The sequence below is a fragment of the Bacillus spongiae genome, from assembly GCF_037120725.1.
GTDB lineage: Bacteria > Bacillota > Bacilli > Bacillales > Bacillaceae_K > Bacillus_CI > Bacillus_CI spongiae.
In genome coordinates this window covers 57672-115342 of sequence record NZ_JBBAXC010000006.1, presented here as the reverse complement: position 1 = coordinate 115342, position 57671 = coordinate 57672, and the positions used below count along the sequence as shown (strand labels likewise).

The window sequence follows — 57671 nt, the reverse complement described above, 5'->3', positions numbered from 1 at the left end:
TGGCAGCCATTTTTGCAAGCGTACCACCCATTCCAATTTCCACATCGTCTGCATGAGCTCCAATAGCTAATATATCGACTTTATTCATTGTTGTCATCTTCTTTCTCCTTTATTACATTCCTCCATTTTAAATCTCCTCTTTCTAGACTTTTTATAAGCAATTCAGCCGTTCCCATATTAGTACCAAGAGGGACAGAGTAAACGTCACATAAACGAAGAAGTGCAGACACGTCAGGTTCGTGTGGTTGCGCAGTTAAAGGATCTCTAAAAAATAATACTAAGTCCATTTCATTCTTCGCAATCATTGAACCTATTTCTTGATCGCCTCCTAATGGACCAGACTTAAAACGATGTACAGGTAAGTTTGTTGCTTTCATGATTTTTAAACCTGTTGTTCCAGTTGCAAACAGTTGATGCTGCTGAAACACATGAGTATAGGCTGTAACAAATTCAATTAAATCGTCTTTCTTATTGTCATGCGCAATTAATGCAATGTTCATAATGCCACTCCTAATCTAATAAATTCTCTAAACCGTAAACGAGCGTTTCGAGTTTTAACACAGATTCTACTGAAAATTTCACGCCACTCATAAAGGACTCTCGGTGGAACGAATCATGTTTTAATGTTAATAATTGACCTGTCGAGCCAAACATTACCTGTTGATGGGCTACCATTCCAGGAAGGCGAACACTATGGACGCGTAGACCATCCACTTCAGCTCCTCTTGAGCCAGGTAATATTTCTTTTTCATCTTCGTGCCCCTGTTTTTTACTTTTTCGAACATCACTAATCATCTCGATTGTTTTAATCGCTGTACCTGAAGGAGCATCAAGCTTTTGGTCATGGTGCATTTCAATTATTTCAACATCATCAAAATATTTAGCCGCCATTTTTGAAAATTTCATCATTAATACAGCCCCAAGAGCAAAATTAGGTGCTATAATGCAGCCTGTTTTTCTCGCTTCAGATAGCTCCTTAATTTCAATTAATTGTTCTTGAGAAAATCCGGTCGTTCCTACTACTGGACAAACCCCGTACTCTAATGCCATTTTCGTATGGGTATACCCTACTTCAGGAACAGTTAAATCAATGAGGACATCTGCTTCAACACTTTGCAAACAAGTCCCAAGGTCAGAATAAACAGGTGCTGTTTCATGACTATCCATAATATCTCTTAACTGCTTTCCGTCATGCTTTCGATCTAATACAGCAGAAAGTTGGAAGTTCGCTTCCTTCTCAACCAATTTAACTGCCTCTCTTCCCATTTTCCCTCGAGGTCCAGCGATGATTACTTTTATACTCATTTCTCTTCTTCCTTTCTTGTCCATCGGTCCTTATCACGTGTGTTAAATTTATTCATAACCCGATCATGTGCTTCTTGAAGATCAATTTTTTGAGAATTTGCAAAGCAAATAAGGACAAATAACAAATCTCCTAATTCTTCTTCAATTGTTTTTTCTTCTTCTGACTTCTTTTTAGGTTTTTCACCATAATAATGATTAACTTCTCTAGCTAATTCTCCTAACTCTTCCGTTAGTCTTGCTAGCATCGCTAATGGACTAAAATAACCCTCTTTAAACTGTGAAATATATTGATCCACTTCTAGCTGAATGTCATTTATCGTTTTTCTACTATTCAATTCAGTAACCTCCTTCACCTATCCATTCATCCATGTTAGCTAAAAGGATTGTTTTTGACAAATGATAATGATTGAATTATTGAAAGTGATTGCTTGTTGAGAATACTTCCTTTATAATGTGTCTGTTATTCAAATAGTTTGACATAAAGGAGGAAAACGTATGCTATTTGGACTTCGAATAAAAAATATTCTCTATATATTATTAGGGTCCGCTATTTTCAGCTTTGGAATCGTCCATTTTAATATGCAAAATAATCTAGCAGAAGGCGGATTTACTGGTATCACGCTCTTATTATATTTTACACTACAACTTAACCCTTCTTATACGAATTTACTTTTGAACATTCCTTTATTTTTAATCGGGTGGAAATTTCTCGGAAAAAACGCCTTCCTTTATACAATTATTGGAACCGTTGGTGTTTCTATTTTCTTAGAAATATTCCAGCGCAATGAAATTATCATCGGACTTGATGGTGACTTATTTCTTGCTGCCCTCTTCGCCGGAATTTTTATTGGAATTGGACTTGGCATTATCTTTCGCTTCGGTGGCACTACAGGAGGGGTCGACATTATTGCGAGACTGGCCCATAAATATGTAGGCTGGAGTATGGGAAAGACTATGTTTTTATTTGATGCAGTGGTCATTACCGTTTCTCTCATTGCCTATTTAGAAGCTCGAGAAGCGATGTACACACTCGTAGCAGTATTTGTTGGTGCAAGAGTCATTGATTTTATGCAAGAAGGAGCATATGCTGCCAGAGGAGCGATGATCATTTCCGATCATCACAATGAAATATCAGCAAAGATTTTAGAAAAAATGGATCGTGGTGTAACCGTTCTTAAAGGACACGGTTCATTTACAAAAGTTGATCGCGAAGTCCTTTATTGTGTCGTTGGGAAAAATGAAATTGTTCGACTGAAAAACATTATTACATCTGTCGACCCCCATGCATTCGTATCAGTCACCGTTGTACATGATGTGCTTGGTGAGGGCTTTACGCTTGACCAAAACAAAAATCCGATAGAACAATAAAGGAAGAGACAAGTAAAACAAAGCCCCTGTCAAAGAAGAATCTATTGTATGGAACATGTGACATCTAAGTACAGGAGTCAGCTTTTACTCTTCTTTTATATCATCGTAGTCTACTTATCTCGTGTCTTCCTTATGCTATTAAGTACACCTATGATCAAAGTGGCTAGAGATGATTAACCATTTCAATTCTCTTCGAATGAATTTCAACATTTTTTATGATGCACATATGGATAAGCTAAAAATCCTCCTACTATTTAAAAGTAGGAGGATTTTCTGTAGGAGACAAGAGTTATCCCTTTATTGATTCAAACGCTGACCATAGGATGGGATCACAGACACAAGTTATGAATTTAGTCTAGTAAGTTAAAAATATCCGTTCTATCATAACGGTTTGCCAAAAAAATTGAATGGGAAGATTCTTGTCACCACTTGCTATAAGCTATGCTAACTTTTACATACTAACGATTCTTTTATACTTCTTTAACCTACTATGCTGCTAATACTTTTATAAAGAATTAGGAAGCAGATGATAATTGATTCGTTTTACTGATTGAGAAGAGCTTCCGCATAGGCTTTGACTCCCTCCCAATCTTGTTTAGCTGTGTTTATATCAGGAATAACAAATACCGACAAGTTCACATCGACATCATTAACATGGTCCATTAAGACGGCCATCTTGCTACTCATTGTTGACCATTGATTTGACATATCTGTTAGCGAGCTAATAACGTTATCAATTGTTGATGAGAAATTCCCCACTTGTTTGTTTAAGGTCTTTAGCACTTCTATTTCAGCTTTCACATCGGAAAGGATAGCTTGTTTGTCTTTTAATCTAGCTTGTTTTTCTCTAAGATTTTTTTCGGCAATGATAATAGCTGGTATGCCAAAGATGCCCCCTATTGCACCGATTGCAATAATAATTTTATCTTCTTCAATCCCTTTTTTTAAGGAACTTATCTCTTTTTCTAAGCTTGAAATATAAGATTGTTCCCCCTCTAACTGGGCAATCAGTTCATCAGAGTCATTTTGGAAAGCACGAACATCCTTTGAAAGGTCACTTCTGTATGTCTGGAATGTTGAAATAATTGTATTTACCTTATGCTGATTTTCTTCTATTTCCGATTGTAATTGTAGTAGAGTAGATGTTAATGATTCACGTTCGTTATTTTGAGCAAACTCCACCATATTATTGTAATGGTTCATAAAAATGTCATGATATTGGATGATGATTTTATTTGTACCTATTACTTCATTTCTTAATGAATCTTTCCAATAATTTGCATTATTTTGAGCATTTTGATTATGAACAATTAATTCATCTTTTAAATCTGAAATATTTAAACTTTGAATATTTCTTGAAAAGGACTCACCTTGTTCTGTGATAGTTTTTGCATATGAATCCATTCTATCTATATTTGATGATGTTTCTTCCATCGCTTTTTGCAATTGCTCTGTATTTAAATAACTAGTGGCAGCTTTCGTTAAAAATGGATGATAGAATGTCGTAATAAATAAACATACAGACAGTACATAAATCAGTTTTGTTTTCATATATAGTTCTCCTTTTAGGATGACCTAATAATAAAGAACCTTCACCTCTAGGAGAATTTACATGTTTGTTAGGTGAAGGAACAAGCACTAGTAACTTATTAAATCATTATTCAATTACATTTTCACTATAGTTTAAATCCTGATACAACGTTTCAGCATATTGTTTAATATCTGCCCAATCATCTTTAGCTGTATTCAACTGTGGGATAACAAAAATGCCTAAGTCTCCACTTGTATCTTCAACGGTATCTATGAGCGTATTATATTTGCTCCCTAATGTATTCCATTGATCAGATATATTTTGTAAAGAATCGATAGCGAGGTCAATCGTTTCAACAAAATAGTTCACTTGGTTATTCAATGTTTCAAGTACAACTACTTCTGTCTCTAATTGCGTCAAGGTACTAGTAGCCTCCTTTAATGCTTTTTGTTTATCTTCCAAATCATTTGAAGCAATGACAATGGCAGCCGTTGAACCGCCAACTACAGCCACTCCCGCTACCATCAATCCTCCTCCTAAATAAGGTGCAGTCGGGAATAGAATCACTCCCCCAGCAAACAATGCCACTCCAACAATCTCTCCAACAGCACCGCCTGCTATTATTCCAATATCCGTATTTATTGCATCATTGTAGGCACTAATTTGGTTTTTTAATTGTGGAATTAAGGCATTGTTCCCTGATAATTGGGAAGTAATTGCGTCAGAATCTGATCTAAATGATTGAACATCAGTAAATAATGCTTTCTTAAAATTGGTTAAATCGCTAATCAAGGCATCAACCTCCGCCTTGTTCTCCTCAATCTCAGAATGGAGTAATTCAAGCCCAAAATTTAATGTCTCCTTATCATTTGCCATCGCTAAAGAGACAAGGGTGTCGTAATAGTTTTGAAATTTTGTATTATACCCAATGATATTTTCATTCACTTGTATAAGGTTTGGTTTTAAAGTATCTAACCAGTAAGATGCATTATTCCTCGCTATAGTTTGGTGGTTCGATAAACTAGTAGTCAAATCACTGATGTCTAGAGATTCAATATTTTTAAAGAACAGATCTTGTTGTTTCAATATTGTAAGGGCATATGCATCCATTACAAGCGCATTTGATGCAGTATCGGTCATTGCTTGTTTTAAACCTTCTGGCCCTAGATAATTTTCAGTAATGGACTCTGTTGACATAGTCGTTTTTTGTTCCGTTGCTAAAACATTCACTGGGATAACGGTCGTTGCTAGTACAGCTGTAGCAATGGCTGAACTTATCATCATTTTCTTCGTTCTTTTCATGTTTCATTCCCCCTGTATATTTATTCAACATTCTCTACTACAACATTTGCCTCTTGAAGCTTTTCAGCTATACTCGATACATTTCCCCATGAATCTTTTGCCCGTGTTAATTGAGATTGAATAAATGAGCTGTCAATATTGATCCCTTGATGAATATCATTTGATAATTGAACAAATCCATTTTCAAGCTCTTGCCAACCTCGTTCAATATCTTCAAGGGCCATTATCGTTGCATCCATTGTTTCTACAAAGCTATCAACTTGTGATTTCACCATGGTCAATGTAGCCACTTCAGATTCAACCTCGGATAAATCAGACGCTACTTCCACTAGCTCTTCCTGCTTCTTAATTAAATCATCCGACGCATAGCCAATAACGACGACCCCTCCAACAGTCATATTTACACCGCCAATAATGGTGGCAATAGAACCTGCCTTTGATGCCCCTTCAGGAACAGCAACTAAAGCAAAAGCTCCCGCCGTAATCAACCCAATTCCTGCAATTGATGTTGCCGTACCAGTTACGATCAATTTCACATCCGTTTCAATATCTTGATTTATAGAATCTAGTAGTGATTCCAATTGACTAATTTTTCCCTCTTCTCCTTCTAATAATTTTTTTGCCTCATTTGCATCTGAGGAAAAGTTGGCATAATCAGTCTGCAATGATTCTTTAAAATACGTTAAACTTGAAACCATATTTTTCACTAAAGTGTGACGATCTGAAATGTCTTCTTGAAGAATGTTTAAACCGAATAATAAGTCCTCTTTGGCCGTTTTATCACTTGCTAATTCCCCAGCTAAACGATACAAGACGTCATAATAGTTTTGAAATTTGTTATTAAACCCGACGACATCTTGGTTTACTTGTATAACTTGAGGGTGTACCGTATCTAACCAATACGAAGCGTTTTCTTTAGCCCTATCAATGTGAGTTGATAATGTTGGTATTTGTTCCAGTTCTACTGTAGGCTGCTTTAATAAGCCGAGTGAATAAGATTGCAAGATAATCGATTGAGCACTCAAGTTATGTAAAAAAGTAGGTAGACTCGTTGCTTCAAGAGTGGCAGGTTCAACCGTTTGTTCCTGTACTGTTGTTTCTTTTGTTATTCCTTTAGTGGACCCAAATACATTGACTGGGACGATACTACTAGTTGCCACTATTGTGGCAAGTGTAGCTATTTTCACCTTTCTCATCCTATCCCTCCTAACATCTCAAAACTCTTTTTCTGTCCATAAACAAAAATGATTATTTATAAAAAATATCGGTTAAACGCGAACTATAATGAATTTTGTCACCTCCTTGCGAATAAAAATAACAAGGAAATATCTACATGACAAAGGATAAAAATGTAATTTATGTTTTTATTTTACTTATTTTCTTTTTTAGTCAAACATTAAGAATATACTTTTAATTAATAGGGTTAAAATAACGAAAATGTTATAATCTAAATAATATTTTTCTTATATTATATTCTTTTTTGATGATTATTTAGATTTACTCATTTACTATAGAAAATAAGCAAGTCTTTATTTTTCTGTAATAACATAGCGATAATCCCTATTAATTGGAAAATAGTTATTATGAAGAGAAATTATTTTATCCAAGTATTGAAAATTCTATTGAAATAATAAAAAAATATTTTTGTTAGTTAACGCTAACTATAAAATATAACTATTTCCCACTAAAAAATGTTAATAAATGGATTTTTATATGGCTGAATTTGTCTATACTTGTTTTCGTGTAAGCGTAAATGTAACTTCACATTATGCAAAGTTTTAGTAGAGAAGGTAAGACTAATTGACTAGATTATTATGGAGAGGATGTTCCCTATACAAATTAGGTACTATTTGCTAGTAATTAGAGGGTTCAATCGTTTTCACAGCTATATTAGAACAGAATGATGTGAATCAACTTTCATTTCTTTTAAATTAATGTAGTATATTCCTATCATCACTTCAGCCCCTTTTATTCTTAACAATAAAAAAACTGTACCTTCAATCGTTAGATTAAGTCTAACCATTTAGGTACAGTTCAATTTCTTTCATATTTTTCTCTTTACATTAATCTTCTTGCTGCATACCTGTAAAAAGAAGCACATATCGTAGTAACTCAATAAGAGCTACCGCTGCAGCTGCAACATACGTTAAAGCTGCAGCATTCAGTACTTTACGAGCATGATGTTCTTCTTCATTTCGAATTAAACCTAAACCAACCATTTCATTCATTGCTCGGCTAGAAGCATTAAACTCAACAGGTAACGTTATTAGTTGGAAAAGCACACCTGCTGCCATTAACAAAATTCCTAGCAGAAACATGTTGGTTAATGTAGTAAAAATACCTATCAAAATAAATACAAAGGAAAGGTTTGAGCTTATGTTAGCGATTGGAACGAGTGCATGTCTAAATCTAAGAAAAGCGTAGCTTTCTTGATCTTGAATAGCATGTCCTACCTCATGAGCAGCCACCGCTGCACCTGCTACAGAATGTCCTCGATAATTGTCTGGGGACAGAGCAACTGTTTTCGTAATAGGATTATAATGATCGCTTAAAAAGCCTCTACCTTCCACCACCTGTACGTTATTCAATCCATGATGATCTAGAATTCTTCTTGCAATTTCATTTCCTGTCATTCCTGAAGTTGTAGCAACACGTGAATATTTTTTAAACGTTCTTTTCACCTTCAACTGAGCCCAAATCGGAATGAGGGAAATTAAGATGAAATAAAGGATAAACATATTCTACCTCCAAAGTGATATCTTTATATAATATATTATATCCTTTAATAGGCATCGTCAATCTTTAAGCTTTTTATGGTGTTTCTCTACTTTTTCAGCCTTATATTTCCTGAAACCTACATACGAAAGTGTTCCCATTATGATACTTCCCGTTGTAATAATGACCCACCATAATGAAGGGTCAGCCTCATCCTCTGTCACATTATCAAATAGAACCTCTAAATCATTATGAAGTCCTTCTAATTCTGCCATTGCTTCAACACTTTCCATTACCTCGGTTCTTTCATCGTCAATGAAACTTATTTTTGCATCTAGTAATTGTACTTTTTCAACCTCAAGGTCAAGTTTTATACTTGGTTGTATAATACTATACTGAGACAAGAAATTATTAAGCCTTTCCTGATAAGCCTTTCTGTCACCTTCGATAGCAGCTGCCCTTACATCACTAAATGCACTCATAATTCTTCCTTCCATTTGTGTCCATAACGGTTCATACTCAGAAGCTATGGCGTCTACAGCAAGACGAAAACTTGTGACGTTTTTCAACCGCTCTTCAGAAGGTAATGAGGGTTCGTGTAAGGCTTGTTTAGCTTGCTCAGAAGATACTAATACAATTCTAAGCTCATCCATTGATAGTAAGTTTTGTTGGGCTGTTATCATTGAAAATTCATTTGAAAAAAAATCAAGTAAAGCTTGTGCCTCTTCATACCTTTCTGCTCTTGTCATCTCCAATACTCTGCCAGCAATATGATCTAACTCTGAAAGTGGAGACTCTTCTGCTAAACTAGGTAATGGAAACATAAAGAAACTCAAAACTATGAGTAGCGAAATCAAGAAATTCTTCATCTACGTCCCCCCTCAAACTACTATCAAATGTATGAGGAAGTGGACAAGATTAGACCACTATTCTATGAATGAAAAGGTAGTTTTAGACTGAAACGATTTCTTCTAACCCCTAGCCAATATGTTAAAACAATGGACGCAATGCTTAACCAAAAGGTAAAGTAGCCTATTTCTTGTATGTATAAATATAGACTCGAATAAACGGGGAATTGCATAAATACGTAATCGATTATGTCATTATGTAAGGTCCAAATACCTGCAACCATTAGGTGCCACCACTTTATGCGGTTAAAGGGAGCATATAGAAGTCCTTGTATCGCCATAGCACCGTGTGATGCTATTAGCATATAACCTTGCCAAGATAAATAGCCTGTAACCTGTAAAGTTAATATATTCATTACTACAGCCCATACACCATATTTAAACAATGTAATCATCGCTAAAGCTTCAATCAAACCCCAGTTTTTACCTAATAAAAATGCAATCAATACAAAACAAAAGAATAGGCTAGCAGTAGGACTGTCTGGGACAAAAGGAATAAAGTGAGGGCTGGTTCGTTCTAGTTGCGGAAGGTACCAGATGTATCCATAAATTGTACCTAAAATATTGATGATTAACAGTAGACTAATAAACCGTTTATCGCCTAAAATTGTATAAATTAAGTTCATTTTAATCACCTTGTAAAAAAGAGCCAGTAGCAATTACTGACTCTTTTAAGATCTTATTTTTTTGACATCTCAGAAATATATTGAGCAAGCTTCTCCAATTCTTCATCTGATCCTTGGAAGATACCAGCACTCATATTTCCTTGACCATTTACTGCAATATCTGCCACGTCTTCTGGCTCTAAATCAGTTCCTACTAATGCAGGTGCAGCTGCTCCACCTTCTAGGTTCCCACCGTGACAATTTATACAAGTTTGATCGGTATAAATTTGGTAACCTTCTGCTTCTTTATCAACTTCCACTTGGGCAACGATTTGACCTTGTTTCTTAGCTGCCTCCCAATCATGGTTCACGACAGATTCCCATGTTAAGAAAATCGTTGCCGCAATAGCTAATAACATAAATCCTGTCGCTAACGGACGCTTCGTTGGTTTACGATGTGGTCCACGATCTAAAAATGGAGCTAAAAGTAAAGCACCAAAAGCTAGTCCAGGAATTACAAATGCTCCAATTACGTTATATGGTCCTGAAGCAAATGGATATTTCAATAATTGATATAAGAATAAGAAATACCAGTCAGGTAATGGAATATATCCTGTGTCTGTTGGGTCCGCAATACGTTCCAGCGGTGATGGGTGAGCGACCGTTAAGCTCAGAAACCCGATTAAGAAAACTGCTCCAACCATCCATTCTCTTAACAAGAAGTTTGGCCAAAAAGCTTCTGTTTTACCAGGGTATTCAGAGTAATCTTTTGGAATATTCGGTTTTCGTTCTGATTGTGCTGGTACACGTGAGTCTCCAACAAATTTCATCCCTTTTCCGCGATGCATAGAGTCCCCCTCCTTCATTGAAAAGTTTATTCATTCAGTTATCGTTTCTCGTCCATTCTACAATGGTCCAGAGATACCTTGTTTACGGATCATTAGGAAATGGGCACCCATTAATCCTAGTAAAGCTGCAGGTAAGAAGAACACGTGAATCGCGAAGAAACGTGTTAGTGTTTGAGCACCAATAATGTCTGGATCTCCAGCTAATAACGTTTTCACGGCATCTCCAATAAACGGAGTCGCAGCTGCGATTTCAAGACCTACTTTCGTCGCAAATAGCGCTTTCATATCCCAAGGTAGTAAATATCCTGTAAAGCCTAATCCAAGCATGACAAAGAATATCAATACTCCTACTACCCAGTTTAATTCACGTGGCTTTTTATATGCGCCTTGGAAGAATACACGAAGTGTATGTAGGAACATCATGACGATAACCAAACTTGCTCCCCAGTGGTGCATACCACGGACAATTTGTCCAAATGCTACTTCATTTTGAAGATAGAATACGGATTGCCAAGCATTTTCAATGTCTGGCACATAGTACATTGTTAAAAACATTCCAGATAAAATTTGAATCACTGTTACAAAAAACGTTAATCCACCAAAACAGTAAACAAATGCAGAAAAATGATGTGCAGGGTTTACGTGCTCTGGCACTTCATGGTCAGCAATATCGCGCCATAAGGGCGTAATATCTAACCGCTCGTCAACCCAATCATAAATCTTATTAAGCATGTATTACGCCTCCTTTAGACAATATTGTTTGGTATTGGCTTACCTAAATATAAGTAGCCGTCACGCACTTCAGTTGGGTATACATCTAGCGGACCTAGCGGTGGAGTACCCTTAATGTTTTCGCCTGATTTCTCATATCTACCTAAATGGCAAGGACAAAAGAATTCATTCGGGTAATCTTTATCCCCCCAGTTAACTGTACAGCCTAAGTGTTTGCATATAGGAGACAGGGCAACTATATCGCCATTCTCCTGCTTGTAAACCCAAGCTGACTGTGTAACATCTGATGTATACCATGCATCTACTTGTTCATAAGTAAAGTCAACACGAACTGGTTCAGACGTTAAATCATCTACCTTTTGTGGAGTTGCTATAAAGTCTCCACCTTCTTTCGGTTTTAAAACTGGGTCCACAGCAAAACGGACCATCGGCATTAACATACCAGCAGCCATAAAACCACCTACACCAGTAAGTGTATAGTTTAGGAATTGACGTCTTGATACACGTTGTTTGCTCATCCTTCTTCCCCCCTCTATCGTAAGGTAAGTCCATCGGACATATTCGCACAAAATATAAAACTAGGACATACTCATGATATATCAATCTTAACACTAGGTCAATATAAGAGTCGTCAAATTCCGCAAGGAACTTCGAAAATGTTCGGATTTAACGGTTTTGCCATTTTTGAATAAAAATATTTAATAATTGCTTGACTTGATCCTCCATAATCGAACGTTTATATTGATCGTCCATATTATCAAGTGGAATCGCAGGTATCCAAATACATTCACCTTCTAGCTCGTTTTCATAAGACTTCCATACTTTATCACTCGTTACATAAAGTACATGCTTTAATGGAAGTGCCTTTAAGTGGCTCACAAAGGTTTGCAACATCTCCTTATTCGTCAATTTGTCGACTTCTTCCACATAGGTGAAATTAGGTAGTAGTAATAAACGTCCTTTGAATTGCCTTTCAAGCTGCTGAGTTAAAATGTTGATAAATTCCATTTGTGATGCATTGTTTTTCATTCCCTGGCCGAAAGTAATCGGGACAAGCGGGATAACCACTGTATCTATGTATTCCTGCTCATTTATGTATTGCTCAATATCTGCTACATTCCAATTCATCATTACACCTCATTCTCTATCTTTGCTTCCTATCTTTCCCTTTATTCATAATGATACAAAAAAAATTCTACGTCAAATCTTTTAATAATTTAAGATTGTGTCTTTCTCATGGTGGACCTTTCTCTAGAAGGTTACTAGTTTTATCTCATTAGGTTCGTCAATTTTCTATACATATATTTAATCATACCTCCGTTCATATACTTAAAATTTTTCTCCAACACTTTAGTTGAATGGCTTATCTCTTTTGAATTTTCCCAAAAACGATAAAATCGTTCTTTTTGCGAACAATCCGATTGTTCCCTTCCACTTCCTGAAATCATGAAAGCACATTACCCTCCATTATTGTTCAGGCACTTCGTTCATCATACAATCGTATTCATTCATTAAATAATGTTTTTACATTCCTTTCCCCTATTGATAAGTCGTTCCATAATAATGCCTACAATAATCTATTATACAGCTGCCTCTTCACAAACCATATTCTACCATAGAGAAAACTAAAGAACGACAAAAAGCTCTCCAAAGATATGGAGAGCAAAGAATTATTTATATTGACCTTACACTTTTAAGTATTCAACTTTTTCAATTTTGCCGTTAACTCTTTAAATTTACGTTCATCTTGACTGTCAAGTGCTTCATCAATGGCTTGGAGCAATTTTTCTCGATTGAAATCCTCCATTACCTTTTTTAAAAACTGCTCTGCTAGCAAACGATCCTTTTCATTCACTTTTAAATATTTTGGTAAGAATGGATTATCTTCTAATACAGCAGCATACTGATAAGCCTTTTGAGATGAACGAAAATTTAATTGAATATATATATCTTCCTCTCGGTTTAAACGAATATCATGAAAGGATTTTTCAGCATCAGTTGTCATGATATTCTCTTTATAAAATTTAAATGGTGCATCCTCTACACAATGAGTGGACATAATCATACCTCTTGGACAATAATGCGCTTCATGGACAAAGTGTACTTTCTCCATTAACTGATCGTGACTCATTAAGTAATTTAAAATCCAAACACATTCTCTTCGTTTTAATTGATAATGATTCAAAAACCATCGTATAAAATCTTTTTTCTCGTTGACAGATACAGGGGTGGCCACGTTCTTTCCCTCCTCTGCATAATTTTTTTTATATTTCATAAGGATCTTCTAATCGTTCTAATAATGACATAAATTCTTCGTTTGTAGGGTTTCTACGCTGCAAAGCTTGAAATATTTCCTTTGCCTCTAATTGTAATCCCTCTTCCAAAAGAAAATATCCGTATTCTTCTAAAAACTCATCATTATCTTTTAAGTCAATAAAGGCTTTCTTATATTGTTTTTTTGCCTCCGTAAACTGTTCTAATGCATAATAGGCTTTGGCTGAATCCCATAAAAACTGAGACACACTTTCTCCCTCTTGATTAACGAGTGCAACAATTTCTAACACCTCTTCATACTTTTCTTCTTTAAGTAAGAGTGAATTTAAAATTAGAGCTGCTTCAATATAATCAGGGTCTAGTGCTAATGCTTCTCTTAAATATGACTCGGCAAGGGTATTGTCGCCGGATTTTAATGCTAATTTCCCTCCAAAAAACAGTAAATCCTTCTGGAATGAATCTTGTTCCAAACCACGCTGAACGGTTTTCAATCCTTTTTCTAGCTGTTCTTCATGTTCATATGCTTTCGCTAAAATAAGATATATGGAGTGATATTCCTTGTCTAATTCCAATACCTTTTCTAATTGCTGAATTGCCCTCTCATATAAGCCCGCTTGAAAAGCAGTAAAGCCATATCCAAATAGTGTATTTATTTCCTCCTGTTGTACGACCGCTTTTTCATAGTGTGTTAATGCCTCTTCAAATGCACCACCTGCACTCAGCGACTCCGCCATTCGTTGATGAATGTTTATTCCTGCAAACTCTAGAATATTCCTTTTTAATAAAGATTCGTAGCTTCTTACGGACTCCAAGAATTTCCCTTGTTCTAAATATAATTCGCCTAGAGCAAAATCAATCACTGGCTCATCTTTATTCAAGCCTTTCGCTTCTAGTAATTTTCTTTCACTTACTTCATACAACCCTTGCATCTGATATAGGTCTGCCATTAATAATAGAGCTCTCGGATAAAACGGATCACCTTCTTTAATATGTCCAAGCTCATTTAATGCTTCCTCTTCTGAATCCATTTCAACTAGCGTCTCCGCTAACATCACTTTTAATTCACTTTCATTCGGATAGTTTGTTAATAATTGCTCCACTAATATTTTCGTTTCTTCCAAAAAGCCTAGTGAAAACAATTCTTCCGCTAAGTCAAATTTTTCTTCATCTGATTCGGCATTGCAGACTTGCTGAAAATACATTTGCGCCGCATTGAGATCCCCTTTATGAAGAGCCTCAATCATTTTTTGTCCAGTATTCATTAATGAAATTCCTTTCTATTCCTTCGGCTAAATAAAAAAGGCCGGTGTTTGAATGGTGATTTCCTCACCTATTGTTTCATCAAAATATGTTTGATCATATAATTTCACTACCTTTTCACGAAGTGATGTTAACAGTAGTCTATGATTATCATAATGAAACATAGGTTTATCTTCAACTTTTGTGTTTAGCTTCGGGTCATAAAGGTTATAACTTACTTCTCCACCAACTAAAAAATTCCCTCTTTTCGGATAAATACCAATCTTTTTTAAATTATCAATAGACAATACTTGATATTGAAAGAATGGTGTTGAAATAAAAGGGATTTTATCATTATTTAACGTATTTTGCCAATAAAGAGACATAGACTCATGACGATTTTTCTCGATTTCTTTGGTAAATTGGGGAACAAAAACAATGGGATAACTATAAAGCGCCTGTTTAACCCACGACCACTTTATTTGATCGATTTCTTCTTTAGAATTAATTTGAACCCTTATAATTGGTATTTTCCATTTTTTACATTTCCTTATAAATTCTAAAGTAATGAGACGTGCGGGACAGGTTAGACCTAGTACAAAATCAACGCAATTGTTCATCAATGATTTCCTAGCATTGCCAATAGTAGGTTCTAATTCAAATTGATACTTAAGCTCTAATAATTGTAAGACAGTCGTACAGCCTTTTTGTAAATAATGGTTTCGAGTGTACAATTCCTTTTCCGCTTTTGTACCAGTGATGGGGAAATGCCAATCAACCATCGTATGTGTTGGAGTTAATATAAATGGGGAAACATTCATCTTCATGTATCGATAATAAGAAAAATTTGTCTTAATAGCCTGAATTCTACCATTCTGAATGAGTAGTGAACCATTATACTCTCGTTCTTCTGTATACCACCGAGCATTGTGAATAATATAACTCACTAACTTCCACCCCTTAATACACCTTTTAAGACAAGGTATGAAAAAAGGTCGCCGTTCATACCTATTTGTAAAAAGGATGACCGTCACCAAAGAAGTGAAGACTATATAGAATATCTATAATAACTGTGCTCAATGAAAAACATAAAGAACTGAAAATAAGGCCATTAAAAGCTTACACCCCAATCTTTAGAAAGGGGTGTAAGCTTTTACAACCTCCATCTTATCAGTTCTGAATTGACGTTAAATCTGAAAAGAACTGTGGATAAGATATCGAAATTGCTTCTTCACCTGTCAAAATAACCTCACTGCTCGTAATTAGCGAAGCGATAGCTAGCATCATGCCTATACGATGATCTCCTCTCGAGGAAACTTCTCCACCGTACAAATCTGATTTCCCTGTAATGATCATACCATCCTCGGTCCCTTCTATACTGGCACCAAGTTTTGATAATTCTTCAACAACAGCATCAATTCGATTTGTTTCTTTAACCTTTAACTCTTGTGCATCTTTAATGATCGTTTTTCCTTCTGCTTGGGTTGCTAGCAAAGCAATGATAGGAATTTCATCAATTAAAGTAGGAATCATATCGCCCTCAATCGTGATTCCCTTTAAGGAAGAGGTTTTGATCGTTATATCACCAATCGGTTCAAAATCTGCTTCCACCCGTTCGGTAATCTTTAGGTCAGCTCCCATTTGTTCTAATACGTCAATAATGCCTGTCCTTGTTGGGTTAAGGCCCACATTCTTTAATGTAATTTCACTATTATTTGTAATCGCTCCAGCGACTAAAAAGAAAGCAGCGGAGGAAATATCCCCAGGAACTTGGACCGTTGTACCTTGAAATACTTGTTGACCTTTGATGGTTATACTGCGCTCAGAATCGTTCACACTTATTTCTCCACCGAACTTCTCAATCATTCTTTCTGTATGGTCACGACTTTTCATTGGTTCAATAACTTTCGTTTCCCCTTCTGCTTGCATACCTGCCAATAAAATTGCAGACTTTACTTGAGCACTGGCAACGGGCATTTCATATGTAATCCCTGATAAATCTCCACCTCTGATTGAAAGAGGAGTATATTCTCCATTATTCCGACCATCTAGCTTTGCATTCATCTTCTTCAAAGGGTTGACAACTCGTTTCATCGGTCGTTTCGCAATTGACTCATCACCGATCATCACCGAATGAAAAGGTCTTCCACTTAAGAGCCCCATTAATAGCCGAGTCGTCGTACCAGAGTTTCCTACATCTAAAATCTCCTCTGGTTCTGTAAGACCCTCTAACCCATTACCATTAACAATAATTGTCTCGTTTTCCTCTTTAATTTCCACTCCTAATTTTCTAAAGCAGGCGACCGTACTTAAGCAGTCTTGTCCCATTAAAAAATTATGAATGACCGTTTTACCTTGTGCTATCGCTCCAAACATTACGGCTCGATGAGAGATTGATTTATCTCCTGGGATCGTCACTGTTCCATTTAGTCCATTATTATTGTTAGTTAACTTATACATCCCATCACCCTCATATTAAATATAGATCGTACGCAGTACGTTTTTTAATACAATTATAGGCGTTCTTACGATCTTGCTCATTTTGAAAACTTATGACCAGAACCCCATAAATGTCTTCTCTTGCTTCAACAATTCTAATATTGGTTAAACTAATTCGTTCTTCCGCTAAATAACCAGTTATTTCAGAAATAACCCCTGGTATATCTGGAATATCTACATATAAATCATAGTATGAAGGTATCGCACCTTTAGAAGCTTGAGGAAGCTCATCCCGAAATTCTTTTGCACTTTTAAAAAAATCAAAGACAGACTCATTTTCATTGTTTTTAATTATATCAACTAAACGATTCATATCATTTTGCCATTTTTCTAATAACATTAATAATACATGCTTATTTTCAAAAGTAATTTCGCTCCACATATATGGATTTGAGGAAGCAATCCTTGTAATATCTCGAAACCCGCCAGCAGCAAACCTTTTTGCTAATGGATATTCAATTGATTCATTTGCTGCTTGACGTACGAGAGCGGCTGCAATTAGATGAGGAAAATGGCTAATGATACCTGTAACATAATCATGCTCTTTGGCAGAAGTGACGATTACATTTGCTTTTGTCCCTTTAAGCCATTTTTTAATTTTTTGAATCGCCACATCATTTCCTTCATCTTCAACTAAAATATAAAAAGCATTTTCAAATAATAGTGTTTTCGCAGCTGTTACCCCACTTTTATGGGACCCTGCCATAGGATGGCCACCGATAAACGTAAAGCCCTGCTCCTTTAAAGCGGTTGATGCCTTCATAATTTCCGTTTTGGTACTTCCGGTATCTGTTATAAGAACATCTCGCTTTAATGGTAATTGGCTCAGGGACTGTATAATTTTTTTTGTTTGAAAAACCGGTGTAGACAGTATGATGAAATCCGCTTCAATAGCACCTGCTTCAATTGAAGAAGTACTCTCATCAATTATGCCGAGAGCTTTAGCTAAATTCACATCATTTTCTTTAATATCATAACCGATTATTCGACAGTCAGGGTATGTTTGTTTTATATTTTTCCCAAGTGAACCACCAATCAACCCTAGACCGATGATAAATACTGTTTCTTTCATATTTCACCTCTTTTAGACTTATCCAAAAACTCCTTTAAAGAAGTGATAACTTTTTGATTTGTTTCTTTTGTTCCAATTGTAATTCGAATACAAGTTGGAAATCCAAGTGTTACTCCCGAACGGACGATAAACCCTTTCTCTAACAAATATTTAAATGCTAGGTCACCGTCTACCTTAACATCAATTAACACAAAATTCGCTTGAGTAGCATACCAATCAAGATCCTCTTCTTTACAAAATGTTTCAAAAAGAAGTTTGCCTTCCTCATTATCTTTTCGACATTGTTCAATAAATGCTTGATCTTCTAACGCTATGCACGCAGCTCCCTGTCCAAGAAAGTTATTATTAAATGGTTCTCGTAATGGCTCAATTTTTTGAATCACTTCTGTAGAACCCATTCCATAGCCTACTCTAAAAGAAGCAAGTCCGTATATTTTAGAAAATGTTCTCAAGACAAGTAAATTTGGATATTTTTTCATTAGTTCAAGAGCGTCATAATAATCAGAAGCAGTAACATACTCATAATACGCCTCATCTAATACAACTAAAACATCGTTAGGAACTTGATCAAGAAATGCTGTGATGGCATTTTCATTAATATAAAGACCTGTTGGATTATTTGGACTACATAACCAGACAATGGCCGTTTTTTCGTCTATTTGATGCAGCATTCCCTCTAGGTCATGTGCTCCTTTCATCAACGGTACCTCTCTAATTTCAGCTCCTTCAATCACAGCATTGTGCTTATATTGTGGAAAAGTAGGTGTCGCCATAACTGTGTTTACATTAGGACTTAATAAAGCACGCGCTATGATTCTAATTACCTCATCAGAGCCATTTCCAAAAAGTAATTGAGACTCATTAACCTTTAAAAAAGAGGCCAGTTTATTACGTAATTTAGTTGCGTATCCATCAGGATAGATTTCTGTCGAAAAGCCTGTTTCTTGCATATATTTTTTTACAGCTGGAGAGGCCCCATAAGGATTCTCATTGGAAGCCAATTTAATAATTTTCTCTAGCCCTAATTCGTTCTTCACTTCATCAACTGATTTTCCCGGTTGATAAGCTTTTAAATTTTCTATTTCTGCTTTCCACTTCACGAGTTTACACCCCGCACTTTCATTTGTTAACTTTCTTTTGGTGTGAAATGCTTTTATCATTCGTATTTAGCCGCAATCCTATTAACCCCATATAGATCATCTTTTTCTGACAACAACAAGTTTGAGCCTTCTATGACATGTTTGACAAATCTGGTCTTAGCTTTTTGGCATTTCGACTGTATATATGAACGATATCTTTTTGAGGAAGCTCACGATCAACATTCACATGAATCATGATTCGAATACATTTTTCCAAACTGTTTGGGACCGGTATTTCCTGCATACACATTACAGGCACTAAGTTCCATCCAGTAAAATTTCTTAGTGCTTTTGCTGGAAAAGTAGATGTTAAGTCCTCTGTGACAGAGATAAACACTGATGCAACATCATCTGCCTGAATTTGATTCGCTTCAATCATTTTTGTAAGCAAAGAAGTTGTTTCTTCTATAATTTCTAATTCCTTGTCGTACTCTACTGTTGTAGCACCACGTACTCCTCTAATCATTTTATTCTCCACTCTCCTGCACTTTCGTTTTAAGGAATTGAAAGGCTTCCTCTAATTTATTTGTATGAACTTCCTCGATTATTGGAGAACCAATTTCTTTTAATAAAACAAATTTAGGGTGCCCTTTTTCAGCTTTTTTATCTAACTTCATCGTCTCCAATAATGACTCAAATGAATAAGGAGGTATTTTTAAACTGTATCCTAGTTGATGAATCCATTTCAAAAATCCTGAGAAGTCAAACACTAAGTTACCTTGCATTTGACTAAGCCTAAGAGCATAAACCATGCCAATCATTACAGCCTCACCATGGGAAAACGTTTTGTAATTGCCGTGCTTTTCTAATGCGTGGCCAAAAGTATGACCAAAATTAAGAAATGCTCGAATATTATTTTCTCGTTCATCTTGGGAAACAATAGTGTTTTTTATTTGGATCCCCTTATATAATATTTCTTCTAGGAATTCACCAGAAAACTCTGATAAATTTCTTTTAGATAAAAGTTGATTATAAAAGGTGGAGTCCGCAATTAGACTATGCTTAATCACCTCAGAAAGTCCTGATTTTATCTCTTTTTCAGGGAGTGATGTTAAGAAGTCTAAGTCATATATTACGGCTTCCGGTTGGTAAAATTGTCCAACCATATTTTTTCCTAAAGGATGGTTAATAGCGACTTTTCCACCCACTGCACTGTCGTGAGCAAGAATCGTTGAAGGGACTTGGATAAACGCAATCCCACGCATATAGGTCGAGGCTACGAACCCAGCCATATCCCCAATCGCTCCTCCACCTAATGCTACAACAACTGCTTTCCGGTCAACCTTCTTTTTAAGTGCTACGGATATGGTCTCTTCATAAACAGAAAAAGATTTTGCTTGTTCACCAGAAGGAACCTTACAAATATGGGTTGGTATGTTTGTAGGAAGATGTCTAAGAACCGTTTCTCCATGGAGGTGAAAGACCACCTCGTCCGCTACAAGTAAAATAGACGAATATGCTCCCTTATTAAGTATATGTGACAAAGAAGCAATCGCACCATATCCTAAATAAACCGGATAACTTTTTGAAGGCGTTTGAATAATGAGCTCCTTCAATGATTAAAACTCCTTCACTGTTTGTCGGTATTGTTCAATGGACTCTTTTAAATCACTATAACGATCCGCTGGAAATTGATCTAAAAGCTCTTTTGCTAACTCAAACGCCACAACATTTTCTGCCACAACACAGGCAGCGGGTACTGCACAGCTATCGCTTCGTTCAATACTTGCTGAAAACTCCTCTTTCGTTTCAATATCTACACTTTTAAGGGGTTTATATAATGTTGGGATTGGCTTCATCACTCCACGAACAACGATAGGCATACCTGATGTCATACCACCTTCAAACCCTCCAAGACGATTTGTCTTACGTACATAACCGTCCTCTTTATTCCAAGCGATTTCATCATGAACCTCACTGCCAGGTTTTCTTGCTGCTTCAAAACCGATTCCAAATTCTACTCCTTTGAAAGCATTAATACTCATGATTGCTGCTGCAATTTTCGCATCAAGTTTCCGATCATAATGAACATAACTACCTACACCGACAGGCATCCCTTCGACAATCACTTCAACAACACCACCGATAGAATCTCCTGCTTCCTTTGCATTATCAATGGCTTTCATCATTGTCTTTTCTGCCAACTCATCAAGAGTACGGACAGGCGAGGCTTCAGAAATGGATTGAATCTCTTCAATCGATTGGGTAGTTCGTTCTTTTGCTTTCACTCCCCCAATTTCAGTAACATGACCTGCAATATGAATACCTAGTCCAGCCAATAGCTTTTTAGCAACAGCACCGACAGCGACCCTAACAGTCGTTTCGCGAGCTGAAGATCGCTCTAGAACATTTCTCATATCACGATGACCATATTTAATGCCGCCATTTAAATCGGCATGACCAGGACGAGGTCTGCTAACAGTTCGTTTTATCTCAGCATCATCTGTTGGTTCAATTCCCATTATTTTCGTCCAATGCTTCCAATCTCGGTTCTCGACAACAAGGCCTACTGGAGACCCTAATGTTTGGCCATGACGAACTCCTCCAACTATTTGTACAGTGTCCTTCTCAATTTGCATTCTTCTTCCACGACCATACCCTTTTTGCCGCCTTGATAATTCCTCATTTATGTCTTCAGCAAGTAATGGGATACCTGCTGGTAATCCTTCAATAATCGTTGTTAATTGGGGCCCATGGGATTCCCCTGATGTTAAATATCTCACAACACTTTCCTCCTTCAACTCGTTAAAGAGTTATGTACAAATATATCATACATTTTATTATCTTACATCTATTTTCTAAAAAAATAAAAGCTGTTATTCGTATTTAACAGCTTTGTGTGATTATTTATATGATATTCCTATTGTTTACGATAAAAAAAAGTATCCTCCGATTCAAGCCCATACTTCCCAGGATTAAAAATTTGTTCTGTACTCCCAACAAAGAGCACACCTCCGGGTTTCAATGAACGGCTAAACTTTTTGTACAATATTTCTTTTGCTTCTTCAGTAAAATAAATCATAACATTGCGACAAACAATTAAATCATACCCTTGCTCAAAAGGATTAGATAAAAGGTTATGTTGTTTAAAAGTGACGCTTCCCTTGATAGGATCTGACACTTCATAAAAATCACCAGATTGTTTAAAATGCAATTCTTTTATATGATTAGGTACTTCATGTAAGGATCTAGAAGGGTAAACCCCCCGTTTTGCCTTTTGCAAAGCATATTGATCTAAATCAGTGGCTAAAACAGAAATTTTAGATAATGGCAACAATTGAGCCAACACCATTACGATTGTATATGCTTCTTCGCCAGTTGAACATGCAGCACTCCATATTTTTAATGGTCTATTATTGCTTAGTAAACGTGGGAATATCTTCTCCTCCAATACCTCCCAACGCTGTTGATTGCGATAAAATTCTGTAACATTTATCGTCATTCGATCTAAAAATTCATTTAATAGGTTTTCATTTTTTTGTAACGATTGAAAAAATGACCTAAAGGAGCTGTATCCTCTTTTTTCGTATAAAGAAGTCAGGCGTCTTTTCATTTGTGCTTCTTTATAAAGTGACAAATCTATTCCTGTTTTTTGATGTATTTGTTGAATAAAAACTTCATAATCTTTTACCATCATTAATCCTCACCTATAGCTTTATAGTTATAGTATAACGAAAAAATAGATGGGAGGGGGTTTTCACAAACATCACTAGACGAAAGCGCATACAAAAAGGACTCTAAAAGGAGTCCTTAAAAATTAATATACCCATTGATTTACTAGTTTGGAATATTCAAGCAATTCCTTCTCATCGAAAAAGATGCTAATTTCTCGTTTGGCACTTTCAGCTGAGTCAGATCCATGAATAATGTTTTTTCCAACAATCATTCCGAAATCTCCACGAATCGTTCCTTGTGCGGCATCTGCAGGATTTGTTGCTCCCATCATTTTTCGCGCTGTTGCAATGACATCTTCCCCTTGCCATACCATCGCAAACACAGGACCAGATGTAATGAAATCAACAAGTTCTCCAAAGAATGGGCGCTCTTTATGTTCTCCATAATGCTCTTCAGCAAGCTCTTTCGAAATGTGCATTAGCTTTGAGCCGGTAAGTTGAAAGCCCTTTTTCTCGAAACGAGAAACAATTTCACCTATTAATCCTCTTTGTACGCCATCAGGTTTCACCATAAGAAATGTTTGTTCCATTTTAATCTCCACTCCCCTATGTAAGTAGGCTGCATGTTACAGCCCACAAAAATAGTAACACTGTTTCGACTTTTTGACAACGTTTCCAATTAAAATTTCTAATATTTTCTTTTCCCAATAAAAAGAGCCATGTCTCGAAGTGTTTTCCTCGCCTTTATTTTCGGTAAATCTTCTAACTCTTTTAAAGCTTTACGTAAATAAAGTTGGCTGAGTTGGTGTGAACGTTCAATAGAGTCTGTACTCTTTATTTTATGTAAGACTTGATTAAATTCTAAATCGTCCATATGTTCATGAACTTGGAGGATGATAGATTTTATCTCCTTTTGTTCCATGGCATATAGAGTAGGAAGCGTCACATTTCCTTGTTTTAGGTCATCTCCTGCTGGTTTCCCGAGTTCTTTTTCTGTAGCAGTAAAATCTAAAATATCGTCTGTTATTTGAAATGACATTCCAACATTGTATCCAAACCGATAAAGACGACGGTGGATTTCTGGTGGAGCACCTGCAGCAATCGCTCCTAATTGACAACTTACCGCAATTAATAAAGCTGTTTTTCGTTTAATACGACGTAAATAGTTGCGTAAATGTTGGTCATATCGGTACTTGTCTTGAATTTGAGCTATCTCTCCGACACATACTTCTACAATGGTTTTAGATAAAATTTGATGAGCCTCAATGGAAGGAATCTTGGTCATGTAATCTAGAGATCGAGCAAAGATATAGTCACCGGTATACATTGCTACACGATTATCCCATTGTGCTTTGATTGTCGGTTGCCCTCTTCTTAATTCAGCGTCGTCAATAACATCATCGTGGACTAGCGAAGCCATATGAATAAGCTCAAGCGCAATTGCTACATTTTTAACTTTTTCAATATCATAGTCACCAAATTTAGCTCCTAACAAAACAAATACAGGACGAATACGTTTTCCCCCTGCTTGAAGTAAATGAAGAGAAGCTTCATTTAATAGCGTCGAATCAGACTGTATGGAATGTTCCAGCTCATTTTCAATATGGTCAATATCCGCCTTAAAAAACGAATACATTTTAGCTAATTTCATAACTATTCACCTAGCTTTATCGTTTTTCTTTCCAATGTGCATTGCAGCTACTCCCCCGCTGAAAGCTTTATAACTAACATCTTGGAATCCAGCCTTTTCAAAAAGATTAGAAAGCTCCTGCATTCCAGGGAAATCCCTTGCTGATTCCTGAAGCCATGAGTATTCTTTATAGCTCTTTGCAAACAGCTTTCCAAACATCGGCATAATAAATCGGAAATATATATTATATAACTGTTTATAACCAAACATAGTTGGTTGAGATGTTTCTAAACAAACTGCCATGCCACCTGGTTTTAACACTCGATTCATCTCTTTTAATACATGCAAATAGTCTGGTACATTTCGCAAACCAAAGCCAATCGTTACATAATCAAATGAATTGTCCTCAAAAGGTAATTCCATGGCATTACCATGTATTAAAGACACTTGATCTAAAGAGAGAGATTTTAATTTTTCCTCTCCTATACTTAACATATTTTCACTAAAATCTAACCCAACTACATTTCCTTCTTTCCCAACGGCTTCTCCTAGCGCGATCGTCCAATCAGCCGTTCCACAACATACATCAAGTGCACTGCTTCCCAATTGAACATTCATTTTCTTCATCGTTTCATTTCGCCACCGTTTATGTTGTTGGAAGCTAATTAAGCTGTTCATCTTATCATAATTTCCATATATTTTTTCAAATACGTTATGAACTTTTTGTTCTTTGGTTTGTGTCATTTTACCCTTCCTCTGCATACAAATTCGTCATAGCTGATGCCTGTGTGGCTAAAGAGAACGCTTCTTTCACGAAAGAATTATGAACTGCTTGACCACTAAAATGCAAATTCGTCGTTTCTTTTATTGCGTTTATTTTACCCTTTACTTCAGAGACAAGCTGTTGCTTTTCATTAATAGTGAGGGAATCAAGATTGTTTACCTTATCTGGAAAATATTGACCGTTAACATGATAGTACAAAGAAGACTGGTTTGTTTTCATAAATAGGTTTGTTTCCTTCTCCAACCGCTTCGCTAAAAGATAATCCGTAACCCTCTCTATATGTTTATCCTCATTGAAATGGGCGAAAAATGCTTGAATATGGGCTGTTTCTATATTCTTCACACAAGTAAACGCATCATAAGTGCTCAATACTTTTTGTTGATTCAACCGGATTTTGTTTTCATTTATAATTTTAATCCCAGAGGCAAGAGCTTGGATGAGTGCAAGGTTATCCATATTAGCGAGTATTTGATAATATAATCCACTAAAGTAATCCCCAGCTAAAACGGTTAGTTGACGATTGACTTGGGAAGCTTCTTCTTCTACTGAGACTTGATCATGGGTATTCAAAGCAATCTCAACCAGCATCGTTGTAGCGATGTATTTCATTTCCTTCAATTCAACATTCCCATTAAAAGGTATCATCAATATTTTCAACTTATCTTCATTAATATTCGGTGTTCCTAAATTTCTTTTTAAGAACGGATGCGTAAGTTGTTCTTCAATATAGTTTTTAATGGATTGTATACTAGTAGATATCGGCATACTTTCGAATCCCCATTTCTTCACATATGTATCTTTCAAAAACGTACCTGAACGTACTGACCATTATAACATAAACCCTATAGGTTCTGCGAATTGAATAGAATAAGTAAATTAATCAAATACGTAAGATTTTGAATATAAATAGCTGGCCACATCACTAAATTGATGCTTCCACTATATGACTCTTTACATTAATAGCACTGTTTTGTAGTTTGGAAAGGAATGCAGGAGGATTCTTCAAGAGTAAAAAAATGACCCCACTATTATACTGAAATCGAGAGGGATTTAACTCTAGTATATGAATTAATAGAGAGGAATATCTTTAGAGAAGCAATAGACAATGAATTAGGTCTGTTCTTGTTTTAGAAAATAAAAAGCTGCTCTTCAATATGAAAAGCAACTCAATATACAATGTTTCAATATATCAGAATCGTAGATTCATTCAACTTTTACCGTCAGTATTAAACCGTTGAACATTTCAGATTAGAGAGGCGTGTCAATTTTCTGCTCCTCTTCTACCCTAACCATCTAGTTCATAACCGTTTTTTTTCATCAATTAAATCCTCTATTCTTTAATTCTTAATGAACGATAAAATTTCTGAACGTGCTTGCGCGTCCTCTTTAAAGCTACCTCTAACCGCTGTTGTAACAGTCTTAGCGCCTGGTTTTTTCACTCCACGCATTGTCATACACATATGCTCCGCCTCAACAACGACCATGACACCATGAGGTTCTAGCTTTTCCATTATAGACTCTGCAACAGTTGAAGTGATTCTTTCTTGTAGTTGAGGTCTTTTGGCAACCGCTTCAACTGCTCTAGCCAACTTACTCAATCCAGTTACTTTTCCATTTCGAGGTATGTAGGCCACATGAGCATGTCCAAAAAATGGGACTAAGTGATGTTCGCACATAGAATAAAACGGAATATCCTTTACCAAAACTACCTCTTCATGATCTTCTGAAAAAATGGTTTCAAAATATTCACGTGGATCTTGATTTAGTCCTTGAAAAACTTCTTCATACATTTTTGCCACTCGCTTAGGGGTATCTAATAGACCCTCTCGATTCGGGTCTTCGCCAACTGCTTCTAAAATTAAACGCACCGCTTCTTCAATTTGCGTACGATTTACTTCTGCCATTGTTGTTCCTCCTATTTTACACCTAGTAGAACTAGCTATCTTAGTTTGAATAAAGATTATATTAGCATAACCAAAAAAACATAGCAAAAAGAAAAACTTACAAGCTAGCCAAAGTTGCTATAATCAACTGCTATTACAATGGTTTTTTCATACTTCAAATCCTTCCCAAAAAGGTGTTATCATTTAAAAACTAAATGATACAAAGCGAACCATAGACATGTAAAAAAACGCTGCCCTGGTTCAAATGCTAGAAGGTGTTCAGGTGGTGTAGACATTTGACCCAATTTACCAACCATATCAACCTATGCGCCACAAAACAACCCCACTCCACTAAAGATTATATACATCCTTTAGTTGGAATTGATTAAATTCACTGCCGTCCCTTTAATAAGGTGCACTTAAGCTTAGAACTTAGATAGAATAGAATCCTTTTTATCAAAGTATAGAGTAGGATCTATCTGTGTTATTCAGAAATAAAAAAAAGGCCACACATGTGACCTTTTTCTAAAAAAGATATGTAAAATTATTTTACAGCATCTTTCAGTGCCTTACCTGGTTTGAATGCAGGTACTTTACTTGCTGCAATTTCGATTTCCTCACCTGTTTGTGGATTACGTCCTTTACGTGCTGCACGCTCACGTACTTCGAAGTTACCGAAACCGATAAGTTGTACTTTATCACCGTTTGCTAGTGTGTTTTGAATAGATTCAAACACGGCATCAACTGCTTTCGTTGCATCTTTCTTAGATAGCTCAGTTGCTTCAGCTACTGCATTAATTAAATCTGTCTTGTTCATGCCATTCACCTCCTCCCAAAATAGTTAGAGTATTTTAGAAATCTTTTATTTGTTACATTTGTAAACAAATCGAGCGAATATTATACATACAATGTAAAAAAATACCGCATAAATATTGTTAAAAGCTTATTCAACAACAATTCCTTTAAAAGATTATCACATAAAAATAGTGATAGCAAGAATTATTCATGAAAATATGGGAATCTTTCCTTATATTCACTTCATTTTTAGATATTTTCCACTACCCAAAGAAAGAAAAAGAATATTTTCCCATCTAGCTTATTATATCACTTGAAAATTCCAAAGAAAAGCCCACTAACATATATATGCTTAGCGGGCTTAACAATTATAGAATTATGGCAATTAGCCCACCTGAACCTTCATTAATAATCCTTTCTAATGTTTCCTTTAATTTATATCGCGCATTTTCTGGCATTAATGAAATTTTTGCTTGAATACCCTCTCTCACAATTGAACTTAAACTTCTTCCAAATATGTCTGAATTCCAAATTGACAGCGGATCATCCTCAAAGTCCTGCATTAAATAACGAACTAGTTCTTCACTTTGCTTTTCCGTCCCAATAATAGGAGCAAATTCCGATTCTACATCCACTTTGATCATATGAACCGATGGTGCAACCGCCTTAAGTCTTACCCCGAATTTAGATCCTTGACGAATAATTTCAGGTTCATCTAAACTCATATCAGCTAGAGATGGTGCTGCAATACCATATCCTGTTTGTTTCACCATTTTTAAAGCATCTGCTACCTGATCATACTCTAATTTTGCATGAGCAAAGTCCTGCATGAGCTCTAATAAATGGTCTTTTCCACGAATTTCAACACCAACTATTTCTTTCAAAACTTCATCATACAATTCATCTGGGGCATGTAAATCAATTTCTGCTACTCCTTGACCCATTTCAATCCCAGCTAGCCCAGCGCCTTCAATAAATTCAAAATCACTAAAGTGATGAACCACTCTATCAACATCTCGAAGGCGTTTAATGTCCTTTACCGTTTCCTTTACCGCTTCTTGATAATTTTCGCGAAGCCAATGTTCTTCTTTTAACACCATAACCCAACTAGGGAGATTTACATTCACTTCTAATACAGGAAACTCAAACAACGCTTCACGTAAGACAGATAAAACATCCGATTCTCGCATGCTCTCTACACTCATTGCAAGTACTGGAATATCATATTTTTCTTGCAATTTTATTCGAAATTGCTCCGTTTCAGGATGATACGGTCTTGCTGAATTCACTACCATAATGAAAGGTTTTCCTACTTCTTTTAACTCTTCAATCACTCTCTCTTCAGATTCAATATAATCCGCTCTTGGAATTTCACCGATCGTACCATCCGTTGTTACCACCACTCCGATTGTTGAATGTTCCTGAATAACCTTTCTTGTACCGATTTCAGCTGCTTCATGAAATGGAATCGGCTCTTCATACCAAGGCGTATTAATCATTCTCGGCCCATTCTCATCTTCATAACCTTTTGCTCCTGGAACTGTATAACCAACACAATCAACTAAGCGAATATTTACGTCTAACCCTTCTTCAACGTGTATAGATGCCGCTTGATTTGGTACGAATTTTGGTTCCGTTGTCATAATGGTTTTTCCAGCTGCACTTTGAGGAAGTTCATCCTGAGTACGTGCTCTTTCCGCCTCACTTGCTATATTAGGGAGCACTACTAGTTCCATAAATTTTTTTATAAATGTTGATTTTCCGGTCCTGACAGCTCCGACCACCCCTAAGTAAATATCTCCACCTGTTCTCTCAGCAATATCTTTAAAAATATCTACCTTTTCCAAGAGATTCCCTCCCATCTTTATCCTCCAGGACATACCATTCGTGTATTTTAATGAACACTATATATCTATGACGTTGTCCTATTTTCTTATGACTATGATTATGAAGTTTTTATATTTTTATGACCTTCCTATTAAGGTAAAGGAAAAAAAATATCCCTTCTCATACAATATATTTTGTAAAAGAAGGGATAGAACTATTTCAGATTAAAGTCTGGTTCATTTTTTTCATTTAGGACATAGGGTAAGGAATACGCAGGAACGAAATGGGAGCCTTCTAGTAAAACAGACCTGATATCTTCTTCGTTGACAGTCTGTATTGACATCTTATCTTCAAGTTTCATATATATATCTTGGCGATAATCTACATAAAGGTCCCCCTTTCCCGTTATCACAAATGGTAAATGAACACCGGAGAAAGGACTTACCACGAAAGGATCTTCTTTATAGCCTAATTTTGCGAAATCCAGCGTATACACATTATCTCCAATTAGCTCTTTCATTGGGGGATAGCCTTGGGAGCGAATCCTCATTTGTATTTCTTTAATTTTTTCTGGAATTCTAAGGTCTATTAACTTCACTGTTGGATTTTCTTCTACATCAATTAAAACATATTGAAATATGCCACCTTTTTCAAAGGAATTACTAGGTGATGAAGCCATATATCGAGGTACTATTTTTGAAAAATCAATAGGATATTTTCGATACACTGGTGTGTCATGTTCTTTCGTTTTAATCGGCAATAATCCATTTTCTTCCTCTTTAAACTGATTTATTGCTGCTTGAACAGATTCAATTTGTTCTTCATATGGTATTTGATTTTGTGCTAATTGCTCTTCTGGATACAAACATCCTGATAAAAGAACCAACACCATCATTGAGACAAATGCTTGAGAAAACCGTTTCATTATTATACTCCTTTGAACCTCATTATCCGGTAGGGCCACTAAAAACAATATATATCATCGTCAACCCACCAATAAACATGAAAAAGTAGGCGATAAGAGCTGTAAAAAACTTTAAAAGTTTAGATGAAAACTTGTACCTACTCAAATAAATAATTAAGATTGAAAAAAACATAAAACCCATGGAGGCAAAAGATATCCACATTTTTGTCATTGATGACATTACTTAATACCCCTTTCTTTTTATCGATATGTATTATACCACATATCTAATTTCATCGTTTATTTCAAAAGAAAATCACCTTTATAACTGAATTTTCAATTATTCTGCTCAAGTTCCCTAGTCATTTACTACCAAAAAAGACGTAATCAAGCTTGGCTGTATGGTTTCCAAAAAAAATGAAGCAAAGGGGGCGCTTTGCTTCAATCCTAACATTATGACTTTACCCATCCTGACTTTCAGCCTTATTGCATTTACTACACTTGCATAGTATGCGTAAAATCGAATGTTGGCAACAGCTAATTTCCTAAACAAAGTTCTTGCATAATAGATTCGGTGCATTTCAATTACTGTCATGTTAGAGGCAGTAAATATAAAATCCTCCTCGATAAGACAGGTATCATGCCACTAATTACTCCAATGAAACATTAAGATACTATACTGTCACCTAAGGTTAAATACGACCGAACAATTATTTTTCTTCCATGAATTTGTATAATTCTTCCATTTCATGCTTTTTGTTTCTTCCCATTAGATTATCTAATGCGTGTTTAGGGTCTTCTCCCTCAAATAGGACGTTATAAAGCGCTTCCGTTATTGGCATATTCACTTCGTATTTTTTAGCTAATTGATGTGCTGCCTTCGTTGTCCGAACACCTTCAACGACCATCCCCATATTTTCGAGCACTTCTTCTAACCTGTACCCTTTACCGAGCATATTGCCTGCTCGCCAGTTTCGAGAATGTACGCTTGTACAAGTAACGATTAAATCCCCTATACCAGTCAAACCGGAGAACGTTAATGCATTGGCTCCCATTTTAGTACCAAGTCTAGCAATTTCTGATAAACCTCTCGTAATAAGCGCTGCCTTTGCATTGTCACCGTACCCTAAACCATCCGTTACTCCTGCAGCCAATGCAATAATGTTCTTTAAAGCTCCACCTATCTCCACTCCTACTATATCAGGATTCGTATACACACGAAAATGTTGATTCATAAAGAGATCCTGAACCATTTCCGCAGCTTCAATGTTTTTCGATGAAGCTGTTACTGTAGTAGGGTGGCGTAGACTCACTTCCTCAGCATGACTTGGTCCAGAAAGAACAACAACGTCCTTTCTATTCTTCGCATCCATTTCTGCTTCAATCATCTCACTAATACGTAAATGCGAGTCTGGTTCGATTCCTTTACTCACATGGACAATAGTGAGTGGCGCCTCTTGTACTTTTTGAACATTGGCCACTACTTCTCTTATAGCTTTTGTCGGTACGGCTAGCACAACCGTTTCTACTCCGTTTATAGCCGATTGTAGAGATACATACCCTTTAATATTGTGAGGAAGGGTAATATCAGGAAGATATTTACTATTCATATGTTTATCGTTAATCTCTTGAATATGGTCTTCATTATTTCCCCATAAACGAACAGAATGTCCATTATCGGCTAACACAAGTGCTAGAGCTGTCCCCCAACTCCCTGCACCTAACACTGTTACTACTTTTTTTGCCTGTACCATTACATCACCTGCTTTTTTATTTTCTTGCTCTTGGAATTATTTTTATTGGTGTTCCTTCAAAGTTAAAAGTATCACGAATTCGGTTCTCAAGAAAGCGTTTATATGAAAAATGTAATAATTCAGGTTCATTTACAAAAACGACAAATGTAGGAGGCTTCACTGCAACTTGTGTTGCATAATAAATCTTAAGACGCTTCCCATTATCAGTTGGGGTTGGATTCATTGCAACCGCATCCATGATTACATCATTCAGTACACTAGACTGAATGCGAAGTGAATGGTTTTCACTTGCCATATTAATCATTGGTAGGAGAGTATGCAAACGTTTCTTCGTTTTAGCTGACAAGAAAACAACTGGTGCATAGCTTAAAAATTGAAAATGCTCTCGAATATTCTCTTCAAAGTTCTTCATTGTCTTTTCATCTTTTTCTATTGCATCCCACTTATTCACTACAATGACAATTCCTCGACCCGCTTCGTGAGCATAGCCTGCAATTTTCTTATCTTGCTCCCTAATACCTTCTTCTCCGTTCAATACAATTAGTACAACATCAGAACGATCGATAGCGCGCAAGGCACGTAAGACACTGTATTTTTCAGTAGACTCATATACCTTTCCTTTTTTTCTCATTCCTGCGGTATCGATAATTACGTATTCTTGGTCTTGGTATGAATAAGATGAATCTACTGCGTCTCTAGTTGTCCCTTCAATATCACTTACAATGACTCGTTCTTCTCCAAGTATCGCGTTAACTAACGAAGATTTTCCAACATTCGGACGACCGATTAACGAGAATTTAATTACTTCTTCACCGTATTCGTTTTCACTTTTATTCGGAAAATGATTAACGACTTCGTCCAACATATCACCTAAGCCAACACCATGAGAACCTGAGATTGGATAAGGCTCTCCAAAGCCTAATGCATAAAAATCATATACCATTTCACGCATATCTGGATTGTCTACTTTGTTAACAGCTAAAACAACTGGTTTCTTTGAACGATATAAAATTTTTGCTACTTCTTCATCAGCTGCTGTTACACCTTCACGTCCATTTGTCATAAAAACAATGACATCTGCTTCATTAATAGCAATTTCAGCTTGCTGGCGAATTTGCTCTAAAAATGGTTCATCCCCTATATCAATACCACCTGTGTCAATGATATTAAATTCATGAGTTAACCACTCTCCACTACTATAAATTCGGTCTCTTGTCACACCTGCTACGTCTTCCACAATTGAAATTCTTTCTCCAACTATTCGATTAAAAATTGTTGATTTTCCAACATTGGGCCTACCAACAATCGCAATGACTGGTTTCGACAAAATGTCTCACCCTTTCTCTAACACAATATATTTTTAGCGTTTCTTTTTAAATTATTATTTTCTGAATCAATTTCCCTTATTATAAAAAGAAGCCCTTCCAAGTAAGAAGGGTTAACTACATTATTCTAACAGTAAATGAGTATTCTAGCAATCTTCATTCATTAATGCTTCACAATGACATAAAGGTCATCCGTTAATTCGTGAGCAATCCCATCCAAAATCGCTTCTAAATTTGCCGCTATTTTTTCACATTCTGTTGTTGTGTCGCAGTGAAATACGGCCGTACCACTAGGAACTTTATTAGGATTTGTTGTTATGGCGGCTAAAATATATTTTTCTACATTCATTTTAGCTTTCTTCCTTTCTTATTTGCTTTAGACTCTGTTGGCATTCGAATCGCGTTTTCTAAGGTTGGCACCTGCTGAAGTATGGCGATCGCCTTTTCAACGTCTTTTTCTTGAGGAAGGACAAAAACCCCGACTCTACCATCGTCTAAATCTCTTTTAGCTAAAGGGACTAAAGCTGGAGTGCCAGAGTCTCGATATACCCCAAGCGCAGTAGAAATATCATGTAAAATAGCCTGACGCTGACCTAGATTTGCAATAGTAGACCTTGCATTAAAGTTGATTGGTTTTAATAAAAATCCCATTCCATACCGTAATACTTCTTCTTGTCGTTCTTTTAAACCAATATTCATGATGTATATATCATCTACATACAGTCCTGGCCCTTCAAATCGAGGTTCTATGTATTCAATTTCAACAATATCTTTTAACCTTCCACCTGACATTAACTTTCTAGACAAAAACAGCGCCAATAACCCGAAAAATAAAGCAGCATATACATTCCATGCCAAATAAGCAAACGTTGTGATAAATGATGTAAAGATAACTAAATAGTTTCGACTTTCAAAAGCAAGAGCTACTCCTTCAATGTAGGTTGCTCCTCTCGGAACTAATTCATAGGCATCAAGTTCTGTTAATGTGTTCCTTTCCATATTCCGAACATCCCTAAATTGTGATGCTGCTAAGGTTAAAAAAGTGATAGCTGTAAACTCTTCTTCCATTATCGCGGGAACAGCTACTGTCCCAAGTCCAGCAGCAATAAATCCTAATGCGATATGAATAATTTTCCCATGAAGATAGGTAGGGTACTGCCGGTAGTCTGTTCGAAGCATATACATTCTAGTAAAGGTACCAATAACAACACCGAACATAATGGGATAGACATATTCATTCATAATTGGTTTGTTTTCTCCTTTTCCATTGGAATTTTTAACTGCAACCTCTGAATTAATGAGGAAAGGTACGTAATAGAAAATGAAAAGATAATGGTTATATATATAACATCCAAAAAGGACTTATCTCCTACAGCATGTGAGAGGCCATATGGCGCAAGTGTATTATAGGCTAGCACCTCTCCTAACATTCCACCACCAATGAGTGCAATAGGCCATTGATTATTTCTTTTATAAAATAACAAATATAGAATGATAGCCAGAAGCAATGCCAATAATAAACTCCTGTCAAAAATTATCCATATTGGGTCGTATACTTCAATAAATCTAAACCCAGCATAGAAACAACCTATCGTCCATACAGAGATAAGTAAAAATAGTTTTTCATCTAGGGAATAATTAGCTAATACGATGAATAAAAAGATTCCCATTATAATAAAAGGTCCATTGAAAATCATATTACCGATCATCACTTTATAAGGTGAGACAATGATTTGTGCGAGCGAAAAGCTTGCTATCATAAATCGGTACGGTTTGTTTTTGTCTAAAATAAAAGTTGCAAATACCCATATAAACCAAATAGACCATAGAAACATATAACCTTCCATACTTTACCTCCTCCCTTACCATTATGGGAAACGAAAAGGTAAATCATTCATGTATAAAGTGATTTATAACGCGAGATTTTAAAGAGAGGAGGTGTCAAAGGTGGGAAAAGATCGCCAAGAAAGAAAATTAAAGAAAAGTAACAGAGTTGAATCAGATCGGGACCAAGCTCTTCATTATAAAGGAGCCACACGTTTAGATACACCTGAAGAAGCTAGAAATGACCAAAAAGCTTAAGAAATGGAGCCATCTCAAAACGATGAATTGAGATTGTGATGAACAAAAAGACGGTTAAGGAGGCTTTCTCCTTAACCGTCTTTTTGTTCATCATTCCGCTGCCGACGACTGAATTTTTCTGGCTTAAACCCTCGGGCTTGTAACCAATGATAGCTGTTACCTGATATAACTAAAGGCACGGTGTTCAATTTGTGAATATTCGTCACACCTAGAGCGCACATCATCATTCGTAAATCTTGGTGAAATATATTTATTTCATCTATTAGATCCTTCAGGGATCTTTCTAATAATAGCTTCAATAAATACCCTGCCATTCCACCTGCGTTCGCTCCTAGTGCTAGCGATTTTAATAAATCAAGAGGGGATTGAATACCTCCAGAAGCAATGACGGTTCTCGAAGTAGTAGACGTGGCTTCAATTATAGATATTGGTGTAGGAATCCCCCAATCATCGAAATAGCTCATCCTTCTTTCCCTACGTGAATTTTCAATTTTAGCAAAATTCACTCCACCATACCCACCGACATCGAAAGCGATTGCCTCACTTGTCTCTAATAAACGAATTGTTTCTGAGCTCATCCCAAAGCCTGTCTCCTTTATAATGACAGGAACCTCCAATTGAGAAGCAATCTTTTGAATTCGATCTAATGAACCTTTAAAGGAACGGTCCCCTTCTGGCATCGCTAACTCTTGAATGACATTGAGGTGAATTTGTAATGCATCCGCACCAATCATTTCAACAACATCTCGCGCCTGTGAGACTGTAGCTTCACTACCAATATTAGCAAATATTACACCATTCGGATTGGTTTTCCTAACAATTTCAAACGTTTTTCGTTCCTTAGGATCCTTTAACGCAGACATTTGCGAACCAACAGCAAGCGCCAATCCGGTTTCCTTTGCAGCAAGCGCTAAATCATGGTTAATTTTGAGCGTTTCTTCCCCTCCACCACCAGTCATCGCATTGATGAAAATTGGCGAACTTAATAAAAGTTCGCCAATTTTAGTACTTAAATTTATATCCGATACAGATGTATTCGGTAAACTGTGGTGTACAAAAGCTATGTCGTCAAATCCAGCTTGTCGGCTTTGTCCCGTTGTTAATGCGTACTGGATATGCTCTCGTTTTCTATCTGATCTGGACAACTTCATCACCATTATTTTAAGTCTTTTAATTTATCACCAATCATTTCACCAAGTTGAAAGCCTGAGTTTTCTTCAGGTAAATCGAATTTCTCTTCAACCTGTGGTGCTTTCTCTTCAAGATCTTTAATGCTTAAAGATAGTCTCTGTTCACTTTCATTCACATCTAATACTTTTACTTTTACAGTTTGCCCTTCTTGAAGCACTTCATGTGGAGTACCAATATGTTTATGTGAAATTTGAGAAATATGAACAAGACCTTCTACTCCTGGGAAGACTTCAACAAATGATCCATAAGAAACGAGACGTTTTACAACTCCCTCTAGCACCTCACCACGAGGAGCTTTTTCAGCAATATTAGTCCAAGGTCCAGGAAGAGTTTCTTTTATTGAAAGAGAAATACGCTCATTATCGCGATCAACGGATAAGACTTTTACACTTACCTTTTGACCTTCTTCAACCACATCAGAAGGTTTTTCTACGTGACCGTGTGAAAGTTGAGAAATATGAACTAAGCCGTCAACTCCACCGATATCAACGAACGCACCAAAATCTGTAATACGTTGAATAGTACCTTCAAGCTCTTGGTTAGGTTTAAGTGAATCAAGAACTTGTTTTTTCTTCTCTTCTTTTTCCACTTCAACTACAGCACGGTGAGAAAGGATAAGTCTATTCTTTTCTTGATCGATTTCAACAATTTTAAATGTTAAGGACTTTCCTTTATAGTCAGTGAAATCCTCTACGTAATAGTCCTCTACAAGAGATGCTGGAACAAATCCACGCACGCCTAAATCTACCACTAATCCACCTTTAACAACATCCTTTACTTCCGCCTCAAAAACTTCGCCGGTTTCAAAACGTCTATGCATTTCTTCCCATGCTTTTTCAGCATCAACTTTACGTTTTGATAATACAAGAAGCTCTTCTTCAACCTTTGTAACAATAAGGTCTAACACGTCTCCTTCTTGGACGGAATCGGATGCTTTTTCAATATGAAGACTAGATAGTTCACTAATTGGAATGATCCCATCTATTTTACTTCCTTCAACATCAACGAGCACTTGCTTTTCTTCAACCTTTGTAACAGTTCCTTTAACTTTTTCGCCAACTTCTAGATTTTTCACTTCTACTTGATTCATGTCTTCTGACATATGTACTCCTCCTTAATCCATAACTACTCTTAGGATAGATGTGCATACTTCCACATACATCTCCTAGAAAATTCTTCTTTCTATTAACTTCTAATATTTGAAGGTATTTGTCAAGCAGGAATCACTTACGAATATTGTCTAATTAAGTCGCCTATATGATTCATAATTACTTCTGTTACTTCTTCAGCACTAGCTTTGCTTTCCCGATAAGGCTCCATATCAATCGGCTTACCATAAACCACCTTCAATTTCCGAAAGGGCTTATAAGGACCAATAATGGCACAAGGGACAACATGGGCCTTTGTACGTAAAGCAAAAAAACCTGCTCCAGCTAATCCTTTTCCTAATTTCCCTGTTTTATTTCGTGTTCCTTCTGGGAAAAGCCCCAACACATTTCCTTCTTTCAATGCTTTTAAACCCGTTCTCAAGGCTTCCCTATCACTCATCCCTCGCTTAACTGGGAATGCGTGTAAGTTCTTGATAATCTTCCCTAGAACCGGAACATCAAATAACTCAGCTTTAGCCATAAAGGAAACAGGTCTAGGAGCAGTAATCCCGACAACAGGTGGGTCTAAAGTTTCAATATGATTTGAGCAAAGTAGTACTCCACCATCTTTAGGGAAATGTTCTTTACCAATAACTTCGATGCGATATAAAGGGGAAAATACTCCTTTTACTACACCTTTTGCAAATGTGTAAAAATTCACGCGTTCTCTTTCCTTTCCAAAACCAAGTTCATTATTTTTCCGACAACCCCTTGAATCGAAAGAGAGGTCGTATCAATCTCTATCGCATCCTCAGCTTTTTTTAATGGAGATATTTCTCTTTCAGAATCTAGTTTATCACGTTTTGCAATCTCTTCTTTTAACTTCTCCAAATCTGATGAAAACCCTTTAGAAATATTCTCTTCATGACGTCTTTTTGCTCTTTCTTCCACACTAGCAAGTAAAAATACTTTAACTTCTGCATCAGGGATAACATGAGTACCGATATCCCTTCCATCCATCACTACTTTTCCTTTACTCGCAAGAGCTTGTTGACGCTTCACCATTTCTCTTCTTACTAATCCGTGCTTCGCCACAATTGATACTGAGTTTGTCACTTCATTCGTACGAATTTCATCTGTGACATTATGACCATCTAAAAATACTAACTGAGTCTCTTTACCCGGTTGAAGTGAAATAACTGACTCATGAATAAGGTCAGCCATTAATGACTCATCGTGCACATTAATTTTTTCTTTAATTGCCTTATAAGTAAGAGCACGATACATAGCACCTGTATCAATATATATATAAGAAAGACTTTCAGCTAAAATCTTTGCAACAGTACTTTTACCAGCGGCAGCAGGACCATCGATTGCTATACGTAAATTTTGTGACATAATTCTCCACCTACTATTTTTATTTTTAATGTAATCAAAACTTGTATCATTTTATCATAATTTGAAGCACTCTGTAAGGAGCTTTGATCATACATAAGAAAAAGACAGGATCACCTGTCTCTACTGCCATTAATCGTTTCAATAATTTCTCCATGATCCATCGTATTGACACCTTCGTAATAGGTTATTTTTTGAAGTATCGTCATAGCTGGCCATTGATGAACTAAAATTTGAACGATAATTAAAATGATGAACTGCATAGTAATGATTTTTAGTAATATTCGATCAATATGTCTCATACTTTTTTCCTTTTTTAACTAGTATAAAACAAAATGACAGGCTTTATTCATCATTCAAGCAAGCCCTTTTTACGAAGAATAAGCTGTCGTTCAAAGCAATATCTCATGATAATCTGTTTTGAAGTCTCATTAAGGTTTAAAAATTGAACAGACACTAGCTGGCGATTTCCCTTGTCAAGAAAACGAACCGTTTTTCCATCAATCGTTAAATAATGGTACTCACCTGTTTGCATGGGAAGCACGAGTAATAGTTTGACGAAATTCTTTTCTTTCATTTCAATATCATTCGGGATGATCAACACACAACCACCTGCACTAATATCCTCAGTAAGTGTCGAAAAACGTGCGGTATCATTTACTGTAACAGACACATCGATACTTGCATCTACTCTTACGTACTCTCTGCGTTGAATTTTCATCAGTTGACTGTCGCCAGGATAACGTAAAATAATCATTGGTATATTTTTCTTCACTCTTCCTAAAACTTCTGTGTCAAATATGTACGGGACATTATCGATTACCATCTTCACCTTTAATTGAGTGCCATCAATCAAATAAACAGTCCTGCCAGTCTCTTGATTAATTGGGTAATCGATATAGACTGTCCCTTTATTTTCTTCTACTATTTTACACCTATATGACTCTTGTTTTTCTGAATGAATAAGATCTAACGATATAGAAGCACCAATTTTAAACATTCTACTCACACACCCTATTTTTTCAAAGCATCGTTTTACCTATTATTTATTATGGCATGTTTTTTAATAATTGGCTACATTCTAACATTCTAATGAAATGGACATCATTGTTATACTACATCCTCATAAATCGGCTCAGCATTTTGAAGTTTTTCTACTTTTTCCTCAACACCCGTTTCACTATTAATAAAGATTCGATACGTATCATTATTAAGCGTACCCATAAACTCGAAACAGAGAACTTCCTCATTTAAATCATTAACAATTACGGCTAATCCATCTTGTAATATTGTAACACTTGGGTTAATCTGTTCTTTCGCTTTTTCTTTTGTAAGAACAGGGGCAGGTAACTCTCTAGCTTTATTATTTGTCAAATAGTCATCAGCAGAAAAACCAATTACCTCACCATTATCAAGTGCCACTTTCATTTTAATCGTATCTGGATAAATTCTAACATTGTCGATTTTTGTTACAAATGAAAAGACCCCGATACTATCGTACTGTGCACTTTCAAATAAATCCAAGTCTTCGAAATCGTATTCTTTTAAAAATTCAGCCGCCTTTTCGGTTGCTTCATTTAAGCTCATATTTGAATTAGTTACATCTCGATTATTGATATACCATATTGGATACCCACCTTTTTTTGTCACATCCATGCTCACCTCAACATTATCGTCGGATAATAATGAGACGCTATAAAAACCATAATTAGATCCTTTACCGTTTTCAGTTACTCTTTGTTCTTTAATATTGTTTAAAGAAGTAAACTTTTTCGTTATGTTTAACGCTTCTTCTTTGTTTATTTCTTTTCCTTCCAATTTCTCTAAGTTCTCTATTCGTTTTTGGGCATTTAGAAAAGTAGTTCCTCCTACATCTGTTTCATCATACCCTTCCACTTTTTTTTCAACTGTTTTAAATCCATCAATAATTGTATTATCTTCACTTTCGTTATTCGTAGCTAATGCTAATTCAACGTCCATCCACCGTAAATTATTTTTAATGACAAGATACTGCACCTCTCTTAACTCTTTTTGGATGTCTGCACTTTGTTCATACAATTGTTCTAATATTTTATATTCGTCATCTGACAACGGATTTTGTTCTAAATTTCTCACAGCTGTTCGATAACTAAAATCCCCGATTTTCGCAAGAAATTCTTCCGTTTTGTTAAATGGAAGTAATGTAAGTGGAAGCTGTCCTACTTCACTATGTGCTTCTGAAGTAATTCGCCAAACATCTGCAAGTGCAGGCGAGAGTGATTTTTGCGAATTCATAGCTAACGTTGTTCCGATTTTATCATTTAGCAAATCCATTTGATACGTTAAATCATGAAAAGCTCTTTGGTAGTTATTTTCTGCGTTTATTAAGATTGCATTTTTCTCTTGGTGCTCTTGAAATCCCCAGTAAGCAGTGCCTAAAACACCTATTGTTAAGATTGTAATGAGTATGCCTCTTATCATGTTTTGAACACCTCTCTAATTACAGAATATGTGCTTTCCAATTTTTTTGATTTGTGGTCTTGTCCATATCCATTTACTCGTAGCTGTATCAGGATTAAAATAATAGATTGCATTTTCAGAAGGGTCCCATCCATTAATTGCATCCACAACTGCTTTTTTAGCTTTTTCATTCGGCGTTAACCATATTTGTCCATCTGCAACAGCTGTAAAAGCACGCGGCTCAAAAATAACTCCAGAAACCGAGTTGGGAAATGACTGACTTTCAATCCGGTTTAAAATGACGGCTGCAACCGCAACTTGACCATCATACGGCTCTCCTCGTGCTTCGCCATAGACAGCATTAGCCATAAGTTGAATATCGTTTTGCGAAAAACCCTTCGGTGTATTAACCGCCGTGCTCTTCCCTGTATTTTGATTTGCCTGATCTGTTTGCCTCTCATATTTTGATGCTTTCGTAAGCTTTTCTTTCGTCGTAGCCCCCACTAACCCATCGACCTCTAACCCAAATTCTGATTGAAAGTTCCTCACAGACCAATAAGTCCCCCAACCAAAAACACCATCAACCTTCCCTTTATAAAACCCAAGGTGCCGCAGACGTTCCTGTAGTTCAATTACATCTTCACCTGTTGCTCCCTTTTGAATCACTTGATTTGAAAAAGCGCGAACAGGCGAATGCTGAGGTGTGTAAGATAATGTCGCAGTTACGAATAGTAGCATTAACAAAACTGAAAATGTTTTCATGCGCTTCTTATTCATCTCAATTCCTCCATTATTATGAAATCGATAATAGTTTTTGTAATGGAGTCTCAATTATTCAAGTAAATAATAGCGTCACTATATTACAAGACTTATTATCATTTTCTTGAAGAAAGGAAACTAAGAACACAATAGCCGAGCCCAATTAAATGAAAACGTAAATTAGAGTTTCGTGACAATTTATTTTTTCATGATTGGGCGAAATTGAATGAGCTAAATACTTTCTTGCTTCTAAAAGTTGACTTAACATTTACAAGGAGGCTTCTTTTACTTTTAAAAAACTTCAGTTGAAGGAACGGGTTTTCGTTAAGGATAGGAAACCTTAAACCACAGCCAAATTAACAAAAAAACCCATACCTAGTGTGGTACTGGGTTTCTATTTTTCAGGAGGTTCTGTTTTATACAACCTAACTTGCCTAAATAATTTCACCTATTTTATTATCCCCCCAAAAACTACCTCCTAATTACTTGAGTGAGTGATACCCCATTACATACACTTCTTATTTCACTACCTGACCGTTAACCAGATAAATCGTCACAATAGAGTCATAATAATAGTGCTCAGCCGTAACAGAATATTAAGTAACCAATCAATTAGTACCTTCATTTGCCCTTCATTTTTGTTGGACAAGGGGAATTATTCACTAGCCGTTGATATAACTATAAATAAAGCAGGTCTAATTTACTTACAAATTAGCCTGCTATCTTCATTGCTATTTATTTTTTTAAATTAAAATATGAAAACAGATTCATTATTGATAAAATGAAGAATCTTTTTTTACAGGATATTGTTCCTTTTTATTGGTGAGAAGATGAGCTATTTTTACTTTTCTCATGCCTAACCACCATAAAAAGAGCATGAATGGAACCATCATATATTCCCATTCTAAAAAGTTACTTACTAAAATGAAGTCATATGTTCCATGTAATATTATCGGAATAAAAAGAGAAAAGATAACCCATATTTTCCTTGATGGAGTAGAATGTAGATTTTTCCCAATATAGTATCCCATAATCACCCCTAATAGGGCATGACTCGAAACTGGAAGTAAAGCTCGACCAAACGCATAGCTCACACCATAGTTAAATAAATAGAGTATGTTCTCAACAGAAGCGAATCCAAGGGAAACGCTTGCACCATAAACAATGCCGTCATATGGATCGTCAAACTTTACTGACTGGACAACAATAAAAAATAGCACAAACCATTTAAAAAACTCTTCTAACAATGCGGCTGAAAAAAATGCTTCCCCTAAAGGAGAACTCACGATTCCTTCTGCTCTTAAAATATGCTGAATAAACATTATCGGGAACGTTAATAACGCCCCGTACATGAATGTTCTAAAAACAGATTGAATTGGTTCTTGACTATATTGATCCTTTAAATATATATAGCTTAAAAAAGCTAAGCCAGGCGCAATGCCAGCTGATAAAATCACTAGCATTTGATTGTCCTCTTTTCTTCTCGTTTTCTTCATCGTATCATGTAAAGGAGAGAATGAAAATAATCAAATGACAATTCTATAATTTAGGAGCGATTACTTGTGAAAAAACGAATATTGCTATTACATACAGGTGGAACTATTTCCATGATGGAAGATGAGACCACAGGATCAGTACTCCCTAGTGAGAAAAATCCATTAACCTCTCAGTTGAATAGATTAAACGAAGTTGCTCACATTATCGAAAAAGAGCCACTTCACGTTCCTTCTCCTCATATCACCCCTAAAGATATGCTTATGCTTAAGGAACTAATTGAAGAGAGTTACAAACAAAACCAAATTGATGGAGTTGTCATCACTCATGGAACGGATACGCTTGAAGAAACAGCCTATTTCTTAGATTTAACAGTTCCTCTTTCTATTCCTATTGTGTTGACTGGTGCAATGAGATCAAGTAATGAGATTGGTTCTGATGGGCTTTATAATTTAATTTCTTCACTAAAAGTGGCTATAAGTAATGACGCTAATAATAAAGGGGTTCTTGTCGTTTTAAATGATGAAATTCATACAGCTAAAAACGTGACAAAAACCCATACGAGTAATGTCGCTACTTTTCAAAGTCCACAATATGGACCAATAGGGATTGTGACAAAAAGAGGAGTATTCTTTCACCATCAGCCAGTTACAAATGAAAAGTATCACAATATAAAGGTCGAACATAAAGTCGGCTTATTAAAAGCCTATGCCGGTCTAGAGTCTGATATATTAAAAGCTATTAAGGATAGTGGGTACGAAGGCTTAGTATTAGAGGCATTGGGACAAGGTAATTTACCCCCATCTTCTATTGAAGGGATATCACACCTAATTCAGGGGGGCATCCCTGTCATTCTTGTTTCAAGATGCTTTAATGGCATTGCTCAAGATGTTTATGGGTATGAAGGTGGTGGAAAGGATTTAAAAGAATTAGGAGCTATCTTTTCAAATGGCTTAAATGGTCAAAAGGCACGAATTAAACTGCTAATTGCGCTATCACAAACGAAAGACTTAAATGAAATTAACAAATTCTTCCAAAAATAAGTGAGGTTGTTCTATTCAAAAAAGGGCGTCTAATAGTCGATTGTTCAACTATTAAACGCCCTTTTTTATTATTTTTTCTCGTTCTTCCTATTCGTTAGATCTTTTTGAATATAACGGGCAATTTGCCCACCATGAAAACGACCATTTTCTATAAAAATCTCATTCGCGTTGTTTCCGGCTGCAATGACACCAGCAATAAAAATTCCAGTAACATTTGTTTCCATCGTTTCTTCGTTAAATCTAGGTCTTCCTGTCACTGAATTAATATTTACTCCCATTTTTTGTATAAAACTGTGGTCAGGATGATAACCAGTCATGGCAAAAACAAAGTCATTTTTTATAGAATACTCTTCATCATTAACCATATAGACAATTTCTTGTTCGGTAATTCCCTTAACTGTAGCATTAAATTCCATTTTCACTTCACCGCTACGAACTAATGCGTCAAATTCAGGTAATACCCACGGCTTTATACTAGGACTGTATTCACTCCCTCGGTATAATACTGTTACTCTTGCACCAGATTTATGAAGCTCGAGAGCTGCATCAACCGCAGAGTTTTTCCCACCAATAACAACAACATCTGTATCAAAATAAGGATGGCCTTCATGAAAATAGTGATGAACCTTTTCTAGTTTCTCACCAGGAATATTCATATAATTAGGCGAGTCGTAATATCCAGTTGCAATGACAACATATGGAGTATTATAGACACCCTTCGTTGTCACAACGTCAAATATTTCATCCTTTTTTTCCACTTTCATTACTTTTTCAAAGCGGTTAATTCGTAAATCTTTATATTTAGCAACTTCTCGATAATACGCTAATGCTTGATTTCTCTTTGGTTTTCTATCTTCGATTATAAATGGAACATCCCCAATCGCCAGTTTTTCACTTGAACTGAAAAACGTTTGATGAGTTGGGTAATGATAAATCGAATTTACAATATTCCCCTTTTCGATAATTAACGGATTAAGTCCTATTTCTTTTAGTGAGATTGCTGCAGCCATACCACATGGACCCCCACCGACGATAATACAATCTTGATAAGACATACTTTTCACTCCTTGGTGATTACCAACAAAAGAACCTGCTTTTGTTTCACTCTTAATACTTTTCTACTTCCATAATAATAGGAGATTTTCGAAGAAGTTTCAATCATGAGCTAATGATAAAAAAATATAATTTATATATATTTCTACAGCACTCATGATTATTCATAAAAACACATTCAACAAGGTGTTTTTTCATCATTTCGATATTTCCCTTTTTAAATATATTATAAAAAAGCTATGATGAAATTTGCTCCATCATAGCCATCTCGTACAATTATATTATTGCGGTGATAGTAAAACCTGTCAATGATAACGATCATTATTGACTAACTATTTTATATCCAGCCTCTGAATCTAGAGGCCTCAGCCATTTTCCTTACACCTACCATATAGGCAGCTAGTCTCATGTCGACACGACGGTTTTGTGAAAGGGTATAGACGTTCTCAAAACCTTTACAAATGACCTTCTCTAATTTTGCTTCCACTTCTTCATCGGTCCAATAATACCCTTGATTATTTTGTACCCACTCAAAGTAAGAAACCGTTACCCCACCAGCCGAGGCTAAAACATCTGGTACAAGCAAGACCCCTCTATCTGATAGTATCTTTGTTGCTTCTAGCGTAGTTGGACCGTTAGCAGCCTCCACTACAATACTGGCTCGGATATTATGAGCATTTTCATCGGTAATTTGATTCTCAATTGCTGCTGGAACTAAAATGTCACAATCTAATTCCAATAATTCCTTATTCGTTATTGTATTATCAAACAATTTCGTAACAGTTCCAAAACTATCTCTTCGGTCTAGAAGATAGTCAATATCTAATCCATCCTTATCATATAAACCACCATATGCATCCGAAATACCAATCACTTTTGCACCTGCATCGTGCATAAATTTCGCTAAAAAGCTACCCGCATTTCCAAACCCTTGGACAACTACTCTAGCTCCCTTAATCTCAATTCCTTTTTTCTTTGCAGCTTCCCGAATGCATATCGTTACGCCTTTTGCTGTCGCGGATTCCCGACCGTGTGAGCCTCCTAAAACGAGCGGCTTCCCTGTAATAAAACCCGGTGAATTGAATTCATCTATTCGACTATATTCATCCATCATCCAAGCCATAATTTGTGAGTTTGTAAAAACATCTGGAGCGGGAATATCTTTCGTTGGGCCAACGATTTGACTAATGGCTCTGACATACCCACGACTTAATCTTTCCAATTCACGGAAAGACATATTGCGTGGATCGCAAATGATTCCTCCTTTACCGCCCCCATACGGAAGATCGACAATTCCACACTTTAAACTCATCCATATGGACAAGGCTTTCACTTCAGTTTCAGAAACATTTGGGTGGAAACGAATCCCACCTTTAGTTGGACCCACAGCATCATTATGCTGTGCACGGTATCCAGTAAACACTTTTACATTCCCATCGTCCATACGAACGGGAATTTTAACCGTTAACATACGCAATGGTTCTTTCAGTAATTCATATACTTCATTTGGATATCCTAATTTTTCTAGTGCATTATGTATAACTGTTTGAGTTGAAACTAAAACATTATGCTTTTCATTTCTCATTTGGTCTGCATCTTTCCCGGTTCCCATTATAAGTAAACCTCCCAGTATCATCAATCCTGGCGTAAATGCGCCTTTCAAGACATAGTATACACTTTCTCCAATCAACTGAAAAGAAAAATTGATTAAAGATGCCACACGTTTTGAAAACGCTTTCTCTTATGTCTGGCCCCTACACTCTCCTAAGTTAACCACTAGATTGATAAATCGTCTTTTATAGCGCTCACCCCCGACCCATCATAACGGATGAAATAAAAGAAGCCCTTCTTGGACTTCAATGAATATGCTTTATAATGAAAGAGTACACAACGACTCCTTTATAACCAACATAGCGATGTTTTTAATGTAGTGAAAAATAATCCCTAACCATTTGACACGCCGAATGTTCTATAATCTTATTACCATATTCATTTAATATCGATAAAGTAGTAGTCCCTTCTTCACCATACTCTTTTAAGAGAGCCTCTAATCCAACTGAAGGTACTGGCGGAAGGAGGAACGATAAATAAAAATTATCTTGATAATGATAAAGAGTACTAATCCCGTAATCAATTTGATGCAATCTGTGGGACAGACTTATTACGTCCTCGAAGGAAGATAATTGAACAATAAGAGCACATTCTTCTGTCATTAAATCCGGACATACCCCTTCTTCATCCTTACGGAAATCATAATTCTCTAACGATTCAATTGTAAATAGCAGTATCAACTCTACACTTGTTAGGGAAAGAATTTCGACAGTGACAATTTCCTCCCATTCTACCCCAAATTGACGTGCTGCTGTTTCCATTAATTCCTCAAATAAATTATGCCAAATATCAGATTCCTTCCATAACTCCTCTTCTAGCAAGCCTTTCTCTTCTAATTCTTCAATAGTAATGGAAAAACGAATCTGGTTTTGTTTAATACGTTCCAGCCTCATAAACCGCCCTCCCTAACTAAGATTCTTTGTTCATCTTATGTTTAAGCAGGGAAAAGGTGCGCTAAAGCTTTGACTAGGTCGAAGAAAAAAGTGTCAGTAAATTATGTGAAGAATACGCATTATTTCTTCAATCATTTACTAACTGTAATAACATGTACCTCTGGTTTCGCTCCTAACCTCATCGGAATTCGTCTAGTTCCATATCCATTACTGACTAATAACTTAGTTTGAGGCAAGTGATAAACTTGTCCAATCCTATATATGCCAAGTGGACCAACACGTATTTGTCCTCCATGTGTATGTCCGCTTAACAATAAGTCAATCCCCTGCTCTTTTCTAATAAAGGATACTGCATCTGGGTTATGGCTTATTAATATATTACACCTATTTACTTTTACATATCTTAACGACTGACGCCAATCAACTTGTCCATATTGAAGATCGTCAACACCAATAAGAGTAACTTCCCCATCAGATAATTTCCATTCTATAGAAGTGTTTTTAAGAATCAACACATCCATTTTAATAAGAAGTTGTTCCACTTTCTGTGCGTTAGCACGATAATCATTATTCCCCCAAACAAATAGTACTGGTCCCAACCTTTTCAACAATCGAAGATTTTGTTCTATTCTATTCAAAGGTACTCCTTTTTCCGTAAGATCCCCACCTATTACAACCAAATCAATATTTGCTTCATCAACTTTGCTAATGACACTTTCATCAATTGTTCTACGGTGTATGTCCGAAATAAAAAACATTCGAAAAGGTGGGCTTCCTTCTGGAAAAGAATCGACTGTAAAATGATGGTGTTTAATATTATTTTCAAAAGCTACTTGTACCATATGTATAAATACTCCTCCTGCAAGTATAAACAAACCAATGATGAAAAAAATCATATGCGTCCTCCTTGAATAATTCGAACAGAAGATATAAAACTGATTAAAAAAGATGTGCAAAACAAGAAAAAAGTGTACCCAAAAGAAATTTGACTCAAAAGATAGATTGTCGCACCATAACATACTATGAAACTATATAAACGTAAGTCTCTATACTCTCTCCCTTTTACAAAGGAAATCATCCATTTTTGCAGTAAATCTGTATAAAAAAAGAAACTCCCCATAAAAGCAAAGGAAGACGCTAAAAAGAGAACTGGATTAAACAGGAAATTTGTTATTGAATCGACTAAGTTTGTTACAAATAGCTCGTTAAGCCAAGTAATATAAAGATATCCTAACAAAGCTGCGATAAAAAGCTTTACAAAATGAGTAAACAAATAAATCCCCTCCCATATACAATATGAGAAGGGTGTGAAAGACATTCCAATCGTTTATTCATCTTCTTTTATATGAAGAATACGGAAACCTGATCGTTCTAATTTTTGAAGGAATTTGTCTATATTATCCTTTTTTTCTATTTTTAGTACAATTCTTCTAAGGAGCTTATCACTCTCGTCAAACGTTACAAGGGAAATAACAGACTCATGGAACTGTTTAATAATTTCTGCAAGCCTTGAAATTCTACCCTCTGTTTCAACCGATGTAAAAGTAATGCGAATACCTTTTCTTTGCATTCCAAAAGCGCTTTGAAATTGATCCATGACATCCGAACGAGTCACTAATCCTAAAAATTCATGATCTTGATCCACTACGGTTAAAATAGGAATATTTTTCAATTCAACCAATGTTCTTTCGAAAATTTCATCGTATCCTATATACTTTTGTTCATTTATTGTTATTTCTTCTACCTTCGTTTGGACGAGGTAGTCTTCTTTCCCTTGCTCTGATTCAAAGTAGCTTTGGTAAATATTAGGACGAGTCACAACCCCAACATATTTATTTCCATCCAATACCGGTATAGCATCTACTTCATGAGCCTCTAGGATTTCTAACGCCTCTTTTACATTTTCTCCTTTATTAATATAATGACATTTGTGTTTTGGTATCATAACACTTTTTACATACATTTTCGTCACCCCACTAGAAATAATCACTATACTAAAATATTTCTACAAATAATTTAATAATCCTTCTTTTCTATAAAGCATTAGTTAATATTTTTCCCCATACAATATAATGAAGTCTATATTAGGAGGTTTGTGATGGAATCATTTTATAAGAGCTATCGTCCATTTGTCGGGCCATTTGATCCATGTCCTCCGCTTACCACTAAATCCTATTCTACTCCCCCCAATTTATATGTGGGCGTTCAGCAACCAAATTTACCACAATTCACTCCACGTGAAGCACTAAAAGCAGGGACCCTTTGGAAGGTATTTTACGACCCTTATTACAGCCCTTTTGAACAAGGAGGTAAAACATAATGACTCTTCCTCCTCTCTATTATGAATTATTGCAAGACTTGCAAGAAATTGACTTTGTTATTTTAGAGCTTACCCTATATTTAGATACTCATCCTTCTGATGAATATGCGCTTACTCAGTATAATCAATTCGTTCAACAACGAAAACAGGCAAAGAAAAGATTCGAATCACAATTTGGCAGTTTAACAAGCTTCGGATATAGCTATACTCAGCCTAAAAAATGGAATTGGCAAGAAGCCCCTTGGCCCTGGCAAGTTTAAGCTATGTTTAGGAGGTAAATTATGTGGGTCTATGAAAAGAAATTGCAATATCCTGTTCGGGTCAGCACGTGCAATCCTCGCCTTGCAAAATACTTATTGGAGCAATATGGTGGTGCTGATGGAGAATTAGCAGCTGCATTACGATATTTAAATCAGCGCTATTCCATTCCAGACAAAGTCATTGGTTTGTTGACTGATATTGGAACAGAAGAGTTTGCTCATCTTGAAATGATTGCAACGATGATTTATAAATTAACAAAAGATGCTACTCCTGACCAATTAAAGCAAGCTGGGTTAGATGCCCATTATGTTAGTCATGATTCTGCCCTTTATTATAGTAATGCAGGTGGTGCACCGTTTACTGCTACTTATATTCAAGCAAAAGGTGACCCCATTGCTGATTTATATGAGGATATTGCGGCGGAAGAAAAAGCACGGGCTACCTACCAATGGATTATTAACATGAGTGATGACCCTGATTTAAATGACGGGCTACGTTTTTTAAGGGAAAGAGAAATTATTCACTCGCAACGATTTAGGGAAGCTGTGGAAATCTTAAAAGATGAAAAGGATCGAAAACGAATCTTCTGACAGCTGTTCACCTTCTATTCCCCTTTACAGCTTAATAAAATTCATAAAATAATCTCCTCATAGTTAATTAAAAATCACTATGGTGGAGGTTTTTTACTTCCTATAAAGAACCATTTTCTATTATACGTGTCAACAAAACTATTATCGTGTCTAATTAAGTAATTCAATCTTTCCTCACATGTGCCTTGACTTGTATCAATCATCAATGCTTCCTCTTGTTCTTTTGTAATCTTGATTTTCTCAATTCTCATCTTGATAACAGTTAATAGAGTTGGTTGTGACAACACATTGTTCGAAAATATTAGCCCTATCTAGATGTTCATACAAGCATACCTTGTCCTCTTTGCATATAATCTAGTAAGTCCAAATAAGAAGGGAGGTAAATGATATATGGTATTAAGAATTGTACCAACAGATCAGCCAACGGTTCAGGATGCGATTAACGCTTCAGTCCCTGGTGATAGTATTAAAATTCTAGCAGGGAAGTTCGATGGGTTTGAGGTAGACGTAGAGAATTTAAAAATCTTCGGTTGTGGGATTGGTAGAACAATTATTGAAGGAGCACCTTCACAGTTAGGTAATAACGGTGTAGATGTAAATGGAGATAGGACAACACTACAAGGGTTTACGGTTCAAGGAATGCCAAATAATGGAGTGTTTATTCGCTCGGATAATAGCGTTTTAAAAAACATTGAGTGTACCCTAAATGGTGAGGAAGGTTACCAGTTGAATATGACAGCAGATGAGAATTTATTAATCAATTGCCTAGCCTCAGTTAATAATCAGGATGGATTTATACTATTTGGAAGTAATAATTGTATTATTTCATGTGAGAGTATTAATAATAGAGGTAGTGGATTCGATGATTCAGGAAACAGTAATAAGTTTATCAAAAATACTAGTAAAAACAATGGTAATACTGGATTAAATAGTGCAATGCTTTTCCAGACGGCAATTAGAAACATCTGTTCCAATAATGTGAGGGGAATACGGATTCCTATGGACAATAACAACATAATAGAGAATACAGTATGTAACAACAGTTTAGAAGGAATTTTGCTTCTCTCAGGTGGCGGTGTAGGGGCTAGTGGTAATAGTATCGATTCTAACATTGTTCGTAACAATGGAACGAATAATAACCATGCAGGAATTCTACTTCAAGAGGATACAATAGACAACACCATTCGATTCAACAAAGCGAGAAATAACGTCGAATTTGACATTGAAGCTGAACCGCCTGCTGACATTAACAATACTTTCGACGGTAACCAATGTGAAAATAGTAGTCCACCTGTCGGTATCTGTGATTCTTAACTCTTTCGTGAAAGACCTTCCTGTATTCACAAGAAAGGTCTTTGTATTTCCAATTAACCACCATGATACTTGTGAAAATTTGTGTGTGAATTTTTCTAACCAGACGGAGAGAGTAAACACCCCCGTCCCCCGTGGGGTGGGGTCTTGTTGTTAAGCCATGTCTCGCACTTACCACAAACATATCACAATTTAATTCTGTTACATTTAAGGCAAACAACAAGTAGTCCCCTCCAAAGAATAGCTTATAATCCCCCTAATTACTTTTATTATTATTTTTCACAAAAAACAACAATACTCCAAGTACTACAAATAAAACAATAGGATTAATCAGGCTCACAAGCCCTGCAATAAATTCTTCGTTATCAACAAGGATAATAGATATAATCCCTAGTGCCACTCCAGCTATTGCTAATACGCCTGCAAAACAACACAAATCTTGACGTTTCTTTAGTGAGATTACAGTGACTAATAATGCAACAGTTAAAACTACAAAGAAAAGGATAATTAGTAAAAAGAAGAAGACCTCCCCAATATCCCCGACTATTCGATCAAGAACCGAAAAGATTAAACCAATCCCAAACCCTATACCTGTGAAAGCAATTCCTCCACCTAAGCAACAAAACTCCTTTTTCTTAATTGTAGATAACAATGTAAAAACGGACACAAAAGCTGTCATCACAAACAAAATAAGTATTGATATGAGAGTAAATATTTCTTCAAACTCTCCACTAGTTACCTCGATAACAGTCCATATAAGAAATCCTAATGCTGAAGATAGGAGGCCAAATGCAAACCCTCCACCTAAACAACAAATACGATTATCCTTTACAAAGGATAAGACCATAGTAATTGAAGCAATTATTACTCCAATTGCTAAAACAATAAGCAGGGCTGTAAGTTGCATTTCTTCAGAAACCACATTCTCACCTCATTTTTATAATAAGTAACACTCTATACTTTATGAGGAGTGAAAATGTTATGTTCTTCAGTGATGACTACATATATACAACGTGCTCAACTCAAAGAAAATAAAAAATCACCCTAAATGATAAATAGGGTTAGTTAATTACATTGACCATCTGGGTCACTTGTATCACATTCATTCTTTTTGAAATTGTTAGGAGGAACTAAACCATTTTGATTGTTTATATCGAAAGAAACAACTCCGTCTCCATTCCCAAACTCATCATTCTCGTTAGAAGTTAGACTAAATAATATTTGGTAAATGTACAAAATCCACCACAACTTTGTGTAATTAATAAGGAAAACCTCTTTCTTGTATTAGTTGTGGTGATTTCTTTCTTCCAAGAAAAGGCCTGCTTTATTGTTACTATCATTCATTTACTTTGATGATAAAGGTTAATATCATATTCCTCTTTCATTAATTCAAAAATTTGATGGCGTTGCTTCCATGCTTCTTCCTTCCATAAGTCCTTACTTCGATCGATAATTTCACAACGAAGATCATGATATTCTTTCTCCTTCTTCTCTTTTTTATCGAAAAGTATTTTCGCTGAAACAAATAAAAATATGGCTATAGAGAACAAGAAGACATACAATGTATTTGTAAAAAAAGAAAAAAATATATTGTAAAATGAAGAATCGTTTGGTCCTACAATGGTTCGATAACTAAAATAACTCAATGAGAAGCCATAAAAAATGCTCAACCATAATATTATGAGATGTTGTTGTTTAACCTTTTCATATTTATTTTTTCGTGTAACAACATTTTGAAGCATTTTTTTTGTAGCCTCATCTGTGTGTGGTCCCAGTTTGACAATTGATGACTCCACGATATCCACCCCCTATGATTCACTATATGAGTGAATAGATCAAGCTATACACAAGCGATAAAAAAAGTAAGCCCCTTAAATAATGGCTTACGCATGATGATAAATTGGCTCCCGTGATGTAATCACTTCCTGATATTCTTCAAATAGCTTTTGAAAAATTCGATCCCACGATTGATTGAAAGCATACTCTCTTGCGGAAATAGACATTTTCCTTCGCAAAAGTGGATCCGTCATTAACTGTTCTATTCTACCAGAAAAATCCTCTACTCCTCCTGGCTTACAAAGGAACCCTGTTTGTTCATGCTGGACAATATTCTTTACACCTCCAGAATCCGCCACTATAGCAGGAACTCCTGACGCTAATGCTTCCAACACAACATTTCCAAACGTTTCTGTAGGAGACGGAAAGAAGAAGATATCAGATGATGCATAGGCCCCTGCTAAATCTTCACCGCGTAAATATCCAGTAAATGTAACATTCTCTGTTTTTAATTGCTCTTTTATTTCTTGAGAAGAAGGCCCTTCTCCAACAATCAGCCAATGAAGATTATCTTTTACAGATGCAGACAATAATCTAATACTTTTAACAAATGTATCGAGGTCTTTTTCAGGAGCGAGTCTCCCAACATATATTCCTAAATTTTTTTCTTTAATGTTATAGCGCTTCTTTAGTTGTTGTTTTTGAGAAAATTCAGGGCTAAACCGCTCACAATCAACTCCTCTCCCCCAAATGGCTAAACGATTAAATCCATGTTGTTGCAAATGGTCCATCGTTTGAGGTGAAGGGACAAAGATTTTTTCAAATGTCGTGTGAAACCATTTCATATATCTCCACAATACCGCCGAAAATATAGATAACTTGTAATAATCTAAATACACATCAAAATTTGTATGGTAAGAGGCAACTGCTGGTATTTTTAATTTTTTTGACGCTCTCATTCCATATAAACCCATTGTCAATGGTGTTGTCACATGAATTAAATCTGGCTGAAATGCTAATAGCCTCTTTTCAATCGTTTTTGGTTTTGCAATCGCTGTACGACATTCTGGATAAAAGATAAATGGGAAACTTGAAAACTGGTGAACATAAGGATAGTCTGGGCTATTCTCAATTTCAGGCGCAAATACTTCATAGCGAATTTTCTCTTTTTGCATATACGAGGTTAGTCTTGTTAAGGTTTTTGCTACTCCATTTACTTGAGGTTCAAATGTGTCTGTAAAAATCGCCACTTTCATTCTAATCCCTCCTACTTAACTAGTACATCCTAACTCCTTACCCAATTGCTTTGCCCTGTCTCTTTATTCTGTTCGTTCCTATGCATAGTTTAACTTTATGAGGACATTTCAAACTGCCCACATACATTCTCCTTTTAAGCAAATTGCTTATATTTTCACCTAGCTCTCTTTCAAAGTGGCAGGTATTCCTTTCATATATATTTACTTACTTCCAATTGTAAAACGTAAATGTAAGGAACAATCCAAAAAAATGTAAAAAACATGTAACGTTCCTCTCTTTTATCATTACTAACAGCCTCATTGGTCTACCAATTTCATAATGAAACGTCATCAAATGCTGAGTAGTACTTTGACAAAGGTTAGTTTCTAAAAGATTATTGCTATTGAATAAAAAAAACGGCGTATCCTATGTTTAATTTAGGAATACGCCGATTTCAATTATGTTATTGGTTATTTTGCTGAGGAGTTTTTTCAATTAAAGCCTTGATTATTGAAGGTTACCCTTTTACAAGCTTGAATCCCTATGGTTATATTTAAGAAGCAATAGTTGCTTCCATTTTAGAGATCTTTTATTTATAAATGAAGTTATCTCCCATATACTTTTTGCTACTAATTACATTTTCAACTATCTTTAATGCTTCATAAGGCTCGTTTACCGAATTAACTTGTCTCCTCTCATTGTCATAACCCTTTCCAAAGTTCTTTATGTCTTCAATAGTTTCTTTCGCGACTTCAGCATCCACATCATAAATCCCATTGCCTAGACCTACTTCCATTCCGCCGTTCCAGGATGCTAAATTTTGTGGCATTTCCGTTATATGTGCATTAATCCAACCTCTATTTTCTGCAAAGTTTCTTTGTGCAGCTATCAGAACATTTTTATAATCTGGGTGGTTTTTATCGAGGTTGTTTAAGTTATGTGCTGTTTCATTAATATTTAGTATAACTTGATTTACCGCATAACCTAATTCATCCTTTTCTTTTTTCGATTCGCTAAAGTAAAGAAAAATGAGAATTGCATTCATAGCTAGAGATAAGAAAAAGAAAGGTACGATA

General features: G+C 35.9%; 64 protein-coding genes (2 of these 64 cut by a window edge). 7 read left to right on the top strand and 57 right to left on the bottom strand.

The window, feature by feature from the left end:
- The 4 genes in view from bshB1 to WAK64_RS09085 are tightly spaced (at most 10 nt apart) and all read right to left on the bottom strand, a layout consistent with a single transcriptional unit that may run on beyond the window.
- Nucleotides 1-88: the 5' end (the start) of a bacillithiol biosynthesis deacetylase BshB1 gene (gene bshB1, locus WAK64_RS09100; protein WP_336586785.1), read on the bottom strand. 623 nt of this gene lie to the left of the window's left edge; the window shows 88 of its 711 coding nt (coding positions 1-88); its start codon is at nt 86-88; its stop codon lies off the left edge, out of view.
- Complete coding sequence (locus WAK64_RS09095; RefSeq protein WP_336586650.1) at nt 81-500, bottom strand: methylglyoxal synthase; 420 nt, start codon at nt 498-500, stop codon at nt 81-83. Before WAK64_RS09095 ends, bshB1 begins: the two co-directional genes overlap by 8 nt.
- Nucleotides 501-510: 10 nt before the next feature.
- On the bottom strand, nt 511-1305 hold the full coding sequence (dapB, locus tag WAK64_RS09090) for a 4-hydroxy-tetrahydrodipicolinate reductase (protein ID WP_336586649.1): 795 nt from the start codon (nt 1303-1305) through the stop codon (nt 511-513).
- A complete protein-coding gene (locus WAK64_RS09085; protein ID WP_336586648.1) occupies nt 1302-1640 on the bottom strand; it encodes a nucleotide pyrophosphohydrolase in 339 nt (112 codons plus the stop codon). Before WAK64_RS09085 ends, dapB begins: the two co-directional genes overlap by 4 nt.
- Nucleotides 1641-1800: 160 nt before the next feature.
- Between WAK64_RS09085 and WAK64_RS09080 the strand changes: the two genes are divergently transcribed.
- On the top strand, nt 1801-2673 hold the full coding sequence (locus tag WAK64_RS09080; RefSeq protein WP_336586647.1) for a YitT family protein: 873 nt from the start codon (nt 1801-1803) through the stop codon (nt 2671-2673).
- A gap of 543 nt (nt 2674-3216) precedes the next feature.
- Here WAK64_RS09080 and WAK64_RS09075 read toward each other — a convergent pair.
- The 34 genes from WAK64_RS09075 to WAK64_RS08910 form a co-directional block, all read right to left on the bottom strand.
- Nucleotides 3217-4224 carry a ClyA family alpha-helical pore-forming toxin gene (locus tag WAK64_RS09075; RefSeq protein WP_336586646.1) on the bottom strand — a complete coding sequence of 336 codons (1008 nt, stop codon included), beginning with the start codon at nt 4222-4224 and terminating at the stop codon, nt 3217-3219.
- Nucleotides 4225-4330: 106 nt separating this feature from the next.
- Nucleotides 4331-5506, bottom strand: a complete 1176-nt coding sequence (locus tag WAK64_RS09070) for a ClyA family alpha-helical pore-forming toxin (RefSeq protein ID WP_336586645.1) — start codon at nt 5504-5506, stop codon at nt 4331-4333.
- Between the two features lie 20 nt (nt 5507-5526).
- Nucleotides 5527-6702 (bottom strand): HBL/NHE enterotoxin family protein, encoded by a 1176-nt coding sequence (locus tag WAK64_RS09065; protein ID WP_336586644.1) that lies wholly within the window; start codon nt 6700-6702, stop codon nt 5527-5529.
- 867 nt (nt 6703-7569) lie between these two features.
- Nucleotides 7570-8244 carry a zinc metallopeptidase gene (locus WAK64_RS09060; protein WP_336586643.1) on the bottom strand — a complete coding sequence of 225 codons (675 nt, stop codon included), beginning with the start codon at nt 8242-8244 and terminating at the stop codon, nt 7570-7572.
- A 57-nt stretch (nt 8245-8301) separates the two neighbouring features.
- The gene (gene ypjB, locus WAK64_RS09055) at nt 8302-9090 is read right to left on the bottom strand and encodes a sporulation protein YpjB (RefSeq protein WP_336586642.1); all 789 of its coding nucleotides are present in this window, start codon (nt 9088-9090) and stop codon (nt 8302-8304) included.
- A gap of 62 nt (nt 9091-9152) precedes the next feature.
- Nucleotides 9153-9755, bottom strand: coding sequence for a lipoprotein heptaprenylglyceryl N-acetyltransferase LhaT (lhaT, locus tag WAK64_RS09050; protein ID WP_336586641.1), 603 nt, complete (start codon nt 9753-9755; stop codon nt 9153-9155).
- 53 nt (nt 9756-9808) lie between these two features.
- Nucleotides 9809-10582 (bottom strand): menaquinol-cytochrome c reductase cytochrome b/c subunit, encoded by a 774-nt coding sequence (locus WAK64_RS09045; RefSeq protein ID WP_336586640.1) that lies wholly within the window; start codon nt 10580-10582, stop codon nt 9809-9811.
- A 57-nt stretch (nt 10583-10639) separates the two neighbouring features.
- A complete protein-coding gene (qcrB, locus tag WAK64_RS09040; protein WP_336586639.1) occupies nt 10640-11314 on the bottom strand; it encodes a menaquinol-cytochrome c reductase cytochrome b subunit in 675 nt (224 codons plus the stop codon).
- A gap of 14 nt (nt 11315-11328) precedes the next feature.
- Entirely contained in the window at nt 11329-11832 is a 504-nt protein-coding gene (locus tag WAK64_RS09035) for a QcrA and Rieske domain-containing protein (RefSeq protein ID WP_336586638.1), read from the bottom strand.
- A 148-nt stretch (nt 11833-11980) separates the two neighbouring features.
- Nucleotides 11981-12445, bottom strand: a complete 465-nt coding sequence (locus WAK64_RS09030) for a YpiF family protein (protein WP_336586637.1) — start codon at nt 12443-12445, stop codon at nt 11981-11983.
- A 562-nt stretch (nt 12446-13007) separates the two neighbouring features.
- Complete coding sequence (locus WAK64_RS09025) at nt 13008-13550, bottom strand: ReoY family proteolytic degradation factor (RefSeq protein WP_336586636.1); 543 nt, start codon at nt 13548-13550, stop codon at nt 13008-13010.
- A gap of 28 nt (nt 13551-13578) precedes the next feature.
- Nucleotides 13579-14850, bottom strand: a complete 1272-nt coding sequence (locus tag WAK64_RS09020) for a tetratricopeptide repeat protein (protein WP_336586635.1) — start codon at nt 14848-14850, stop codon at nt 13579-13581.
- 27 nt (nt 14851-14877) lie between these two features.
- On the bottom strand, nt 14878-15774 hold the full coding sequence (locus WAK64_RS09015) for an amidohydrolase family protein (protein WP_336586634.1): 897 nt from the start codon (nt 15772-15774) through the stop codon (nt 14878-14880).
- A gap of 223 nt (nt 15775-15997) precedes the next feature.
- Nucleotides 15998-17287 carry a 3-phosphoshikimate 1-carboxyvinyltransferase gene (gene aroA, locus WAK64_RS09010; protein WP_336586633.1) on the bottom strand — a complete coding sequence of 430 codons (1290 nt, stop codon included), beginning with the start codon at nt 17285-17287 and terminating at the stop codon, nt 15998-16000.
- 10 nt (nt 17288-17297) lie between these two features.
- Entirely contained in the window at nt 17298-18398 is a 1101-nt protein-coding gene (locus WAK64_RS09005) for a prephenate dehydrogenase (RefSeq protein ID WP_336586632.1), read from the bottom strand.
- Nucleotides 18395-19498 carry a histidinol-phosphate transaminase gene (gene hisC / locus WAK64_RS09000; RefSeq protein WP_336586631.1) on the bottom strand — a complete coding sequence of 368 codons (1104 nt, stop codon included), beginning with the start codon at nt 19496-19498 and terminating at the stop codon, nt 18395-18397. Before hisC ends, WAK64_RS09005 begins: the two co-directional genes overlap by 4 nt.
- Before the next feature lie 130 nt (nt 19499-19628).
- Entirely contained in the window at nt 19629-20003 is a 375-nt protein-coding gene (aroH, locus tag WAK64_RS08995) for a chorismate mutase (protein ID WP_336586630.1), read from the bottom strand.
- A gap of 1 nt (nt 20004) precedes the next feature.
- Nucleotides 20005-21093: a 3-dehydroquinate synthase gene (gene aroB, locus WAK64_RS08990; protein WP_336586629.1), complete on the bottom strand. Its 1089-nt coding sequence runs from the start codon at nt 21091-21093 to the stop codon at nt 20005-20007.
- A 3-nt stretch (nt 21094-21096) separates the two neighbouring features.
- Complete coding sequence (gene aroC, locus WAK64_RS08985; protein ID WP_336586628.1) at nt 21097-22260, bottom strand: chorismate synthase; 1164 nt, start codon at nt 22258-22260, stop codon at nt 21097-21099.
- 137 nt (nt 22261-22397) lie between these two features.
- A complete protein-coding gene (locus WAK64_RS08980; RefSeq protein ID WP_336586784.1) occupies nt 22398-23171 on the bottom strand; it encodes a CheR family methyltransferase in 774 nt (257 codons plus the stop codon).
- A 123-nt stretch (nt 23172-23294) separates the two neighbouring features.
- A complete protein-coding gene (ndk, locus tag WAK64_RS08975; protein ID WP_336586627.1) occupies nt 23295-23741 on the bottom strand; it encodes a nucleoside-diphosphate kinase in 447 nt (148 codons plus the stop codon).
- Nucleotides 23742-23839: 98 nt separating this feature from the next.
- Nucleotides 23840-24802 (bottom strand): heptaprenyl diphosphate synthase component II, encoded by a 963-nt coding sequence (gene hepT / locus WAK64_RS08970; RefSeq protein ID WP_336586626.1) that lies wholly within the window; start codon nt 24800-24802, stop codon nt 23840-23842.
- 6 nt (nt 24803-24808) lie between these two features.
- Nucleotides 24809-25525, bottom strand: coding sequence for a demethylmenaquinone methyltransferase (locus tag WAK64_RS08965; RefSeq protein WP_336586625.1), 717 nt, complete (start codon nt 25523-25525; stop codon nt 24809-24811).
- Nucleotide 25526: 1 nt separating this feature from the next.
- Nucleotides 25527-26330, bottom strand: a complete 804-nt coding sequence (locus tag WAK64_RS08960; protein WP_336586624.1) for a heptaprenyl diphosphate synthase component 1 — start codon at nt 26328-26330, stop codon at nt 25527-25529.
- A gap of 572 nt (nt 26331-26902) precedes the next feature.
- Nucleotides 26903-27469, bottom strand: a complete 567-nt coding sequence (gene folE, locus WAK64_RS08955) for a GTP cyclohydrolase I FolE (protein ID WP_336586623.1) — start codon at nt 27467-27469, stop codon at nt 26903-26905.
- A 523-nt stretch (nt 27470-27992) separates the two neighbouring features.
- Entirely contained in the window at nt 27993-28265 is a 273-nt protein-coding gene (locus WAK64_RS08950) for an HU family DNA-binding protein (protein ID WP_336586622.1), read from the bottom strand.
- A gap of 346 nt (nt 28266-28611) precedes the next feature.
- Nucleotides 28612-30090, bottom strand: a complete 1479-nt coding sequence (spoIVA, locus tag WAK64_RS08945) for a stage IV sporulation protein A (RefSeq protein WP_336586621.1) — start codon at nt 30088-30090, stop codon at nt 28612-28614.
- A gap of 194 nt (nt 30091-30284) precedes the next feature.
- Complete coding sequence (locus tag WAK64_RS08940) at nt 30285-30995, bottom strand: hypothetical protein (protein ID WP_336586620.1); 711 nt, start codon at nt 30993-30995, stop codon at nt 30285-30287.
- 22 nt (nt 30996-31017) lie between these two features.
- The gene (locus WAK64_RS08935; RefSeq protein WP_419465925.1) at nt 31018-31197 is read right to left on the bottom strand and encodes a DUF2768 domain-containing protein; all 180 of its coding nucleotides are present in this window, start codon (nt 31195-31197) and stop codon (nt 31018-31020) included.
- Between the two features lie 487 nt (nt 31198-31684).
- The gene (locus tag WAK64_RS08930; protein ID WP_336586618.1) at nt 31685-32728 is read right to left on the bottom strand and encodes an NAD(P)H-dependent glycerol-3-phosphate dehydrogenase; all 1044 of its coding nucleotides are present in this window, start codon (nt 32726-32728) and stop codon (nt 31685-31687) included.
- A gap of 16 nt (nt 32729-32744) precedes the next feature.
- The gene (gene der / locus WAK64_RS08925) at nt 32745-34055 is read right to left on the bottom strand and encodes a ribosome biogenesis GTPase Der (protein ID WP_336586617.1); all 1311 of its coding nucleotides are present in this window, start codon (nt 34053-34055) and stop codon (nt 32745-32747) included.
- Between the two features lie 161 nt (nt 34056-34216).
- The gene (locus tag WAK64_RS08920) at nt 34217-34402 is read right to left on the bottom strand and encodes a capping complex subunit for YIEGIA (protein ID WP_336586616.1); all 186 of its coding nucleotides are present in this window, start codon (nt 34400-34402) and stop codon (nt 34217-34219) included.
- Nucleotides 34399-35295, bottom strand: coding sequence for a YIEGIA family protein (locus WAK64_RS08915; RefSeq protein WP_336586615.1), 897 nt, complete (start codon nt 35293-35295; stop codon nt 34399-34401). Before WAK64_RS08915 ends, WAK64_RS08920 begins: the two co-directional genes overlap by 4 nt.
- Nucleotides 35292-35900: a YphA family membrane protein gene (locus WAK64_RS08910; RefSeq protein ID WP_336586614.1), complete on the bottom strand. Its 609-nt coding sequence runs from the start codon at nt 35898-35900 to the stop codon at nt 35292-35294. The genes WAK64_RS08915 and WAK64_RS08910 overlap by 4 nt, the downstream gene beginning before the upstream one ends.
- A 100-nt stretch (nt 35901-36000) precedes the next feature.
- On the opposite strand from WAK64_RS08910, the gene WAK64_RS08905 reads away from it, so the two are divergent.
- Nucleotides 36001-36135, top strand: coding sequence for a YpzI family protein (locus WAK64_RS08905; protein ID WP_336586613.1), 135 nt, complete (start codon nt 36001-36003; stop codon nt 36133-36135).
- Between the two features lie 71 nt (nt 36136-36206).
- On the opposite strand, the gene fni is transcribed toward WAK64_RS08905, so the two are convergent.
- The 9 genes from fni to prsW form a co-directional block, all read right to left on the bottom strand.
- Nucleotides 36207-37280, bottom strand: coding sequence for a type 2 isopentenyl-diphosphate Delta-isomerase (fni, locus tag WAK64_RS08900; RefSeq protein ID WP_336586612.1), 1074 nt, complete (start codon nt 37278-37280; stop codon nt 36207-36209).
- Between the two features lie 11 nt (nt 37281-37291).
- Nucleotides 37292-38428 carry a 30S ribosomal protein S1 gene (gene rpsA, locus WAK64_RS08895; RefSeq protein WP_336586611.1) on the bottom strand — a complete coding sequence of 379 codons (1137 nt, stop codon included), beginning with the start codon at nt 38426-38428 and terminating at the stop codon, nt 37292-37294.
- A 125-nt stretch (nt 38429-38553) separates the two neighbouring features.
- Nucleotides 38554-39135, bottom strand: a complete 582-nt coding sequence (locus tag WAK64_RS08890; protein WP_336586610.1) for a lysophospholipid acyltransferase family protein — start codon at nt 39133-39135, stop codon at nt 38554-38556.
- Nucleotides 39132-39812, bottom strand: coding sequence for a (d)CMP kinase (gene cmk / locus WAK64_RS08885; protein ID WP_336586609.1), 681 nt, complete (start codon nt 39810-39812; stop codon nt 39132-39134). Before cmk ends, WAK64_RS08890 begins: the two co-directional genes overlap by 4 nt.
- A 110-nt stretch (nt 39813-39922) precedes the next feature.
- A complete protein-coding gene (locus WAK64_RS08880) occupies nt 39923-40111 on the bottom strand; it encodes a DUF5359 family protein (protein WP_336586608.1) in 189 nt (62 codons plus the stop codon).
- 50 nt (nt 40112-40161) lie between these two features.
- Nucleotides 40162-40809, bottom strand: coding sequence for a flagellar brake protein (locus WAK64_RS08875; RefSeq protein WP_336586607.1), 648 nt, complete (start codon nt 40807-40809; stop codon nt 40162-40164).
- A 110-nt stretch (nt 40810-40919) separates the two neighbouring features.
- The gene (ypeB, locus tag WAK64_RS08870) at nt 40920-42269 is read right to left on the bottom strand and encodes a germination protein YpeB (protein ID WP_336586606.1); all 1350 of its coding nucleotides are present in this window, start codon (nt 42267-42269) and stop codon (nt 40920-40922) included.
- Nucleotides 42270-42284: 15 nt separating this feature from the next.
- On the bottom strand, nt 42285-42986 hold the full coding sequence (gene sleB / locus WAK64_RS08865; protein ID WP_419465924.1) for a spore cortex-lytic enzyme: 702 nt from the start codon (nt 42984-42986) through the stop codon (nt 42285-42287).
- A gap of 791 nt (nt 42987-43777) precedes the next feature.
- On the bottom strand, nt 43778-44470 hold the full coding sequence (gene prsW / locus WAK64_RS08860) for a glutamic-type intramembrane protease PrsW (protein ID WP_336586604.1): 693 nt from the start codon (nt 44468-44470) through the stop codon (nt 43778-43780).
- A 99-nt stretch (nt 44471-44569) separates the two neighbouring features.
- On the opposite strand from prsW, the gene WAK64_RS08855 reads away from it, so the two are divergent.
- Nucleotides 44570-45544, top strand: a complete 975-nt coding sequence (locus WAK64_RS08855) for an asparaginase (protein WP_336586603.1) — start codon at nt 44570-44572, stop codon at nt 45542-45544.
- Nucleotides 45545-45612: 68 nt separating this feature from the next.
- Here WAK64_RS08855 and WAK64_RS08850 read toward each other — a convergent pair whose 3' ends face one another.
- From WAK64_RS08850 to WAK64_RS08825, 6 genes are all read right to left on the bottom strand, one after another.
- Nucleotides 45613-46599, bottom strand: a complete 987-nt coding sequence (locus tag WAK64_RS08850; protein ID WP_336586602.1) for a YpdA family putative bacillithiol disulfide reductase — start codon at nt 46597-46599, stop codon at nt 45613-45615.
- Between the two features lie 335 nt (nt 46600-46934).
- Entirely contained in the window at nt 46935-48209 is a 1275-nt protein-coding gene (locus WAK64_RS08845; RefSeq protein ID WP_336586601.1) for a Glu/Leu/Phe/Val family dehydrogenase, read from the bottom strand.
- A gap of 310 nt (nt 48210-48519) precedes the next feature.
- Nucleotides 48520-49101, bottom strand: coding sequence for an adaptor protein MecA (locus tag WAK64_RS08840; protein WP_336586600.1), 582 nt, complete (start codon nt 49099-49101; stop codon nt 48520-48522).
- A gap of 131 nt (nt 49102-49232) precedes the next feature.
- The gene (locus tag WAK64_RS08835) at nt 49233-49997 is read right to left on the bottom strand and encodes a metallophosphoesterase (RefSeq protein WP_336586599.1); all 765 of its coding nucleotides are present in this window, start codon (nt 49995-49997) and stop codon (nt 49233-49235) included.
- A complete protein-coding gene (locus WAK64_RS08830; protein ID WP_336586598.1) occupies nt 49994-50374 on the bottom strand; it encodes a hypothetical protein in 381 nt (126 codons plus the stop codon). The genes WAK64_RS08835 and WAK64_RS08830 overlap by 4 nt, the downstream gene beginning before the upstream one ends.
- 54 nt (nt 50375-50428) lie before the next feature.
- A complete protein-coding gene (locus tag WAK64_RS08825; RefSeq protein ID WP_336586597.1) occupies nt 50429-51064 on the bottom strand; it encodes a CBS domain-containing protein in 636 nt (211 codons plus the stop codon).
- 135 nt (nt 51065-51199) lie between these two features.
- Between WAK64_RS08825 and WAK64_RS08820 the strand changes: the two genes are divergently transcribed.
- The 4 genes from WAK64_RS08820 (at nt 51200) to WAK64_RS08805 (ending at nt 53586) form a co-directional block, all read left to right on the top strand.
- Nucleotides 51200-51421, top strand: coding sequence for a spore coat associated protein CotJA (locus tag WAK64_RS08820; RefSeq protein WP_336586596.1), 222 nt, complete (start codon nt 51200-51202; stop codon nt 51419-51421).
- Entirely contained in the window at nt 51421-51681 is a 261-nt protein-coding gene (locus tag WAK64_RS08815; RefSeq protein ID WP_336586595.1) for a spore coat protein CotJB, read from the top strand. The genes WAK64_RS08820 and WAK64_RS08815 overlap by 1 nt, the downstream gene beginning before the upstream one ends.
- Before the next feature lie 21 nt (nt 51682-51702).
- A complete protein-coding gene (locus WAK64_RS08810) occupies nt 51703-52272 on the top strand; it encodes a manganese catalase family protein (protein WP_336586594.1) in 570 nt (189 codons plus the stop codon).
- A 390-nt stretch (nt 52273-52662) separates the two neighbouring features.
- Nucleotides 52663-53586, top strand: coding sequence for a right-handed parallel beta-helix repeat-containing protein (locus WAK64_RS08805; protein ID WP_336586593.1), 924 nt, complete (start codon nt 52663-52665; stop codon nt 53584-53586).
- 253 nt (nt 53587-53839) lie between these two features.
- Here the strand turns inward: WAK64_RS08805 and WAK64_RS08800 are convergent, their stop codons facing one another.
- The 4 genes from WAK64_RS08800 to WAK64_RS08785 form a co-directional block, all read right to left on the bottom strand.
- The gene (locus tag WAK64_RS08800; protein WP_336586592.1) at nt 53840-54505 is read right to left on the bottom strand and encodes a hypothetical protein; all 666 of its coding nucleotides are present in this window, start codon (nt 54503-54505) and stop codon (nt 53840-53842) included.
- A 418-nt stretch (nt 54506-54923) separates the two neighbouring features.
- The gene (locus WAK64_RS08795; protein WP_336586591.1) at nt 54924-55379 is read right to left on the bottom strand and encodes a DUF2663 family protein; all 456 of its coding nucleotides are present in this window, start codon (nt 55377-55379) and stop codon (nt 54924-54926) included.
- Nucleotides 55380-55466: 87 nt separating this feature from the next.
- Nucleotides 55467-56615 carry a glycosyltransferase family 4 protein gene (locus tag WAK64_RS08790; protein WP_336586590.1) on the bottom strand — a complete coding sequence of 383 codons (1149 nt, stop codon included), beginning with the start codon at nt 56613-56615 and terminating at the stop codon, nt 55467-55469.
- Nucleotides 56616-57184: 569 nt separating this feature from the next.
- Nucleotides 57185-57671 carry the 3' portion of a hypothetical protein gene (locus WAK64_RS08785; protein WP_336586589.1) on the bottom strand. The gene runs 23 nt beyond the window's last position, so the window shows 487 of its 510 coding nt (coding positions 24-510); the start codon falls outside the window, past its right edge — the gene reads right to left on this strand; the stop codon is at nt 57185-57187.

Bases quoted from the DNA above. Each gene is read 5' to 3' on its own strand.
- ndk (WP_336586627.1), bottom strand. From the start codon at position 23,741: ATGGAACAAACATTTCTTATGGTGAAACCTGATGGCGTACAAAGAGGA.
- ypjB (WP_336586642.1), bottom strand. From the start codon at position 9,090: ATGAAGAATTTCTTGATTTCGCTACTCATAGTTTTGAGTTTCTTTATG.
- WAK64_RS09005 (WP_336586632.1), bottom strand. From the start codon at position 18,398: ATGAAAGAAACAGTATTTATCATCGGTCTAGGGTTGATTGGTGGTTCA.
- dapB (WP_336586649.1), bottom strand. From the start codon at position 1,305: ATGAGTATAAAAGTAATCATCGCTGGACCTCGAGGGAAAATGGGAAGA.
- WAK64_RS08875 (WP_336586607.1), bottom strand. From the start codon at position 40,809: ATGTTTAAAATTGGTGCTTCTATATCGTTAGATCTTATTCATTCAGAA.
- WAK64_RS09060 (WP_336586643.1), bottom strand. From the start codon at position 8,244: ATGTTTATCCTTTATTTCATCTTAATTTCCCTCATTCCGATTTGGGCT.
- WAK64_RS08815 (WP_336586595.1), top strand. From the start codon at position 51,421: ATGACTCTTCCTCCTCTCTATTATGAATTATTGCAAGACTTGCAAGAA.
- lhaT (WP_336586641.1), bottom strand. From the start codon at position 9,755: ATGAACTTAATTTATACAATTTTAGGCGATAAACGGTTTATTAGTCTA.
- WAK64_RS08835 (WP_336586599.1), bottom strand. From the start codon at position 49,997: ATGATTTTTTTCATCATTGGTTTGTTTATACTTGCAGGAGGAGTATTT.
- WAK64_RS08880 (WP_336586608.1), bottom strand. From the start codon at position 40,111: ATGAGACATATTGATCGAATATTACTAAAAATCATTACTATGCAGTTC.
- WAK64_RS09080 (WP_336586647.1), top strand. From the start codon at position 1,801: ATGCTATTTGGACTTCGAATAAAAAATATTCTCTATATATTATTAGGG.
- WAK64_RS08930 (WP_336586618.1), bottom strand. From the start codon at position 32,728: ATGGTACAGGCAAAAAAAGTAGTAACAGTGTTAGGTGCAGGGAGTTGG.
- WAK64_RS09075 (WP_336586646.1), bottom strand. From the start codon at position 4,224: ATGAAAACAAAACTGATTTATGTACTGTCTGTATGTTTATTTATTACG.
- aroA (WP_336586633.1), bottom strand. From the start codon at position 17,287: ATGTATAAGTTAACTAACAATAATAATGGACTAAATGGAACAGTGACG.
- qcrB (WP_336586639.1), bottom strand. From the start codon at position 11,314: ATGCTTAATAAGATTTATGATTGGGTTGACGAGCGGTTAGATATTACG.
- WAK64_RS09035 (WP_336586638.1), bottom strand. From the start codon at position 11,832: ATGAGCAAACAACGTGTATCAAGACGTCAATTCCTAAACTATACACTT.
- WAK64_RS08840 (WP_336586600.1), bottom strand. From the start codon at position 49,101: ATGAGGCTGGAACGTATTAAACAAAACCAGATTCGTTTTTCCATTACT.
- WAK64_RS09065 (WP_336586644.1), bottom strand. From the start codon at position 6,702: ATGAGAAAGGTGAAAATAGCTACACTTGCCACAATAGTGGCAACTAGT.
- WAK64_RS09045 (WP_336586640.1), bottom strand. From the start codon at position 10,582: ATGCATCGCGGAAAAGGGATGAAATTTGTTGGAGACTCACGTGTACCA.
- WAK64_RS08820 (WP_336586596.1), top strand. From the start codon at position 51,200: ATGGAATCATTTTATAAGAGCTATCGTCCATTTGTCGGGCCATTTGAT.
- WAK64_RS08915 (WP_336586615.1), bottom strand. From the start codon at position 35,295: ATGAATGAATATGTCTATCCCATTATGTTCGGTGTTGTTATTGGTACC.
- WAK64_RS08920 (WP_336586616.1), bottom strand. From the start codon at position 34,402: ATGAATGTAGAAAAATATATTTTAGCCGCCATAACAACAAATCCTAAT.
- WAK64_RS09030 (WP_336586637.1), bottom strand. From the start codon at position 12,445: ATGATGAATTGGAATGTAGCAGATATTGAGCAATACATAAATGAGCAG.
- WAK64_RS08805 (WP_336586593.1), top strand. From the start codon at position 52,663: ATGGTATTAAGAATTGTACCAACAGATCAGCCAACGGTTCAGGATGCG.
- aroH (WP_336586630.1), bottom strand. From the start codon at position 20,003: ATGATTAGAGGAGTACGTGGTGCTACAACAGTAGAGTACGACAAGGAA.
- WAK64_RS08810 (WP_336586594.1), top strand. From the start codon at position 51,703: ATGTGGGTCTATGAAAAGAAATTGCAATATCCTGTTCGGGTCAGCACG.
- WAK64_RS08825 (WP_336586597.1), bottom strand. From the start codon at position 51,064: ATGTATGTAAAAAGTGTTATGATACCAAAACACAAATGTCATTATATT.
- sleB (WP_419465924.1), bottom strand. From the start codon at position 42,986: ATGCTACTATTCGTAACTGCGACATTATCTTACACACCTCAGCATTCG.
- WAK64_RS08965 (WP_336586625.1), bottom strand. From the start codon at position 25,525: ATGACACAAACCAAAGAACAAAAAGTTCATAACGTATTTGAAAAAATA.
- WAK64_RS09020 (WP_336586635.1), bottom strand. From the start codon at position 14,850: ATGAATACTGGACAAAAAATGATTGAGGCTCTTCATAAAGGGGATCTC.
- ypeB (WP_336586606.1), bottom strand. From the start codon at position 42,269: ATGATAAGAGGCATACTCATTACAATCTTAACAATAGGTGTTTTAGGC.
- WAK64_RS08910 (WP_336586614.1), bottom strand. From the start codon at position 35,900: ATGGAAGGTTATATGTTTCTATGGTCTATTTGGTTTATATGGGTATTT.
- WAK64_RS08950 (WP_336586622.1), bottom strand. From the start codon at position 28,265: ATGAACAAGACAGATTTAATTAATGCAGTAGCTGAAGCAACTGAGCTA.
- folE (WP_336586623.1), bottom strand. From the start codon at position 27,469: ATGGCAGAAGTAAATCGTACGCAAATTGAAGAAGCGGTGCGTTTAATT.
- WAK64_RS08790 (WP_336586590.1), bottom strand. From the start codon at position 56,615: ATGAAAGTGGCGATTTTTACAGACACATTTGAACCTCAAGTAAATGGA.
- WAK64_RS08960 (WP_336586624.1), bottom strand. From the start codon at position 26,330: ATGCCGATATCTACTAGTATACAATCCATTAAAAACTATATTGAAGAA.
- WAK64_RS09070 (WP_336586645.1), bottom strand. From the start codon at position 5,506: ATGAAAAGAACGAAGAAAATGATGATAAGTTCAGCCATTGCTACAGCT.
- cmk (WP_336586609.1), bottom strand. From the start codon at position 39,812: ATGTCACAAAATTTACGTATAGCAATCGATGGTCCTGCTGCCGCTGGT.
- WAK64_RS08845 (WP_336586601.1), bottom strand. From the start codon at position 48,209: ATGGGAACCGGGAAAGATGCAGACCAAATGAGAAATGAAAAGCATAAT.
- WAK64_RS08940 (WP_336586620.1), bottom strand. From the start codon at position 30,995: ATGAAACGGTTTTCTCAAGCATTTGTCTCAATGATGGTGTTGGTTCTT.
- WAK64_RS08850 (WP_336586602.1), bottom strand. From the start codon at position 46,599: ATGTCTTATCAAGATTGTATTATCGTCGGTGGGGGTCCATGTGGTATG.
- WAK64_RS09095 (WP_336586650.1), bottom strand. From the start codon at position 500: ATGAACATTGCATTAATTGCGCATGACAATAAGAAAGACGATTTAATT.
- WAK64_RS08935 (WP_419465925.1), bottom strand. From the start codon at position 31,197: ATGTGGATATCTTTTGCCTCCATGGGTTTTATGTTTTTTTCAATCTTA.
- rpsA (WP_336586611.1), bottom strand. From the start codon at position 38,428: ATGTCAGAAGACATGAATCAAGTAGAAGTGAAAAATCTAGAAGTTGGC.
- prsW (WP_336586604.1), bottom strand. From the start codon at position 44,470: ATGCTAGTGATTTTATCAGCTGGCATTGCGCCTGGCTTAGCTTTTTTA.
- hepT (WP_336586626.1), bottom strand. From the start codon at position 24,802: ATGAAATTAGCTAAAATGTATTCGTTTTTTAAGGCGGATATTGACCAT.
- WAK64_RS08980 (WP_336586784.1), bottom strand. From the start codon at position 23,171: ATGGTAAAAGATTATGAAGTTTTTATTCAACAAATACATCAAAAAACA.